The organism is Streptomyces sp. NPDC031265 (assembly GCF_055570295.1).
The window spans coordinates 74,502-129,123 of the sequence record NZ_JBVIHM010000019.1; the positions used below are offsets into that span (position 1 = coordinate 74,502).

The 54,622-nt window shown below is 71.1% G+C and carries 56 protein-coding genes and 1 pseudogene (2 of these 57 only partly in view); 32 read left to right on the forward strand and 25 right to left on the reverse strand.

The genetic code is table 11. The features are described from left to right. Positions 1-248, forward strand: partial view of an FAD-dependent monooxygenase gene (locus tag ACZ499_RS26115; protein ID WP_468678408.1) — the final stretch only. It extends 1,333 nt beyond the left edge of the window; only the last 248 of its 1,581 coding nucleotides appear in the window; its start codon lies off the left edge, out of view; it ends in the stop codon at positions 246-248. A 38-nt stretch (positions 249-286) separates the two neighbouring features. Continuing rightward, positions 287-1,150: an NAD(P)H-binding protein gene (locus ACZ499_RS26120; protein ID WP_468678409.1), complete on the forward strand. Its 864-nt coding sequence runs from the start codon at positions 287-289 to the stop codon at positions 1,148-1,150. A 127-nt stretch (positions 1,151-1,277) separates the two neighbouring features. Here the strand turns inward: ACZ499_RS26120 and ACZ499_RS26125 are convergent, their stop codons facing one another. Beyond that, complete coding sequence (locus ACZ499_RS26125) at positions 1,278-1,925, reverse strand: hemerythrin domain-containing protein (RefSeq protein ID WP_468678411.1); 648 nt, start codon at positions 1,923-1,925, stop codon at positions 1,278-1,280. Between the two features lie 332 nt (positions 1,926-2,257). Between ACZ499_RS26125 and ACZ499_RS26130 the strand changes: the two genes are divergently transcribed. Next, positions 2,258-2,869 carry a TetR/AcrR family transcriptional regulator gene (locus ACZ499_RS26130; protein WP_468678413.1) on the forward strand — a complete coding sequence of 204 codons (612 nt, stop codon included), beginning with the start codon at positions 2,258-2,260 and terminating at the stop codon, positions 2,867-2,869. Positions 2,870-2,942: 73 nt separating this feature from the next. Here the strand turns inward: ACZ499_RS26130 and ACZ499_RS26135 are convergent, their stop codons facing one another. Further along, the gene (locus ACZ499_RS26135; protein WP_468678415.1) at positions 2,943-4,871 is read right to left on the reverse strand and encodes a helix-turn-helix domain-containing protein; all 1,929 of its coding nucleotides are present in this window, start codon (positions 4,869-4,871) and stop codon (positions 2,943-2,945) included. Between the two features lie 947 nt (positions 4,872-5,818). Here ACZ499_RS26135 and ACZ499_RS26140 point away from each other — a divergent pair. The 4 genes from ACZ499_RS26140 (at position 5,819) to ACZ499_RS26155 (ending at position 10,512) form a co-directional block, all read left to right on the forward strand. Next, the gene (locus ACZ499_RS26140; RefSeq protein ID WP_468404065.1) at positions 5,819-6,277 is read left to right on the forward strand and encodes a cytidine deaminase family protein; all 459 of its coding nucleotides are present in this window, start codon (positions 5,819-5,821) and stop codon (positions 6,275-6,277) included. Positions 6,278-6,714: 437 nt separating this feature from the next. Beyond that, on the forward strand, positions 6,715-7,503 hold the full coding sequence (locus ACZ499_RS26145) for an SDR family NAD(P)-dependent oxidoreductase (RefSeq protein WP_468678417.1): 789 nt from the start codon (positions 6,715-6,717) through the stop codon (positions 7,501-7,503). 26 nt (positions 7,504-7,529) lie between these two features. Then, a complete protein-coding gene (locus ACZ499_RS26150; protein ID WP_468678559.1) occupies positions 7,530-7,901 on the forward strand; it encodes a MerR family transcriptional regulator in 372 nt (123 codons plus the stop codon). Positions 7,902-8,643: 742 nt separating this feature from the next. Beyond that, positions 8,644-10,512, forward strand: a complete 1,869-nt coding sequence (locus tag ACZ499_RS26155) for a M1 family metallopeptidase (RefSeq protein WP_468678419.1) — start codon at positions 8,644-8,646, stop codon at positions 10,510-10,512. Between the two features lie 15 nt (positions 10,513-10,527). Here ACZ499_RS26155 and ACZ499_RS26160 read toward each other — a convergent pair whose 3' ends face one another. Further along, entirely contained in the window at positions 10,528-11,751 is a 1,224-nt protein-coding gene (locus ACZ499_RS26160) for a citrate/2-methylcitrate synthase (protein WP_468678421.1), read from the reverse strand. 101 nt (positions 11,752-11,852) lie between these two features. On the opposite strand from ACZ499_RS26160, the gene ACZ499_RS26165 reads away from it, so the two are divergent. Then, positions 11,853-13,001, forward strand: coding sequence for a citrate synthase (locus ACZ499_RS26165; RefSeq protein WP_468678422.1), 1,149 nt, complete (start codon positions 11,853-11,855; stop codon positions 12,999-13,001). A gap of 108 nt (positions 13,002-13,109) precedes the next feature. Next, entirely contained in the window at positions 13,110-13,955 is an 846-nt protein-coding gene (locus ACZ499_RS26170; protein WP_468678423.1) for a hypothetical protein, read from the forward strand. Positions 13,956-13,973: 18 nt separating this feature from the next. On the opposite strand, the gene ACZ499_RS26175 is transcribed toward ACZ499_RS26170, so the two are convergent. From ACZ499_RS26175 to ACZ499_RS26185, 3 genes are all read right to left on the reverse strand, one after another. Then, positions 13,974-14,423, reverse strand: a complete 450-nt coding sequence (locus ACZ499_RS26175; protein ID WP_468678424.1) for a hypothetical protein — start codon at positions 14,421-14,423, stop codon at positions 13,974-13,976. A 59-nt stretch (positions 14,424-14,482) separates the two neighbouring features. Then, complete coding sequence (locus ACZ499_RS26180; protein ID WP_468678426.1) at positions 14,483-15,751, reverse strand: phage baseplate protein; 1,269 nt, start codon at positions 15,749-15,751, stop codon at positions 14,483-14,485. Between the two features lie 195 nt (positions 15,752-15,946). After that, a complete protein-coding gene (locus ACZ499_RS26185) occupies positions 15,947-17,146 on the reverse strand; it encodes a phospholipase D-like domain-containing protein (protein WP_468678427.1) in 1,200 nt (399 codons plus the stop codon). Positions 17,147-17,635: 489 nt separating this feature from the next. Between ACZ499_RS26185 and ACZ499_RS26190 the strand changes: the two genes are divergently transcribed. The 3 genes from ACZ499_RS26190 to ACZ499_RS26200 are packed head-to-tail and all read left to right on the forward strand — an operon-like array spanning position 17,636 to position 19,213. Next, entirely contained in the window at positions 17,636-17,791 is a 156-nt protein-coding gene (locus tag ACZ499_RS26190) for a hypothetical protein (protein WP_371649695.1), read from the forward strand. Further along, a complete protein-coding gene (locus tag ACZ499_RS26195; protein WP_385822849.1) occupies positions 17,788-18,378 on the forward strand; it encodes an RNA polymerase sigma factor in 591 nt (196 codons plus the stop codon). Before ACZ499_RS26190 ends, ACZ499_RS26195 begins: the two co-directional genes overlap by 4 nt. Then, positions 18,362-19,213, forward strand: a complete 852-nt coding sequence (locus ACZ499_RS26200) for a hypothetical protein (RefSeq protein WP_468678430.1) — start codon at positions 18,362-18,364, stop codon at positions 19,211-19,213. The genes ACZ499_RS26195 and ACZ499_RS26200 overlap by 17 nt, the downstream gene beginning before the upstream one ends. On the opposite strand, the gene ACZ499_RS26205 is transcribed toward ACZ499_RS26200, so the two are convergent. The 4 genes from ACZ499_RS26205 to ACZ499_RS26220 all read right to left on the reverse strand — a co-directional run bounded on the left by ACZ499_RS26205 (position 19,210) and on the right by ACZ499_RS26220 (position 22,580). After that, positions 19,210-19,788: a dienelactone hydrolase family protein gene (locus tag ACZ499_RS26205; protein ID WP_468678431.1), complete on the reverse strand. Its 579-nt coding sequence runs from the start codon at positions 19,786-19,788 to the stop codon at positions 19,210-19,212. The genes ACZ499_RS26200 and ACZ499_RS26205 overlap by 4 nt on opposite strands. 97 nt (positions 19,789-19,885) lie before the next feature. Beyond that, a complete protein-coding gene (locus ACZ499_RS26210) occupies positions 19,886-20,752 on the reverse strand; it encodes an ATP nucleotide 3'-pyrophosphokinase (RefSeq protein WP_468678433.1) in 867 nt (288 codons plus the stop codon). Between the two features lie 192 nt (positions 20,753-20,944). Then, positions 20,945-21,877: a GDSL-type esterase/lipase family protein gene (locus ACZ499_RS26215; protein ID WP_468678434.1), complete on the reverse strand. Its 933-nt coding sequence runs from the start codon at positions 21,875-21,877 to the stop codon at positions 20,945-20,947. 97 nt (positions 21,878-21,974) lie between these two features. Beyond that, entirely contained in the window at positions 21,975-22,580 is a 606-nt protein-coding gene (locus ACZ499_RS26220) for an HAD family hydrolase (RefSeq protein WP_468678436.1), read from the reverse strand. Positions 22,581-22,918: 338 nt separating this feature from the next. Between ACZ499_RS26220 and ACZ499_RS26225 the strand changes: the two genes are divergently transcribed. Next, positions 22,919-23,602: a GNAT family N-acetyltransferase gene (locus ACZ499_RS26225; RefSeq protein ID WP_468678438.1), complete on the forward strand. Its 684-nt coding sequence runs from the start codon at positions 22,919-22,921 to the stop codon at positions 23,600-23,602. Between the two features lie 61 nt (positions 23,603-23,663). Beyond that, a complete protein-coding gene (locus tag ACZ499_RS26230; protein WP_468678440.1) occupies positions 23,664-24,563 on the forward strand; it encodes an aminoglycoside phosphotransferase family protein in 900 nt (299 codons plus the stop codon). A 41-nt stretch (positions 24,564-24,604) separates the two neighbouring features. Here ACZ499_RS26230 and ACZ499_RS26235 read toward each other — a convergent pair whose 3' ends face one another. Next, positions 24,605-24,904, reverse strand: coding sequence for a monooxygenase family protein (locus ACZ499_RS26235; protein ID WP_468678442.1), 300 nt, complete (start codon positions 24,902-24,904; stop codon positions 24,605-24,607). Here ACZ499_RS26235 and ACZ499_RS26240 point away from each other — a divergent pair. Then, positions 24,899-25,063, forward strand: coding sequence for a hypothetical protein (locus tag ACZ499_RS26240; RefSeq protein WP_468678443.1), 165 nt, complete (start codon positions 24,899-24,901; stop codon positions 25,061-25,063). The two genes, ACZ499_RS26235 and ACZ499_RS26240, sit on opposite strands and share 6 nt — an antisense overlap. A gap of 76 nt (positions 25,064-25,139) precedes the next feature. After that, positions 25,140-25,574, forward strand: coding sequence for an NUDIX hydrolase (locus ACZ499_RS26245; RefSeq protein ID WP_468678445.1), 435 nt, complete (start codon positions 25,140-25,142; stop codon positions 25,572-25,574). A 65-nt stretch (positions 25,575-25,639) separates the two neighbouring features. Here ACZ499_RS26245 and ACZ499_RS26250 read toward each other — a convergent pair whose 3' ends face one another. The 4 genes from ACZ499_RS26250 to ACZ499_RS26265 form a co-directional block, all read right to left on the reverse strand. Beyond that, positions 25,640-26,104 carry a hypothetical protein gene (locus ACZ499_RS26250; RefSeq protein ID WP_468678446.1) on the reverse strand — a complete coding sequence of 155 codons (465 nt, stop codon included), beginning with the start codon at positions 26,102-26,104 and terminating at the stop codon, positions 25,640-25,642. A 53-nt stretch (positions 26,105-26,157) separates the two neighbouring features. Then, positions 26,158-27,414 carry a phage baseplate protein gene (locus tag ACZ499_RS26255; RefSeq protein WP_468678447.1) on the reverse strand — a complete coding sequence of 419 codons (1,257 nt, stop codon included), beginning with the start codon at positions 27,412-27,414 and terminating at the stop codon, positions 26,158-26,160. A gap of 147 nt (positions 27,415-27,561) precedes the next feature. Further along, positions 27,562-27,696 carry a hypothetical protein gene (locus ACZ499_RS26260; protein ID WP_468678450.1) on the reverse strand — a complete coding sequence of 45 codons (135 nt, stop codon included), beginning with the start codon at positions 27,694-27,696 and terminating at the stop codon, positions 27,562-27,564. Positions 27,697-28,101: 405 nt separating this feature from the next. Beyond that, on the reverse strand, positions 28,102-28,506 hold the full coding sequence (locus ACZ499_RS26265) for a DUF4440 domain-containing protein (protein WP_468678452.1): 405 nt from the start codon (positions 28,504-28,506) through the stop codon (positions 28,102-28,104). 220 nt (positions 28,507-28,726) lie between these two features. Here ACZ499_RS26265 and ACZ499_RS26270 point away from each other — a divergent pair, with 220 nt between their 5' ends. After that, entirely contained in the window at positions 28,727-29,992 is a 1,266-nt protein-coding gene (locus ACZ499_RS26270; RefSeq protein ID WP_468678454.1) for a serine hydrolase domain-containing protein, read from the forward strand. Between the two features lie 322 nt (positions 29,993-30,314). Here the strand turns inward: ACZ499_RS26270 and ACZ499_RS26275 are convergent, their stop codons facing one another. The 3 genes from ACZ499_RS26275 to ACZ499_RS26285 form a co-directional block, all read right to left on the reverse strand. After that, positions 30,315-31,121 (reverse strand): hypothetical protein, encoded by an 807-nt coding sequence (locus tag ACZ499_RS26275; protein ID WP_468678456.1) that lies wholly within the window; start codon positions 31,119-31,121, stop codon positions 30,315-30,317. 164 nt (positions 31,122-31,285) lie between these two features. Next, entirely contained in the window at positions 31,286-31,483 is a 198-nt protein-coding gene (locus tag ACZ499_RS26280; protein WP_468678458.1) for a trypsin-like serine protease, read from the reverse strand. Positions 31,484-31,547: 64 nt separating this feature from the next. Next, the gene (locus ACZ499_RS26285) at positions 31,548-32,117 is read right to left on the reverse strand and encodes a TetR/AcrR family transcriptional regulator (protein ID WP_468678459.1); all 570 of its coding nucleotides are present in this window, start codon (positions 32,115-32,117) and stop codon (positions 31,548-31,550) included. A 71-nt stretch (positions 32,118-32,188) separates the two neighbouring features. On the opposite strand from ACZ499_RS26285, the gene ACZ499_RS26290 reads away from it, so the two are divergent. From ACZ499_RS26290 to ACZ499_RS26320, 7 genes are all read left to right on the forward strand, one after another. Further along, positions 32,189-32,683 carry an FBP domain-containing protein gene (locus ACZ499_RS26290; RefSeq protein WP_468678461.1) on the forward strand — a complete coding sequence of 165 codons (495 nt, stop codon included), beginning with the start codon at positions 32,189-32,191 and terminating at the stop codon, positions 32,681-32,683. 475 nt (positions 32,684-33,158) lie between these two features. Next, positions 33,159-33,740 (forward strand): type 2 periplasmic-binding domain-containing protein, encoded by a 582-nt coding sequence (locus tag ACZ499_RS26295; protein WP_468678463.1) that lies wholly within the window; start codon positions 33,159-33,161, stop codon positions 33,738-33,740. Further along, positions 33,737-35,005 (forward strand): DUF6421 family protein, encoded by a 1,269-nt coding sequence (locus ACZ499_RS26300; protein WP_468678464.1) that lies wholly within the window; start codon positions 33,737-33,739, stop codon positions 35,003-35,005. The genes ACZ499_RS26295 and ACZ499_RS26300 overlap by 4 nt, the downstream gene beginning before the upstream one ends. 32 nt (positions 35,006-35,037) lie before the next feature. After that, a complete protein-coding gene (locus ACZ499_RS26305; protein WP_468678466.1) occupies positions 35,038-35,511 on the forward strand; it encodes a nuclear transport factor 2 family protein in 474 nt (157 codons plus the stop codon). Next, positions 35,508-36,452, forward strand: coding sequence for a branched-chain amino acid transaminase (locus ACZ499_RS26310; protein WP_468678469.1), 945 nt, complete (start codon positions 35,508-35,510; stop codon positions 36,450-36,452). The genes ACZ499_RS26305 and ACZ499_RS26310 overlap by 4 nt, the downstream gene beginning before the upstream one ends. Further along, a complete protein-coding gene (locus ACZ499_RS26315) occupies positions 36,449-37,153 on the forward strand; it encodes an AzlC family ABC transporter permease (RefSeq protein WP_468678471.1) in 705 nt (234 codons plus the stop codon). Before ACZ499_RS26310 ends, ACZ499_RS26315 begins: the two co-directional genes overlap by 4 nt. Positions 37,154-37,175: 22 nt before the next feature. Beyond that, on the forward strand, positions 37,176-37,493 hold the full coding sequence (locus tag ACZ499_RS26320; protein WP_283145127.1) for an AzlD domain-containing protein: 318 nt from the start codon (positions 37,176-37,178) through the stop codon (positions 37,491-37,493). Here the strand turns inward: ACZ499_RS26320 and ACZ499_RS26325 are convergent. The 5 genes from ACZ499_RS26325 to ACZ499_RS26345 all read right to left on the reverse strand — a co-directional run bounded on the left by ACZ499_RS26325 (position 37,486) and on the right by ACZ499_RS26345 (position 45,492). Continuing rightward, positions 37,486-40,752 carry an AfsR/SARP family transcriptional regulator gene (locus ACZ499_RS26325; RefSeq protein ID WP_468678473.1) on the reverse strand — a complete coding sequence of 1,089 codons (3,267 nt, stop codon included), beginning with the start codon at positions 40,750-40,752 and terminating at the stop codon, positions 37,486-37,488. The genes ACZ499_RS26320 and ACZ499_RS26325 overlap by 8 nt on opposite strands. Positions 40,753-40,822: 70 nt before the next feature. Then, positions 40,823-41,143, reverse strand: a complete 321-nt coding sequence (locus ACZ499_RS26330) for a nuclear transport factor 2 family protein (protein ID WP_468678474.1) — start codon at positions 41,141-41,143, stop codon at positions 40,823-40,825. A gap of 41 nt (positions 41,144-41,184) precedes the next feature. Then, on the reverse strand, positions 41,185-41,610 hold the full coding sequence (locus ACZ499_RS26335; RefSeq protein WP_468404007.1) for a nuclear transport factor 2 family protein: 426 nt from the start codon (positions 41,608-41,610) through the stop codon (positions 41,185-41,187). Positions 41,611-42,166: 556 nt separating this feature from the next. Continuing rightward, positions 42,167-43,921, reverse strand: coding sequence for a glycoside hydrolase family 6 protein (locus ACZ499_RS26340; RefSeq protein WP_468678476.1), 1,755 nt, complete (start codon positions 43,919-43,921; stop codon positions 42,167-42,169). Between the two features lie 86 nt (positions 43,922-44,007). Further along, positions 44,008-45,492, reverse strand: coding sequence for a cellulose binding domain-containing protein (locus tag ACZ499_RS26345; protein ID WP_468678478.1), 1,485 nt, complete (start codon positions 45,490-45,492; stop codon positions 44,008-44,010). A 333-nt stretch (positions 45,493-45,825) separates the two neighbouring features. On the opposite strand from ACZ499_RS26345, the pseudogene ACZ499_RS26350 reads away from it, so the two are divergent. The 3 genes and pseudogenes from ACZ499_RS26350 to ACZ499_RS26360 form a co-directional block, all read left to right on the forward strand. After that, positions 45,826-46,484, forward strand: a pseudogene (locus tag ACZ499_RS26350) (alpha-amylase); the annotation flags it as partial. 351 nt (positions 46,485-46,835) lie between these two features. Then, a complete protein-coding gene (locus tag ACZ499_RS26355; RefSeq protein ID WP_468678481.1) occupies positions 46,836-47,867 on the forward strand; it encodes a saccharopine dehydrogenase family protein in 1,032 nt (343 codons plus the stop codon). A 261-nt stretch (positions 47,868-48,128) separates the two neighbouring features. Next, positions 48,129-48,956, forward strand: coding sequence for an SMP-30/gluconolactonase/LRE family protein (locus tag ACZ499_RS26360; protein WP_468678483.1), 828 nt, complete (start codon positions 48,129-48,131; stop codon positions 48,954-48,956). Here the strand turns inward: ACZ499_RS26360 and ACZ499_RS26365 are convergent. Continuing rightward, a complete protein-coding gene (locus tag ACZ499_RS26365; RefSeq protein WP_468678485.1) occupies positions 48,896-49,597 on the reverse strand; it encodes a response regulator transcription factor in 702 nt (233 codons plus the stop codon). The genes ACZ499_RS26360 and ACZ499_RS26365 overlap by 61 nt on opposite strands. Next, entirely contained in the window at positions 49,594-50,748 is a 1,155-nt protein-coding gene (locus ACZ499_RS26370) for a sensor histidine kinase (protein WP_468678487.1), read from the reverse strand. Before ACZ499_RS26370 ends, ACZ499_RS26365 begins: the two co-directional genes overlap by 4 nt. A 112-nt stretch (positions 50,749-50,860) precedes the next feature. Here ACZ499_RS26370 and ACZ499_RS26375 point away from each other — a divergent pair, with 112 nt between their 5' ends. From ACZ499_RS26375 to ACZ499_RS26395, 5 genes are all read left to right on the forward strand, one after another. Then, on the forward strand, positions 50,861-52,405 hold the full coding sequence (locus tag ACZ499_RS26375) for a DUF1349 domain-containing protein (RefSeq protein ID WP_468678489.1): 1,545 nt from the start codon (positions 50,861-50,863) through the stop codon (positions 52,403-52,405). Between the two features lie 70 nt (positions 52,406-52,475). Continuing rightward, positions 52,476-52,703 (forward strand): DUF5133 domain-containing protein, encoded by a 228-nt coding sequence (locus ACZ499_RS26380; protein WP_468678491.1) that lies wholly within the window; start codon positions 52,476-52,478, stop codon positions 52,701-52,703. Between the two features lie 23 nt (positions 52,704-52,726). After that, positions 52,727-53,605, forward strand: a complete 879-nt coding sequence (locus tag ACZ499_RS26385) for an ANTAR domain-containing protein (protein ID WP_468678492.1) — start codon at positions 52,727-52,729, stop codon at positions 53,603-53,605. A gap of 19 nt (positions 53,606-53,624) precedes the next feature. After that, positions 53,625-54,275 (forward strand): HAD family hydrolase, encoded by a 651-nt coding sequence (locus ACZ499_RS26390; protein ID WP_468678495.1) that lies wholly within the window; start codon positions 53,625-53,627, stop codon positions 54,273-54,275. Positions 54,276-54,472: 197 nt separating this feature from the next. Continuing rightward, positions 54,473-54,622 carry the 5' portion of a response regulator gene (locus tag ACZ499_RS26395; protein ID WP_468678497.1) on the forward strand. 309 nt of this gene lie beyond the right edge of the window, so only the first 150 of its 459 coding nucleotides appear in the window; the start codon lies at positions 54,473-54,475; its stop codon lies beyond the right edge, outside the window.

Below are 54,622 nucleotides of genomic sequence, written 5' to 3' on the forward strand. Positions count from 1 at the left end.
CCTTCGTCCTGCTCGCCGGGGCCGACGCCACAGGGTGGGAGAAGGCGGCGAAGAGCGCGGCCGAGCGGCTCGGCATCGAGATCGCCGTGCACCGGGCGAGCGGCTGGGAGAAGAGCTACGGCGTGACGCCCACGGGCGCCTCGCTGGTGCGCCCCGACCGCTTCATCGCCTGGCGTGCCGCGGACGACTCGGGGGCGGCGGGCCTGGAGGACGCCCTGCGCACGGTCCTGGACCGCCCCGCAAACTGACCACCGCACCTTCCCAACCAGCTGAATCGGAGACACCCATGACCATTTTGGTGACCGGGGCGACCGGCAACGTCGGCGGCAAGGTGCTGGCGCGCCTGCACGCGGCGGGCCATTCCGTACGGGCCCTGACGCGCGATCCCGCCCGCGCCCAACTGCCCTCCGGGATCGAGGTGGTGGGCGCCGACCTGGGGCTGCCCGACACGCTGCCGGACGTGCTCGACGGCGTACGCAAGGTCTTCCTCATGTCGCTCGGGCACAACAAGCGCACCCACGACGCGAATCTGGTGGCCGTGGCGCGGAAGACGGGCGTCGAGCACATCGTACAGTTGTCCACGCTCGGCGTCGCGGAGGTCGAGGAGGAGAACGACACCCCGCTGGGCCTGTGGCACCGCCAGGCCGAGAAGGCGCTCACGGAGTCGGGCCTGGCCTGGACGATCCTGCGGCCCAACGGTTTTATGACGCACGCCCTCGGCTGGGCGGACGCGGCGCGCGGGGACGGTGTGGTGCGCAGCCCCGTCGCCGATCTGCCCGAGGCGCTGGTGGACCCGCAGGACATCGCCGACGTCGCGGTGCGCGCGCTGACCGAGCCGGGCCACGAGGGCCGCACCTACGCGCTGACCGGCCCCGAGGCACTGACGGCCCGTCAGCAGGTGGCGGTGCTCGGGTCGGTGCTCGGCCGGAAGCTGCGCTTCGAGCAGATCTCGATCGAGGAGCACCGCGCGGTCATGGCGGGGCTGTACGGGGAGGCGACCGCCGACGGCGTGGTGGCGGCGCTGCGGAAGGCCCTCGAATCCGGCGACGACTTCCGTGGGCGGCTGTTCCCGGATGTGCAGGGCGTGCTGGGCCGCCGGGCCCGCAGCTTCCGGGACTGGGCCGAGGCGCACACGGCCGACTTCGCCTGAGCCCCGGTCCCGGTCACCGGTTGAATTCGACTGACCGGCAGACCCGTTACGGCGCGGTGCCCGGCGTCCATCGGATGGACGCCGGGCACCGTCGTGCTCGCCGGATGGGGGCAGGCCGCGCCGGGTGTCAGGCGGCGGCCTGGGAGAAGGCCCGGGTGCGCTTCTGGTAGCGCGGACGCCATACGGCCCGGTAGAGGAAGCGCACCGGCGGCGGCACCACGCCGAGCGCGGTGCGCTGCGTCTCCTCGGAGGCGCCGTCAAGCACCCAGGGGAAGTACAGGGCGCCGCCCTTGACCCCCAGCATCCGCCGCTGCTCGGCGCCGAACGTGTCGTACTCCGGGGCGCTGAGCACCGACTGGACGACGGGCAGCGCCGCCTGCTCCTCGTGGTCGAGGTGGTGGGCCAGCTTGTCGGCCACCGTGGCGATCAGGCCGGGCAGCCGCTCCGCCTGCTGCTGGGCCAGTACGTCCTCGACGGCGTCCAGCAACGGGTCGAGGACCTCGTGCTCGGCATCCATCTCGTCGAGCATCCCCAACCGCTCCGGGTCGTCGGCGAGCTTGGCGCGCATCAGCGGCCACAGCACCTTGTCCTCGGCGGTGTGGTGGATCGTCAGGAAGGTCTGGAAGGTCTCCCAACCGGTCCGGAAGGCCGAGCCGGGCGCGGTGCCGTTGTCCCGGGCGGCCGCGGCCAGCAGGCCCAGGTCGCGCCGGAAGGCGTCGTGGGTCGCGTACATCAGCGTCAGGTCGGGCTGGTCGCGGCCCTCGGTGGCGTTCATGGCAGGGGGTCCTCTCACAAGCGGGGTCGGGTGTCGCTGCTGCGGTCGTTGCGGCGGCGGGGGAAGATGCCGGGCCGGCGCTCAACGGTGCACGTTGTTCCGAACCTATGGAACAGCTTGCCCCACACCTCGCTGTGGGGCAAGCTGTTCCATAAGCTTTGTCGGGGCGGACGGTTCGGCAGCGGGCCGTGCGGCGGCCGGTGCGGCGGGGCGCGTGCTGGTGAGCCGCACCGCCGACGGGTGTGACCTGCGTATACGTCACGGAGAGGAGGCGCGGCCACCAGGGCCGCACGACTTACACTCGTGCCACGACGACGACAGGACGGAGCCGGATGTCCGCGCCCACCGAGCCGAGCCGCACCTCCGACGCGCCGGGCCGCGGGCCCGATCCGCGCGCCGAGCGCAGCCGGGCCGCCGCCCTGGCCGCCGCCCGCGACCTGCTCATCGAGCAGGGCTGGTCGGCCGTCACCCATGTCGCCGTCGCCGCCCGCAGCGGCGTGGGCCGCACCACCCTCTACCGTCACTGGCCCGAGGCCTCGGGCCTGGTCCGGGACGTCATCGCCGAGCGGATCTCCACCGCGCACACACCGCCGACGGGCGTCCTGCGCGACGACCTGATCCGTGAACTCGACGGGCTGCGGCGCCTGCTGCACGACCCGGTGAGCGACCGGGGGCTGCGCGCGGTCATCGAACGCGCCGGGGTCGACCCGGTCTTCGCCCAGCTCAAGGAGGTGCTCTACCGCGAGGGCTCCCGCGTCTTCCGTACCGTGCTCGACGCCGCGAAGGCCCGCGGCGAACTGGCCGCGGACCTCGACCCGGACCTCGCCGTCGACCAGCTGGCGGGCCCGCTGATGTACCGCCGTCTGCTCGCCGGGCGCTCGGTCACCGCCGAGTACGTCGAGCGCGTCGTCGACGACTTCCTCGCGGCGCACGCCCCCGCCTGAACCGGGACCCGCCCCGGCACACGCTTCTGGGAGCCCGTACCGGGGCGGGCGCGGGGAGCCTCGTGGAGCTGGGTCAGCTCACGCCCTGCCCGGCCACCGCGTGGCCCCGCAGCGACGCGCTGACCTTGGACAGGCGAAGGGCGAGCTGGATCTCCAGGGCCGGGCCCGGCTGCTGCCACTCGGGGCCGAGGAGCTGCGAGACGCGCTCCAGACGCCGGGCCACCGTGTTGGTGTGCACCCGCAGCGCCTCCGCCGCGTACGTGGGACTGGCGCCCGCCGCGAAGTACGCCTCCAGGGTGGCGGCGAGATTGGTCGAGCGCCGCTCGTCGTAGGTGAGGATCGGGCCGAGCGTCTGCTCGATGAACGCGCCGATGTCCCGGCTGCCGCCCAGCAGCATGCCGACGAAGCCGAGTTCGTCGGCCATCGCCGGAGTGTCCGCGCCCTCCTTGCCGAGGATCGTCAGGACGTCCAGACAGGCGGCGGCCTCCCGGTACGCGGCGAGGAGCTCCTCCGGGCCGCCGCCGGCCGAGGCCGCACCCACCGCGACCGGCCGGCCGAGCGTCTTGGCCAGGCGCTGCTTCACATCGCGGGCCGCCTCACGCGCGTCGGAGTGCGGCAGCAGGATCACGAGATGGCCGTTGTGGACCGTTCTGGCGCCCCCGCGGAGCCAGACGAAGGTCGACGTCCAGGTCGAGAGCGCGTGTCCGTCGCCGACCGGCAGCCGGGTGACGATCACGGCGTGCCGACGGCTCAGATCGAGCCCGAGCCCCTTGAGGCGGCGCTGACAACGGCGGCTGAAGGGGACGCCGTTGAGCAGCCGGTCCAGCGCCTCGTCGCGGAACTTGCGGTCGGCGGACTCGGCGCCGCGGTTGAGCGTGACCAGGATCGCCGCCGCCTGGACCGCGTACCGGACCAGGTCCATGTCGGGCGTGCGGTCCGCCGGGCAGCGCAGGACGAAGGCGCCCCGGTCCTCCTCGCCGGTGCGGACGGGCACCACCACGGTGCCGTCGTCCAGGTGGACCACGCGCTGCTCGGCGCGCGCGGTGAAGGTGGCGGCGGCCAGCTCCTCCTCGTCGTCCCACTGGCAGCTGGTGCGGGCCATGGTGTCGTCGTTCTCGTCGCGCAGCCAGACCGAGCCGTCGAGCGTCTGGCCCGCGGTGACGGTGAACGCCTTCACGTCGACTCCGCCGAGGGCGAGTTCGACGAGCCGTTGACCGCTCTGCGCCGTCTGCCGCTGCGCCCGCTCCCTGGCGCGCAGCCGGTCGACCTCGGCGCTGAGACCGGCGACCCGGTCGCGGGCGAGCTCCAGGGCCTGGACCGATTTCACGGCGGCGACGGCGTAGTTGGCGACGGTGGACATCGTCGCCACCTCGTCCGCGGTGTACGAGCGGGCGACCCGGTCGCCGCCGAAGAGCACGCCGACCACCTTGCCCGCGCTGCGCAGCGGCACCGCGAGCAGCGCCGTCAGCCCCTCTTCGAGGACGACGGCCTCGATGTGCTCGGAGCGCGGGATCGTGTCGTCCCGGTGGCAGTCGGAGGTCCACACGGGCGACTGCCCCACCGCGTTGATGGCGTTGAGGCCCTGCCAGACGGGGACGCGGGCGACCCCGCCGAGTACGGAGATCGCGCCGTCGGCGGCGCGGATGCACGAGCCGTCCTCGCCGTCGAGAAGCAGTACCCAGGCCATGTCCACGTGCAGAAGGAGCCGGGTGCGGCGTACGAGGGTCGTGAGCAGCGAGTCGAGGTCCTCCTGCTCCGCCAGGGCCCGGGTCGTGTCCATCAGCAGCGCGAGCTCGTTCTTGCGCCGCTCCAGGTCGGCCATCTGCTGCTCGACCCCGAGGGCGAGCTGCTCGGCCCGTTCGAGGTCGTCCACGACGTGGGGCGGAGCGCCTCCCCGCCTTGCCTGCAGGGCCGGTTGGCTGAAGGCTCCTCGGGAGGACCGCATGGCCAGCAGTTCCAGATAGGTGACGGCACCGCTCAGGGTGGCCGTGTCTTCGGACATCTCACTCCGTACTGTGCGCAGGGGGACGCTCCGCCGACGGGTTGCGCCGACGCGGTTGAGCGACCGGGGGTGATGGGGGGTGTCTTGTCTCCGCCGGTCCGTTACGCGGCGGAAGGGCGCCCGGCGGCCGGGGGTGGGCCATGGCCGGCGGATCGCCCGGCAGCGCGGCAGTCACCGCTGACCTGCTCTTGAGTTCTCCGGCTGCATTCTTCGTCACCACGACAGGACCCCCCCGCGGCCATTAGGACTTCATCACGATGGCGCGATCAAGTAATTTCCCGTGTTTTGGCCAGAACTATGCGCCGCTGCGGGCATCGGCACCGATGGGGCTCCCAACGGGGTTCCGAAACTTGACATGCAGGTAATGCTTGCGTGATGGAGGAGTGAGCGATGAGCTGGACAAGGTCTTCAAGGCCCTCGCCGACACCGCCCGTCGGCGTCTGCCGGACCGGCTGTTCCAGGACAACGGGCAGACCCTCGGTGAGCCGTGCGAAGGCCTGGCGATGTCCCGCCAGGCGACCACCCAGCCCTGGGGCCACAGCAACGTCTCGGACTGGCGGCCTCGCTCCGCCTGGGAGCGCCGCCGCACCGACGGCTCCGGCGTCGCCGACGTCGTCGGCACCTCGTGGAGTCCGTCCCGCCCGAGCGCCTGGTGTTCACCTGGACCGGTCCCGATGAGGACCGCCCGACGGCCCCGCCACGGTCACGTTCGAACTCAAGCCGCTGGGTGGTACGGCCCGGCTCAGCGCCACCCACGAGAACCTGCGCGACGAGAAGGAGCGCCGCGATGCCGCGGGCGGCCGGTCGGCGGTGCTCGCCAACCTCAAGACCTCTGTGGAGTCGGGCAAGCCGCTGTCCCTGCCGATGTGGACCCACCCGGGCAGTGAGGACCGACGCACGCCGCCAATCCATTCGCGCCCCGAGCGACACCTCCGTAGCCTTCGGGTATGCAGATCGCGATCCACGAACTGACCGCGGCCGACCGTGAACTCATCGACTTCGCCCGCGCCGTCGTCGACGCGAACACCGACGGCCAGGACGGCGTCCACACCATGGGCGCCGCCGTCCGCGCGGCCGACGGCACGATGTACGGCGGCATCAACCTCTACCACTTCACCGGCGGCCCCTGCGCGGAACTCGTCGCCCTCGGCCACGCGCGCGCCTCCGGCGCCCGGGAACTCTCCACGATCGTCGCCGTCGGCAACATGGGCCGCGGCGTGCTCGGCCCGTGCGGCAGGGACCGGCAGGTGCTCTTCGACTACCACCCGGGCATCCGCGTGCTCCTCCCCACGACCGGGGGCGCCGTCGCCGCCGTACGGATCGAGGACCTGGTGCCGTTCGCGTACGCATGGAGCCCTGACAAAGACTCGAAGGCGTCCGAGGGGGAGCAGCCCGGCACGCCGTAACCGCCCTGCGGGAATGGTCGCGCTGGCGGCGTGCCGTTGACGCCTCCGCCAGCTCACCGTGCGCTCTCAGCCTCCCCCGCGTCGTGAAGGCCGGGGCCGGCGCGTTCGCCGCCACACCGCCCAGATCCGGGACGAGCGAGGCCAACTGGCCCTCGGAGGAGGCCGGTATGTTCACCAGCGTCTCGCTCGTAGCCCGAGTCCCCCGCACCCGTATCCCGGCGAGGGCGATTGCGGGTCCGCTGTCGTATCCGCCCGGAGGCCCATCGCGTAGGGCATCAGGCATGTGCCGCTGCGGCGTGATCACGAGATGGGCTTCCGGGGCGGGACACGCGCCAGAACGGCCGACGCGCCGACGACCGGGCGAGAGGGTGCTGACCCCCTCACCGAGAGCCTCTCCTTGACCTTGCCACTGGCGGCAGGGTTGAACGATGAGCGGCATGAACACCACGACCACCAACACCACCACCGCAACGCGGACCACATCGCGGACCACCAGGATCGTCGTCGTCACCGGGGCCGGTACCGGCATTGGCCGGGCCACCGCGCGTGCCTTCGCGGACGAGGGTGCCCATGTGCTGGCCATCGGGCGGCGGGCCGAACCGCTTCACGAGGCCGCCGCCGACCGGGGGCGGATCACGCCGCTGGTCGCCGACATCACCGCCGAGGGCGAGCCCGCGCGGATCGTCGAGACCGCGCTGGAACTGCACGGGCGCCTGGATGTGCTGGTCAACAACGCGGGCATCGTACGCAGCGGTGCGCTCGCCACCCTCGCTCCGGAGCTGATCACACCGCAGATCGCCACCAACCTGATCGCGCCCACGCTGCTGGCCAGGGCCGCGCTGCCGTCCCTGGAAGCGTCCGGCGGGGTGATCGTCAACGTCAGCACCTCGGTCGGACAGCGGGCCTGGCCCGGGAACTCGCTCTACGCGGCGACCAAGGCCGCACTGGAAGCGCTGACCCGCAGCTGGGCCGTCGAGTTGGCGCCCCGAGGCATTCGGGTGGCGGCCGTCGCCCCCGGAGCGATCGACACACCTATCGGCGAACACCAGGGACTGGCGCCCGAGCGGCTGGCCGCGCTGCGCGAGTGGCAGTCGGCGCACACTCCGCTGGGCCGGATCGGCCGACCGGAGGACGTCGCCTGGGCCATCACCCACCTCGCCGCACCGGCCGCGTCGTTCATCACCGGGGTGATCCTCCCCGTCGACGGAGGTGCGGTGGTGGCGTGATAGGAGTGGCCCGGGAGGTGGAACGGGTGCGGATCGGCGAGTTGGCGAAGGCGACCGGGACGACGGCGCGTGCGTTGCGGCACTACGAGGAGGCGGGACTGATCGCCTCGGAGCGGGCCACCAATGGCTACCGCGTCTTCGACGACCGTACGGTGGTACGGGTCCGCAACATCCGCCACCTGCTGGCCGCGGGGCTCACCCTGGACGACGTACAGGTGTTCCTGCCCTGCCTGGACGGCGACGTGACCGCGGCGCCGCCCTCGGACCGGGGCCTGCGGATCGCCTTGGAGCGGCTGGCGGTCCTCAACGAACGCATCGCCGCCCAGACGGAGGCCCGGGACCGGTTGCAAACCGCGCTCCAGGAGAGGACCGGCGGCCGGATCCGCCCGGTTGCCTAGGCTCCCATCGGGGTCATATGGGCTTGTTCGCTCTGCACCGAAGGGCTCGGCTCCTTGGTGGGATTCCTCCTGCAACCACCTCCAGGCCCATCGGCAGTGGGCCGACGCGTTCCAGAAGACGCACAACCGGGCCACGGTCTGCGTTGCCATGGTGTCGCCCACCAGCGGCAAGGACGGGGACTGTCGGTGCGGCCCGGCCGGCCAGAAGGACGTCTCCGCCTGGGAGCGGGTACACGACGCCACCCGGACGACCGGCGCGCCCAGGCCAACATATGGAAGCCGGACCGCAACTGCTGCAACGACGCGTGGGGCACCGACGACTGGTACGGCGGACAGGACTGGGCCGCACCCGCACCGGCGGCGGGTCTGAGCCGGGCGAGCGACGGTCCGTTGTCGTTCATGGTCCCCACGTGCCGGACTGGTGACCGCTCAGAATGCGGGTCATCGTGCGGTGCGGTCCCGGGAGGCTGTGAGACAAGGGTGGACCCCGGCGATCAGCGGATGTGCGCGACCGTGTCGCTGTGCGCGGGTTTTACCTGTCCCTGATGGCATGCCCTGGTCAAATCTGCCAGGCTTTCCGGCAGCCGTCGCCCCGGACCGCCCCGGGGAGGCGCGCGACCGAAATCTCACCGCAGCCATCGCGCGAGCGATGCACGCAGTCCGCGGCCGCCCTCCGGCGCACCCAAGCCGTCGGGCGGCCACCGAGCAGGCCGGAATCCCGGCCGCGTCAAAGGAGTTACGTGTGAGACCGACCCCCCACAAGGCCCTCGCCGCGGGCGCACTCGCCGTCGCCGCGCTGGCCGGTTTCTCGCTGTCCGGGACCGCGGCGGCAGCCGCACCGCAGGCGGCACCGGAGGCACCCAAGGCCGCCGCGTGCACCCCGGCCCAGGTGGTCGCCAACGGCGGCTTCGAGAGCGGGACTTCGCCCTGGAGCCAGTCGCAGACCAGCGTGATCACCAGTCGCACCGGTCAGAGCGCCCACGGCGGCACCACCTTCGCCTGGCTGAACGGCGTCGGCAGCACCCACACCGACACCCTCTCCCAGAGCGTCACGATCCCCTCCGGGTGCAGCACCGCCACGCTCACCTTCTGGCTGCACATCGACACCACCGAGACCACGTCGGCCACCGCGTACGACAAGCTCACGGCGAAGATCGGCAGTACGACCCTGGCGACGTACTCGAACCTGAACAAGAACACCGGATACATACAGAAGTCGTTCGACGTCTCGGCCTTCGCGGGCCAGACCGTGAACGTCGCCTTCACCGGCACCGAGGACTCCAGCCTCCAGACGAGCTTCGTCATCGACGACGTCGCCCTCAACACGTCCGGCGACACGACCCCGCCGGGTGACTCCACCCGTACGCCGGCCTCGCCCTCGTACACCGTCAACCTCAGCAGCAACACCAGCGGCACCGTCTGGACCGGTCACGAGAGCGCGACCTTCACCAACGCCTCCGCCACCGCGCTCAGCGAGGTGTATCTGAGGCTGTGGGACAACTACCACGGCACCTGCTCCGCGATGCCGATCACGGTCACCAACGTCACCGGTGGCACCGCGGGTTCCCTGTCGGTCGGCTGCACCGCCCTCCAGGTCGCCCTGCCGACCCCGCTCGCGCAGGGCCAGAGCGCCACGATCGGCTTCGACCTGGGCATCACCGTCCCCAGCGGCGCCGACCGGTTCGGCCACGACGGGGCCTTCAACAACATCGGCAACGCCCTGCCCGTCCTCGCGGTCAAGGACGGCTCCGGCTGGCACCTGGACCCGTACACCAACAACGGCGAGTCGTTCTACTCCCTGGCCGCCGACTTCAAGGTGACCCTCGACCATCCGACCTCCCTGCTGGTGCCCGCCACCGGCACCTCCGTCGACACCCCCGGCTCCAGCGGCCGTACCGTCACCACGGCCACCGCCTCCAAGGTCCGTGACTTCGCCTGGGCAGCGGGCCCCTTCGCCAAGATCTCCGGCACCTCGGCGGCCGGGACGGCGATCAACATCTACTCCGTCTCGGGCATCAGCTCCTCCGACGCCCAGTCGATGCTGAGCACCGCCAAGTCCGCCGTGGACACCCACGCGGCGCGCTTTGGCGCCTACCCGTACGGCGAGCTGGACGCGGTGATCGACAACAACTACTGGTTCGGCGGAATGGAGTACCCCGGCTTCGTCCTCGACCTGGTCAGCACCACCGCGCTCACCCACGAGATCGGCCACCAGTGGTTCTACGGGATCGTCGGCGACGACGAGTACAACAGCCCCTGGCTGGACGAGTCGTTCACCGACTACGCCACCGACCTGGCGCTGAACAAGACGGGCAGCGGCTGCTGGAACAGCGTCTCCTGGGCGTCGTCGGCCGAGAAGATCACCAACTCGATGGCCTACTGGGACGCCCACTCCTCGCGCTACTCCACCGTCGTCTACGGCTACGGCAAGTGCGCCCTGCACGACCTGCGGCGCGTCCTCGGTGACACCGCCATGGCCAAGCTCCTGAAGGACTACGCCACTTCGCACTGGTACGGCGTCTCGACGACGGCCGAGTTCAAGGCCGCCGCCCAGGCCGCCACGACCACGGACCTGACGTCGTTCTGGACCCAGCACCGCATCGACGGCTGACGCCCCCCTCGCCCGTCACGGCAGCGGCTGTGGCGGGCGAGGGCCCGTGTAGTGGGCGCTGGGGCGCATACGGAGCGGGCGTTCCTCGTACTCCTCCAGGGCGTGCGCGATCCAGCCCGCCGTGCGGGCCACCGCGAACACCGCCTCGCCCGCCTCGGCGGGCATACCGCACGCCACGCTGAACACGGCGAGCGCGAGATCGACGTTGGCGTGCAGCTCGGTGTGCCGGGCCGTCGTGGCGATCACGTCATGGGCCGCGTCGAGCGCCTCCTCGGCCTGCGGCAGGTCCGCGAGCAGCTTGAACAGCGCCTGGGCGCGCGGGTCTTCGCCCGGGTAGAGGCGGTGGCCGAGGCCGGGTACCCGGCTGCCCGAGCGCAGATGGGCGGCGACCACGGGGGCCGCGCCGCCGCGCTCCAGGACCTCGGCGAGCATCCGGTGCGCGAGCCCGCTGGCGGCTCCGTGCAGCGGCCCGTCCAGCGCGCCGAGCCCGGCCGAGACGACCGCGTACGGATGGGCGCGTGCCGAGGCCGCGACCCGGGCGGCGAGTGTGGACGCGGCCAGGTCATGGTCGATCAACAGGGCGAGGGCCGTGTCCAGTACGTTGATCGACGCCTCGTCGGGGAGCCTGGGCGTGAGGCGGTGCCACAGCTGCCAGGCGAGCCGCTCGGCGCCGCGGTGCCGCTTGCCGGCCATCGGCAGCGCCCCGACCAGGGTCGGGATGAGCATCCGGGCGCAGCCGAGCACCGCCGCCGGCTCCAGGTCGAAGCGGAGCGGATCGGCGGCCGAGACGGCGACCGCGGCGACCCGCAGCCGGTCCATGGTGCCGCTGTGCGCGGGCAGCGCGCCGACCGCGAGCCGCGCCGCGTCGAGGAACTGCTGGGGCGCGGTGAACCGGGCGCCGCGCGGCAGTGTGCCGGTCCACACCCACTCCGCGACCTCCTCGAAGCCGTATGCCCCGGCGAGCTCGACCGCGTCGACCCCTCGGAAGTAGTAGCGGTCCTTGTCGATGAGCGTCAGTCCGGTGCGGAAGTTCAGCTCACCGCCGCGTGCGACGGGTTCGCGGCGGGCACTGCGCCGGGCCAGCGCGTCGACCTCCTTGGCGTCGAAGGTCGAGCCCCGCCCGCCGGGCGCCCGCTCGCTGCTCAGCTGGCCGCGGCTGACATACGCGTACACCGTCTCCGGCTTCACGCCGAGCCGTTCGGCCGCCTCGCGGGTGGTGAGGCGCGACTGATCCGTCATGGGGTCACCGTATCCAAGATCGATCAATGTTGATTCAATCAATATTGACAGCAATCTCGTCAATCATAGACAGTCGAATCAACATTGAGGGAGGAAGAGACATGTCGACCACCACCACGGCAGTACCCCGCGGACTCGCGGGTGTCGTCGTCACGGACACCGCACTCGGGGACGTCCGCGGCCGCGAGGGCTACTACCACTACCGCCAGTACTCGGCCGTCGAGCTCGCGCAGACCCGCGGCTTCGAGGACGTGTGGCACCTGATGTTCCACGGCGAACTGCCCGACGCCGCTGCCCTCGCGGACTTCACCGCCCGCACCGCGGCCCTGCGCCGTCTGCCCCGGGAGGTAAGCGACGCGCTGCCCGGCATCGCCGCGGCGGGTGCCGCCTCCGGACCGCTCGCCGGACTGCGCACCGCTCTCTCCCTGCTCGGCGCCGCCCAGGGGTTCCGGCCGGTCTACGACCTCGACGCCGACCGGCGCCGCGAGGACGCGCTCGCCGCCTGCGCCGCCGTCCCGACCCTGCTGACCGCGCTCTACCGGCTGGGCCGGGGACTCGACGCCGTCGAGCCGCGCGACGACCTGTCGTACGCCGCCAACTACCTCTACATGATGACCGGTTCGCTGCCCGAGCCCGACCGCGTCCGGGCGATCGAGCGGTACCTCATCTCCACCGTCGACCACGGCTTCAACGCCTCCACGTTCACCGCGCGCGTCGTCGCCTCCACCGGCGCGGACATGGCGGCGTCCCTGGTCGCGGCCGTCGGGGCGCTCTCCGGCCCGCTGCACGGCGGCGCCCCCAGCCGCGCCCTGGACACCCTCGACGCCATCGGCTCCCCGGAGCGCATCGATACGTGGGTGCGCGAGCGCGTCCTGGCGGGCGACCGGATCATGGGCTTCGGCCACCCCGTCTACCGCACCGAGGACCCTCGCTCGCGCATGCTGCGCGGCATCGCCGAGGACATCGGCGGCCCGTTGGTCGCGTTCGCCGTCGAGGTGGAGAGGCAGGTGGAGGCGATCCTCGCCGAGCTGAAGCCCGGCCGGGAGCTGCACACCAACGTGGAGTTCTACGCGGGCGTGGTCATGGAGCTGTGCGGGGTGCCGCGCGAGATGTTCACCCCGACGTTCTGCGCGGCCCGGGTGGTCGGCTGGAGCGCCAACATCCTGGAGCAGGCGGCGGACTCGAAGATCATCCGCCCGGCGGCCCGCTATGTGGGCCCGCCCACGCCGCAGCCCGTGCCCGCGCTCTGAGGGGCCTGTCCCACCCCGTTCGGGCGTGCGGCGCCCGGCACTCGGCGCTTCCCGGAGCCGTCGAATAATGGATGTACCGCTCCCGCGCCGCGCCCCTACGCTCAGCGCGTGAACCCGGTCGTCCTCGCCTGCGCCGTACTGCCCGTGACAGCCGTGCTGTACGCGGCACTCGGTCTGCGCCGCCGCAAAGAGCGCCGGTGGTACCGGGCGGCGGTCGCGCACTGCGCCGCGATCGAGCTCGACCCGTACCACGCCGTCCGCGACGAGTGGTGGCCCGAGGACGACATCCAGGCGGCAGCCGCCCGGCTGCTGCTCGACGGGCTGGTCACCGTCAACCACCGAGGCAACCTGAGCCTCACCGCCGCCGGTGCCGACCCCGCACGTGGTGCAGGACACCCGCTTCCGGACGCCCTGCTCGCCGCGCTGCGCCGCCGCACCGCGCCCGCCACGCTCGGCAACGTGGTGCTCCGCGACGCCGTGTTCGACGACGTCCGGACGGAGTTCCATACCGCCTGCCACGACCATCTGATGCCGCAGCGGCCGGCTCCGCCGCGTGACCTCGGCTGTCTCGGCTGCACCGGCCTGATGCTGCTCCTGGGGCAGTTCGCGTTCGCCACCGCCGGGCTGTTCGACCGAGTACCCCACGGGGCGCTCCAGTGGGCCGGGGCCTTCGCCACGGGCCTCGCGCTGTTCGCGCAGTTCGCCTGGATCGGCGGTCTGCGCACTCCGGCCGAACTGCCCGACCCCGTCGCCGAACGGCTGGCCCTGCTGGGTCCGCACCCGGCGCTGGCGGAGCTGGCCGCGCGGAATCCGGAGGCCGAGGCCTGGCTGCGGGCCGGCCGGTTCCGCACGCGCCGGGGCCGGAACCGGGGGCGGCCCCGGCGCCGCGGCACTCCCGCCGACGCCGGGACCGGGGCCCGAGCAGGAGTGCCGGGTGACGCTGCGCAGGCGTGACCGCCCGGCGGACCGGCCTCAGCGCCAGATCGTCTGGACCGAGTCGAACTGGACCCAGGTGATCGGGTTGCCCGTGTTGGCGCCGTAGACGGTCACGGAACCGGCGGTGTTCACCTCGAAGCGGCAGGCGTTGATGCCCTGGCTGTTGTTGCGGGGCGCGGTGGCGCGGATGTACGAGGTCGGCCGGGCCATGGCGGCGGGCAGTGTGGCGATTTTGGTGTCGGCGGAGAAGCTGCCGGTGACGATGCCGCGGGCCTGCAGGAAGGTGGTGCCCGCGATGGTGACGAGGCGGACCTGCGGGGTCGAGCCGGTCTGCGCGGTGATGCCGGGCTCCAGGACCAGGTCGGCCCAGTCGCCCGCCTCCACGCCGGCGGCAGCCGCGGGGGAGGCGGTGGCGATGTTGGCGACGGCCACGGCGGCGGGTACGGCGAAGGCGGCACCGAGAATGCTGCGGCGGTTGTAGGACATGGTGGTTGGTCTCCTTGACGAGGCCTTGTGCGAAATGACGGAGAGGTCTGTGGGCGCGGTCAGCGCCAGACGGCGCTGAAGCTGTCGAGCTGGGCCCAGGTGATGGCGTTGGTGTCGCGTCCGCCGAACAGCCGCAGTGCGCGGTCGGTGCCGGCCTCGACCCGGGCGGCGCAGTAGCCGCCGTTGTTGTTGCGCGGCACGTTGGCGCGGGCCTCGACGCTGGGAGTCAGCGTGTCGGGCAGGGTGCCGATGACCGCGTCGCCGTCGAAGGTGCCCTTGACCCCACCGCTGAGCTGCAGCGTCGTGGTGCCGGCGACGCTGATGAGCCGGCCCTGGGGCGGGTTCAGGTCGGCGGTGACGCCCGAGGCGAGCGCGATCGGCTGCCAGTCGGTGATCACCTTGACGCCGTCGACCTCGGGGGTGTCGGGGAGCGTCACGATGGTGCAGGTGCGCGGCCCGGGGTCCTCGCAGGCGAAGCCGAAGTGGAGGTTGGTGACGCCGTTCCGTACGTCCACGTGCAGGCCCTCGGGCTCGCGCCACTCCAGCCCCGGCGCGGCGGTGATGAACTGCCGGGTCAGGACCGTTCCGGTCGCCCACTCCATGGCGGTGATGTAGGTGTTGCCCGGCGGGGGATTCCTGGTGCTCGTGCTGGACTCGCCGCTGAGCAGGTACAGCACGCCCTTGTGGGAGGCGTATCCCTGGAACACGCCCAGGTCCGTGGGCAGCTCGATGCGCTGGAGCGGCTCGAAGACGCCCGCCGAGGCCTTGGCCAGGTCGTACCGCTCGACGTGCGTCCCGCCGTCGTAGAACCGCACCACGAGCTCGTTGGCGCTGCGGTCGATGGTGGGGGTGGCGAAGAGCGCGCCCGGCGTGGGGCGGTACGGCGTGGCGTGCAGCGAGGAACCGTAGTCCAGGACCGTCCCCGACCGGAAGTCGAAGTTGGTGATGGAGGTGCCGAAGCCCTCGTTCTTGCTGTTGGGCTGCGACGCCGTCTCGGTCCACAGACGGATGACGCCGCCCCGGTTCTCGACGCCGAGGTTGACACCGTGGCCGAAGCCGCGCAGATACATGTATCCGGTGATCGCGCCCGACCGGTTGAGGCGGGTCACGCACATGTCGCCGTGCTTGTTACGGGTGTCGTAGTCGACCGGCGCGGACTCCCCGCTGAGGGTCAGGCCGCCCTGCATCAGCTGGAGTACGAAGAGGTCGCCGGACACCGGCTCGGTGCTGAACGACTGCATCACGGTGCTGTTCTTGAGCGGGCGCCGGTGCAGCAGCTTGCCCACCGGTCCCGCGAGGTCTATCTGTCCTTCAATGGTGACGCTCAACGACGCCGCTCCTTCATGCACGTTTCGGTGCTGCCGTGATCGGATCGGCGACAGTTTCGCACGGGCGTTCCCGTAAGGGGAGCCGTGGTGCGCCGATGAAGGCCCGAGCCTCGAACGGCGCACCAGCAAGCCCGACATGTCAGGAAAGGCCGCGGCCCCCGCCCGTCTCGGCCGCTCAATGCCGGCCGCTCGTTGTCAGCCGGTCAGGGTGGCCTTGGAGCGCATCGCGAGGAAGTTGCTCCGGTAGGCGTCGTGGGTCGTGGCGCCCTCGACGCGCAGCAGCGCCTCGTCGTTCTCCCGGAGGGAGGAGACGTCGAGGTTGTGGGATCCGGTGAAGGTCCACTTGGTGTCCGGGTGCCCCGCGTAGTTGCCCTCGACCAGAAGGTACTTGGAGTGCACGAACAGGTCGTCCGCCTCGCTGTCGGGTGTGCCGTTGTCGAGGTGGAGCTTGTACGGCTTGATCCGCGCGTGGTTGCCGAGGGCCGCGAGCTGGCTCGTCTCGTTGTAGACGACCTCGATCCAGCAGTCCTGGTCGGCGAGCTGCCTCAGCTTGTTGGCGACCTCGGCGCGGGTGAAGACGTAGGCGGCGACGCGGACGACCGTCTTGTGGGAGGCGGATCCCACCGTCGTGTTGCCCGTGCACGACACGTTGTTCAGCACGTCGACCATGAGGTCGCCGGTCTGCTGCGGGAAGAAGTAGTACTTCTCGCCGCCGGACGTGGTGCCCTGCCGGTAGTAGTCGGCGTTGCGCTTCTCGGCGGCGAGGTCGTCGAAGTACGCCGTGTACGCGGTGTAGAGGTCGGTGTTGCCCACGGAGGTGTAGGCGTTGTTCCAGAACCGGGAGGTGTTCGCCGCGGTCTGGTTGGCGGACGTCTGGATCACCACGTCCTCGGCGACGCCGACGTCTCCCACCCGGGAGAAGAGGAAGAACTTGTTGTGGTTGATGTGGTTCTTGCTCGGGTCGAGCGTGGTGTCCGCGATGCACGCCCGGTCCTTCGGGCACACGTGCACCCAGGACGGCTGGGTCATGTCCTTGCCGAGGGCGGCCACCAGCTGGGTGGCGGCCGTGGAGGTGGAGAACGCGTAGTCCAGGACGACCCGGACCTGCACGCCCCGGTCGTGGGCGCGCGTCAGCGCGTCGCTGTAGCCGGTGTCGGTCAGGGCGTACATGGCGGCGCGCAGCGTACGCCCGCTCTGGGTGTTGTCGATCACCCCGACGATGTGGTCCTTGATCGCGTTCTGCTCGGCCACGGTGCCCTGCGGGTCGTTGAAGACCGCGCCCGTCGTGGGCATCGGCGCCGGGTCCGCCATGGCGGCCGGGGACGGACCGAGCAACGCGGCCAGGAGGGACCCGGCGAGCAACGTCGCGGCACATATACGTCTGATGTCTCTCACTCCTCGACAAAAGGTCATTGACGAACTGCGCTGACAGAGGTCGTTGACAGAGGTCGTCGACAAAGATCGTTCCTGCTGTGAGCAGGTGCACGATAGCCCGCAGGGCCAGGCCCCCCGACGGCACCTGCCGAAATCGGTTGCCTCGCACCTCGTGTGTCTTACGTCACATGAGGCACTGGCGTCGCGTTGCTTGCGGTTTGCGCAATCTTGCGCGTACGCACTGCCCCGATCGCTCGAACGGCAGGTCAGGGCCCCGGTGTCGGGTGGGACGGATCCACGCCACCGGTGCTTTCGGGAGGCGAGCGCAGCGCTGCAAACGCACGTTCGTCCCCGGAACGCAAGTGCCCCGTGACCTTTCACGGTCCGCGGTTGCACATTCCGGTGCCGACGCGCGTCATCTGTTCGAAGGCGCGCACCAGCGCCTTCCGGGGCCGTCGGGGGGCGGGACGGGCGGGCCCAGTGGTGCACCAGGAAGGAGCCGAAAGTCTCGTGACGATCGATCGGGTAGGCGATGTGGTCCTGGCAGTTCTCGCGATGCGGGTGTTCGGCCGCGACGCGGCCCTGTTATTGCGGCGCGCGGCCGCCGCGGGCGTACGGACGGGTGTGAGCGAGTTGCTGCGTACGGACGGAGAGGGAGACCGGTGAGCCAGGACTTCACGTACCGCGCGCCGGGCAGACCCGCGATGACGAACCAGCAACTTCCGGTGGACTTCAGCGCGTTCCACCATATGCACCGGCCCGTCTATCTGCGCTGGGCGCAGACCATCCTCCACCACCGCGCGGACGCCGAGGAAGCCGTCGACGCCGCCTTCGAACAGCTCCTGATGATCTGGACCGTCGTCCTGTCGAAGGAGAACCCCGCCGCTTACGCCTGGAGCGTGCTGCGCAGTCGCACCCTCGACCTGGCCCGCGCCCGCAAACGCCGCCCGGCCCTGCTGGAGGCGGCGGCCTTCGAGACCGTCGCCCTGGCCCATACCGCCGACCCCATCGGCCAGTTGGAGGAGAGCCTCGCCCTCTTCCACGCGGTACGCCAGCTCCCGCCGCGCCAGATGGACGTCATGCTCCTGCTCCACCTCCACGGTCTGACCCCCGCACAGGTCGGCGACCACCTCGGCATCACCGCGGCCGCCGTCCGCTCCACCGCCCGCCACGCCAAGCGCCGCCTGCGCCACACCCTCGGCCTCGCGGCCCAGCAGACCGAGGAGGGACACGCTGATGACATCGCCCATTGACGGAGTGCTCGCCCGTGCCCGCCTGTCCCACCAGCCCTGCACCGAGGCCGACGTCGACGCCGCCGAGCAGCGCCTCGCCGCCCGCGTCGCCGCTCCGCCGCCCACTCTTCCGGCCCGGGCGGGCCGCACCCGGCTGTCCGCCTGGCGGGCGCTCCTTTCCGAGCCGGGACCGCCGCTGGACGAGGTGTGCGCGGCCCAGGACCTCACCGTCGTCTGCGAGATGTTCGTCATCCACCCCGACGCCCTCGACGACCTCAAGCTCTTCTTCGCCCGCGCGCTGCCCGAGCCGGCCGGCGCCCGCATCCTGGGCTGCATGCTGCATCTGACCGGCCGCCCCGAATCCGCCCGCTTCTGGTGGCAGTACGCGGCCGGCGCCGGTGACGCGGCCGCCACGTTCTGCCTCGGCCTGCACCACCGCGCCCTGGGCGAACACCCCGAGGCCGAGTGGTGGCACACCCAGGCCGACACCCTCAGCGCCCACGGCGCGACCGTCGCGAACGTCGACCTGACCACCACGCTGCGCATCCTGCGCGCCCTGCGCACCGGCCCGCTGCCGGTGCCCGACCTGGTCCACGCCGTCCTCGACTACATACCCGCCGCGCTCTCGTACGTCGACGACGACCTCGACCTGCCGCTGCCCGACCCCGACTTCGCCGACCACATCAGGGCCCTGACCACTCACGCGGCCACCACCCGCTCCCCGCGCATACCGCCCGGCCGCGCCCCGGACCCCCTGCCGGAACGCCCGACCCGTGCTCGCCCGACGTCCTTCACGACGGGACGGCGGGTGAACACGGGCGAGGCATGGCCGCCCGGCCCTTCGGACAGTCCCTAGCCGACGCCGTCGAGGAAGGCGAGCACGCGCTGCGTGAGCAGCGCGGCCGCCTCCTCGGTGTACGAGGGCAGGCCGGTGTCGGCGAACAGGTGCTGCTTGCCGGGGTAGACGAACAGTTCCGCGTCCGGAGCCGACTCCACCAGGGCCCGGGCCGCCTCGATGTCACCCTCCTCCACGAAGAACTCGTCCCCGTCCATCCCGTGGATCTGGACCGGAACCCCCTGCGGCCAGGCGTCACCGAACTCCGTGACCGGGACGCAGGAGTGGAACAGCAGCGCACCCTTCGCGCCGGGGCGGGTCTGGGCGAGGGACTGCGCGGGCAGCACGCCGAGGGAGAAGCCCGCGTAGACCAGTGTGGCCGGCAGCGCTTCGGCGGCCGTCCGCCCCCGCTCGATGAGCGAGCCGAACCCCGTCTCCTGCGCGTGGGCCACACCGTCCTCCAGGTCGTCGAAGACCCGCCCCTCGTACAGATCCGGGACGTGAACGGTATGGCCCGCCGCCCTCAGCGCCTCCGCGAAGGCACGGACGCCGGAGGTCAGGCCCTGCGCGTGGTGGAACAGCAATACCTCGGCCATGTCTGTCCTTTCGTGCACGGAACCGGGGCGGCTCCACGGCTTCGAGTATTGCCGGAGGCACTGACATCCGCCCTGGCCGGCTCAGCCGACGGTCACCTCAGCCGACGGGCTGGGGCCGCAGGGACGGCTGGGGCAGCCGGGGCACGAGAGGCGCCGGAGCGGTCAGGCGGTCCGCTCCCGCCGGGACCGGGACCGCGGCGAAGATCGCGTCCTGCTGAGCCTGGAGCTCCACGGCCCGCTCGGGGGTCGTGCCGGGGAGGCGCTGCTCCTCGTACAACTTGTGCGTGGCCTCCTGGGCGTACTTGCTCGCCGGGGTGTGGAACTGCACCTCGAAGAGGTGCTCCGAACGAGGAGCCCGCCAAGCGGAGTTGATGGCCTTGTAGCCCTTGGCGCGGCCCCAGGTGTTGGACCACTTGGTGTTGTCGTTGTGCCAGGTGGACAGCATGGAGGCGGCGATTGTGACGCCCTCGGTGTAATGGCCCTCGGGCCACTGGAGGGTGTAGCGCACCGAGTCGCTGATACCGGCCAGCGCGTCGTTCACCTGCTGCCCCGGGTGCTCCAGCAAGGAGGTGGCGACCTTGCGCTTGAGCGAGTCGGCCGACTTGAGGCGGTGGTCGAAGCCGATGAGCTCGGCGCCGCTGAGCAGCGCGGCCGCCCTCACCCGGGGGCTGATGGAACGCTCGGCCTTCTTGGCCCGGTCGATGAAGGCGTCGACCTTGGCGTTGTCGGCGGCATTGAGCGACAGCCCGTCGCCCTTCCAGCCGCCGTCGTCCAGCGGCTCCTTGAATACGGGGGCGAATACGGGGGCGAATACGGGGGCGAATACGGGGGCGTTGACCGTACGGGCGGTTCCCGCACGCTCGACCGGGGGAGCTGCGGTCGCGCTCTGGATCGCGCCCACGCTCAGCGCCGCGGCCAGTGCGGCGGCGGTCGCGGCCCGCGAGACGGTACGACTGATGTTCATCGGTGCCTGGTGTTCCTCTCTCGGCGGCGATCGTCCGCTGCCCGGGGGAGCCCCGGGCAACGGACGGTCTCTGACGAGAGACCCAACAGGAGGAAGCGGCGGCGAGTTGTCGCCTGGGCCCCAACCGGGCGAATGCTGTCCTGATCACACCGCACCACGGCGTGATCCCACAGGCGCGCCCTGTTGCCGGACTCAGCAGCCGAGAGCGGTGAGGTGCTGGTAGAGCGCCTCGTGCCCTTCCGCTGCCGGGTGCAGGCCGTCGACGAGCAGGTCGGTCTTCTCGTACAGGGGCTCCCACATGTCGAGGTGGTCGATGTGGTTCTCCTGGCACCAGGCCCGTATCGCCTCGCGCAGGGCCAGCGCCCGGGCCTTGGTGAAACGCAGGCCTCCGTAGTCCCGGGTACGTTCTTCGTCGAGCCACGTCGGTCCCATGACGACGAGTCGCGCGTTGTGATCGAGGGCAGCGGCAGCGAGTGAGCCGAGACTGTCCGCGATGTGCGCGAGCCCGTCGGCCTCCGGGGCGGAAAGAGGCACGGCGGAGTCGTTGATCCCGGCGGCGACGATGAGGGTGTCGGGCAGACGAGGCGCCAGCAGTTCCGGTGTCTGCTCGCTGACCTCGGCCAGGGTGCTGCCCGGGATGGCCAGATGGAAGACCCGGTGTTCGGCCTCGTTCCGGGCGATGTGGGTGGCCGCCAGGCGGGCCGCCCATCCTCCCCGCGGATCGCAGCGCCCGTACGCGATGCTGTCGCCCACGATCACAATGCGCGCCGCCGGGCGCAGCGGTTTCGCGTCCAGATAGGCCCAGGCGCGCTCTCCGGAGGAGAGGAGGACCCGCCGGCGGACGTAGTCGTCGACTTCGTAGGCGTCGGCCGCGGCGAGGTCCTGGTCGGTGAGGCGCAGTACGGCGCCTTCGACGACGGCGCCGTACTTGCGCTCCAGCGTCAGATGTACGTCCAGACCGCTGGTGGCGATCACGGACGGGTCGGTGATCGCCAGTGGCCTGGTCGTGCAGCCGACGAGCGACGCCGGAGAAGTGGGCACGCCCTGGCCGAAGAGGGCGGTCTGGACCCGCTCGTCCATCAGCGTGCCGAAGGAGAACAGGGCGTGAGGGCGTGAGGCGGTCACTTTGGGGTGCGGGGCCTTTCTTGAAGGGTTGATCAAGATCACCCTAACGGGCGCCGTGGCCGTCGGGTCCGGAGCTCCCGTGCCGCCTGCGCCCGACTCACCTGGCGAGGTAGGTCTCGATGCGGGCGATCGTGCGCGTGTTGTCTTCGAAGAGGTGCCCGTGCATCCCGGCTTCCTGGGCAGCCACGATGTTGGGTACGAAGTCGTCGATGAAGAGGCAGTCCTGCGGTCGCACCTCCAGGCGGGTGCACGTCAGCTCGAAGGCGCGCGGGTCGGGCTTGCCGACGCCGATCTCGTGGGAGTAGACGATCTGCTCCACCAACTCGTCGAAGCGGTACAGCTGAACTTCCCGTTCACGCGCGCCGACGAAGCTGTTGCTCAGGATGCCCAGGCGGCAGCGTCGGCGCAGTGTGCGCACGTACGCGATCAGTTCCTCGTTCGGCGTGCCCAGATATTCGGCCCAGAGGTCGGCCATGAAGGCCTCCGTCGACGGCGCATCCAGGCGCAGGCGGTGTGCGATCTGCTCGTGCACCTCGCGCTCGTCGATGGTCCCGATGCTTCCCGCCTGCCAGACGTCTCCCAGGCGCTCCTCCACCGTGCCCGCAGGCAGCCCCAGCCGCTCTTCCCAGCGTGGCACCCACCCCGTATCCGGAGTGATCTCCAGGACGCCACCGATGTCGAGGATGACGCAGCGCGAGTCCATCAGGGCTCCCCCTCATCCGTCACATGGCCGAGGCGTAGGCACGCCCTCAGTCCCCCCACGTGACCTGTACACCCACTCTCCGTCTTCGCCCTTGGGCCGGGTCAAGCAACCGGACCTCTTGTGACAGTTCTGTCGACAGCGGAGGCCCTTCGTGGGCCGGCACCCCACCCTGCTTTCACCCCCACGTCGGTATTCCTTCACGTGCCAGTCTCCCGAGCGGCGGCATAGGGGGCACACACTGAGCCACATCCCGCGCGCAACGGTGGCGACGACCGTCCACCGTGCCGTCGACCGGGGCTTGTCACTTTCCCGCCCCTTCGCTCAAGGACGCAAGGCCCGTGCCCGAACTCGTCACCCTCCGCGGCCGCGCCCTCCGGCTGGAGCCGCTCGCCGAACATCACGTCGAGGCGCTGGCCCGAGCCGCCGCCGAGGACCGCAGCAGCTATGCCTTCACGCCCGTGCCCTGTGGGGTGGAGGCGACGGAGCGGTATGTCGCCGACGCGGTGGCGGCTCGGGCGGCAGGACGGGCCTTGCCCTTCGCCACGGTGCGGATCGCGGACGGCCGGGTCGTGGGCTCGACGCGCTTCTGCGAGCTGGACTACTGGCAGGGGCCGGTGCCCTGGCCGCCGGCACCGCGCGGCCCGCTGGGTCCCGTACACACCGCGATCCCGGACGCGGCGGAGATCGGCGGCACTTGGCTCTCCGCGTGCGCCCAGGGCACGGGCATCAACGCCGAGGCCAAGCTGTTGATGCTGCGGCACGCCTTCGAGACCTGGGGCGTCCGACGTGTGTCCCTGCGCGCCGACGCCCGCAACCTGCGCTCCCGCGCCGCGATCGAACGCCTCGGCGCGGCCCTCGACGGCGTCCACCGGGCCCACTCCCGCGGTCTGGACGGCATGGTCCGCAGTACGGCCTTCTACTCGATCCTCGACGAAGAGTGGCCACAGGTGCGGGAACAGCTCGAACAGAGGGTTGGTGCGCGCCCGAAGGCGACAGGTATGCGCTCGCTCGTCCCGGCGTGAGGGAAAGCGCAGGGAAAAAGTGTTTGACGCCCACCGCCGTCCGGCGGTCGGATGGTGGCCCATGAGCACAGGGCAGATGCACCCCGGCCTGCACCCCGTCGACGACGCACTCGTACGGCGGTTGATCGCTGGGCAGTTCCCTCAGTGGGCGGGGCTGCCGGTGGTGCGGTTTCCGTCCGGCGGGACGGTCAACGCCATGTACCGGCTGGGCGACAGCATGGTCGTACGGCTGCCGCTGGTGGAGGGCGGGGTCGAGGACGTGTCGACGGAGCAGGAGTGGCTGCCCCGCCTTGCGTCACTGCTGCCCACGCCCGTCCCCGAGGTGCTCGGCAGAGGGGAGCCGGCCGAGGGGTATCCGTGGGCCTGGTCGGTGTACCGGTGGCTGACGGGGGAGAACCCCGAGGCGGGAGCGCTGAGCGAACCCGTGCCGCTGGCCAAGGATCTGGCCGAGTTCGTGGCGGCGATGCGGAGCATCACCCTGCCGCGGGCGCCGTCTGCCTACCGCGGCGGGCCGGTCGCCTCGCTCGACGAGTCGACCCGGGCGGCGATCGAGCAACTGCGAGCGATCCCGCAGGAGGGCGTCGACTGCGATGGCGCGGTCGCCGCGTGGGAGGACGCGCTGCGGGCCCCGGCCTGGGACGGGCCGCCGGTGTGGCTGCATGCCGATCTGATGCCGGGCAATCTGCTCGTGGACGGCGGCAGACTGACCTCGGTGATCGACTTCGGGTGCATGGGGGTGGGCGATCCCGCCTGCGACCTCTTCCCCGCCTGGAACCTGCTGCCCGCCGATGCGCGGGAGGTCTTCCGCGATGCGCTCGGCGTGGACGACGCGACCTGGATCCGCGGCCGGGGACGGACGCTCTCGCAGGCGCTGATCGCGCTGCCCTGCTACCGGAAGACCAACCCGGCGATGGCGAACAACGCCCGGCACGTGATCCGGGCGGTGCTGGGAGAGGACTGAGCGCCTCACCCGGCCGGGTGGCCCCAAGACTTCCCGGAGCTTCAACTCTGCGACACAGAAGGCGTGTTGGCGGATGCCCCGCTCCGGTGCGCCAGGCGGTCCGCCGCGCGTCGGCCCCGGCTTTCGAGCGGCAGCACTCCGGTCGCCGCGGCCAGCCCGAAGGGCGGCATGTCCGCGTAGATCGACTCGTACGACCCCTCGGGCACGATGTACGCCTCGTGCCACAACTGGGCAGCCTCTCTCCCGACCACCGAGCGCTGGTGGTCGCGGTGGCCACGCTGAGACGGCTCGGCTGTCCCGGGGACGCCGACCTCATGGAACCGTACAATGAACTGATGCACCAAGTGGCCGTCCGTGACCTGGACTTCGTGGAGACCCAGTCCTCGGATGCGGAGAAGGCCGAGACCGCCGTGGCGGCCACGGTCCTCTTCGAGCCGCTGCTGCGGGCGCTCCACCGGCTGGCCCGGGAAGAGGAGTCGGCCCGGCGGTACGGGTTGTAGAGCCGGGGCGTGCGTCACGCGGGCCGATGGCTGGAGTTCCCCGCGATGTCAGGTGGTCCGATTCGAGGGGGAGTTGATGGCTGACGTGCGGATTCGTGTCTCCGCGTACGCGCTCGCGCTGGAGGAGGGGCGGTTGCTGCTGGCCCGGCTGTCGGAGTCGTCACCGGTCTTCGCTCCGGGGCTTTGGCACCTGCCGGGCGGCGGGATCGACCCGGGCGAGCAGCCGGTGGAGGCCCTCGCGCGTGAACTCCGCGAAGAGACCGGACGCGAGCTTGCCGGTGCGCGGCTGGTCGATGCGCGGACGTATGCGGTCAGCCGGGGTGGCGTGGACTGGCACTTGACCGGGCTGTTCTATGCCGTCGAGCTCATGGCGGACGGCGCGTCGGAGGTCATCGAGATCGACGGCTCCACCGACGCGGTGAGCTGGATCGCGCTGTCGGAGCTGCGGTACCCGATGCTCTCCCCGGCTGCCGTCGACGGGCTGCGTATGCTCGGCGACCGAGGCGTGTGACCGCCTTCGGGCACGGTGTCCCGTGGACGGGGTGGGGCAACCGGTCCTGCCCCACCCCGATTCCGTCAGCGCAGCACCGACGAGAAGTTGTCGAGCTGGACCCAGGTGACCGGGTCCGTGGTCTGCGGGCCGTAGACCGTCACGCGGCCCGCCGTGTCGGCCTCGACGCGGGTGGCGTTGACGCCGAGGTGGTTGTTGCGCGGGCAGACACCGCGCGTCGTCTTCGGCGGCCGGATGGTCGCCGGGAGGGTGCCCAGCTGCGAGTCGCCGGAGACGTTGCAGGTGATCACGCCGCGCAGCTGGAGGAACTCGGTGCCCGCGATGCTCACCACGCGGGCCTGCGCGGGCGTGTCCGCGCCCGCGGAGACGCCCGCGGCCAGCGCGATAGCCGTCCAGTCCACGACTACCTGGACTCCGGTCGGGGCAGCGGCGGCGGGCGAGGCGGTGAGCAGTGGCACACCGACGGCCGCGGTGGGTACCGCGAGGGCCGTGGCGAGCAGGGAGCGGCGGCTGGTGGTGCGCGAGGGCATGGTCGATCCTCCGGATCGCGAGAGGTGGTGGGGGTGGCCGAGGTCCGGCGCCGTCATCGCCAGGCGGCCGAGACGCAGTCGAGGTCGATCCAGGAGATGGTGTTGTCCGCGGTGGCGCCGAACGCCCACAGTTCGCCGAGCTTGTTCGCCTCGACCCGGCACACTCCCACCCCGTAGTACATGTTGCGCGGCGTGTTCTGCCGCACGGGCCGCGTGGGGCAGAGCCGCTGCGGCAGCGTGGCGATGAGGGTGTCGGCGGTGAGGTTGCAGGTGAGCGTGCCACGCAGCTGGAGATACGTGGTGTCGGCGAGGGCGACCAGTCGGCCTCGCGGAGCCTCGGCGCCCGCCTTGACCCCGGCGGCGAGGGTGAGGTTCTCCCAGTCGGACAGCACCTTCACTCCGTCGACCGCCGGCTGCGTCGGGTACCAGCCGATGGTGACGTTGCGCCGCCCGGTGGTTCCCGGGACGGTGTCGCTGAAGCCGAACAGCAGCCGGGTCTCACCGGTCTTGGGGTCCACCTCGACGGCCAGCCCCTCCGGCTCGCGCCGTTCGAGACCGTCGGCGCCGGTGACCACCTGCGAGTCGAGCTTCGTCTTCGAGTCCAGGGAGTACGAAGTGATGTACGCGGTCCCCGGGTAGGTCGTGACCGGGTCCTTCTTCCACTGGTAGAGGTACAGGACGCCGTTGAGGGCGGTGTAACCCTGGAAGGTGAGTCCCGATTCCGCGCCCGCCGGCAGCTCGAAGGTGCTGCCCACCTCCACCCACTCGCCTTGAGCCGCCTTGGCCAGGTCATAGCGGGTGAAACACCGCACACTGCCCTTGAAGTAGACGATCGTCAGGATGTTGTTGGCGAGGTCCACCGACGGGCCGGTGCTCCGTCCGCCCGGCGGGCAGAACTTCTTCGAAGCGGGCACGTCGGCCTGGTCCAGCGTGGTCCCGTCGACGAAGGGGAACCGGGTGACGGCCGTACCGAAGGCGTTGCTGACACCGTCATTGGGGGAAACCGGTCCGACCTCGGTCCACAGACAGGTGTCGGTCCCGACCGGCTCGGCCCCCACCGAGATCCCGTGCCCGAAGCCCGTGAGGTACATGCTGCCCGTCAGCCGGCCGGTGTTCCGGTCGATGCGGTTGAGATACATGTTCCCGAGCGGCGTCTTGGCGGCGCTCTCCATCTGGAGCACGAAGACGTGCCCGTTGACCGGGTCGGAAGCGAACGCCTGCGGAGCGGGATTCTTCGTCAACGGCACGGTCTGGATGAGCTTGCCGGTCACCCCGGACAGGTTGATCCCGTTTGTATCGGTAATGGCCATGGATTCCCCTTCTGTGGGGCGCGATCCGGCCCCACCGACCGAGATCGTACGCATGTGCCATACCGGGAATTCACCAGAGCGGCCGCGCTGCCGCAGGGCGTACGACAGCGCGCGCCGCCCGGGTGGGGACCGGGCCGTTCCGGCCGGTCACTCTGTCATCTGGTCGCGGGCGTCGCCGGGCCCGCCCTTCCCGCCCTTGCCGCCCTTGCCGCCCTTGTCGGGCTCTCCGCGCCGGTTGGTGAGCTTGACGGTGACGCCCCTGGACTTGTTGGCGGCGGTCACCTCGTGGGGGCCGCTGACCCGGTTCCGCGGCAGGACATACCCAGCGGGTAGCCGTCGGGGGGACAGTTGCCCGGCACGCGCGGGCCGAGCCCGCCGGGCAGCGGTCCGGCGGCCAGGGCGGCCCCGGGGCACGCCTGATCCCCGCCGGGCAGGGCCAATTGCCGTCGCGCGGAGAGCGGCCACGGACGGTACGGCCGCGGTCAGCAGGTGCCTGAGGGATCTCGCGCCGGGACGGGCCAGGGAGAGAGGGAACACCGGAACAACCAGTTCCTCGTAAGTGGGATGCCCCCCTCGGGCCCAGGCTCACACACCCCCCTGTCGCCACAGAGCCACCTGGCGGGTGCCGCGGGCGAAGACCACCGCAAAGGACCATCGCGACCACTGACCGGCCGGTCACGGGGCCTGCTACACGTCGTCCCAGGCCACCGAACTCATCTTCCAGCCGGCAGGTGTGCGGACGAACTGGGTTGTCTTGTGACCGGAGCCCTCGAACCACTCGCCGTTGAGGAAACCGGACTTGCCGTACTCGCTGAACCGGTGGGCGATCGAACCGAAGATCTCGGTCCGCTCGGCCACCTCCCATTCGGAGAACTCGGTCAGAGTCCCGTCGGTGAGGATCTTCTCCCGGGGCTCGATGAACGCGTCGAGGTCGTAGATCACGAGCTTGCCCCCGACGTTGCTGATGATCATCCCCTGGGGGATGAACACCTCGCGGATGACGTCGACGTCGGGCCGGGTGCCTCCGGTGTTGGCGAAAGCGCCGAGGAAGGTATGTATCAACTGGTCGAGCTCGGCTTTGACGTCGGACACGACTGTCCCTCCCACGAGTGAACGCTTGGCGCTTGATCGTCGCCTACGGCTGGTGTGTCGGCAAGCCCCCGGCGGGACGGCCCGTTGAAACGACTCCCGTCGGGGTGAAGCCGCCCACGATCCGGTCCGATGCCGTCCCGGCCTATACGATCTTGGATGTACGAGTGCCAAGAAGGCCGGGGCACTGACCAAGTCACCGGGGAACAGGGGTACTTCTCATATGGCTGGAATCACGATCGCGCGTTCGGTGACCACCCTCACCGCCACCGTGGCCCTCATGGCCGGGAGCGCCGTGGGCGCGTCCGCCGCGCAGAGCCCGGCCGAGCCGGATGTGTCGGGGGTGCGCGCCGCTCTGCAGCGCGTCGTGGACGCGGGGGCGCCGGGAGCGTTCGCGGTGATCCGCGACCACGGCAACCCCGAGCGGGGCCGGACGCTGACCGTCGGCAAGGCCGACCTCGACGGTAGGCCGATGAACGCGGCCTTGCGGTTCCGTGTGGGCAGCAACTCCAAGATGTTCACCTCGGTCCTGGTGATGCGCCTCGCCGAGCAGGGCCGCATCGACCTGGACAAGCCGCTGCGCGAGTACCTGCCCGCCGGGACGCTTCCCGAGAGCTGGTCGATCACCGCGCGCCAGGTCATGGAGCACCGCGCCGGTGTGTACGACCACACCAACGACCTCCTCGAACAGAACGGGGAGGAGACCACCGCCGCCTTCGAGAAGCGCATCCGGAACAACGTGTACGAGCCCAGGGACCTCGTGGCGATGTCGGTGAAGCACGGTCTGCAGTACACCCCGGGGACGGCGTACGCGTATTCGAACACCGACTTCGTGCTGATGGCCCTTGCCGCCGAGCACCTCACCGGGCGCCCCTACGCCGAGCTGCTGCGCGAGCAGATCTTCGAGCCGCTGAAGCTGCGTCAGACGACCTTCACCGTGCCCGAGAAGACCATCGCCGGGCCGCACGTCACCGGCTATCTGACCAACGACGACCGCACCAAGCCGCTCCTCGACTCGACCGAGCAGACCGCGTCGTGGGTCTGGAGCGCGGGAGGCGTGGTCTCCTCCGCCCCTGATCTCGACCGTTTCATGACCGCTCTGCTCGCCGGAAGCTCCGGCGGGCTGGTCTCCGACGAGTCGCTGCGGCAGATGACGAGCGTGCTCCCCACCAGCACGGCGAAGATCAGCTACGGCCTGGGGATCAGGGAGATCGCGCTCTCCTGCGGCAAGGTGCTCGGCCACGGCGGAATCGTCCAGGGCTACCAGACGCAGACGTTCTCCACCCCGGACGGGAAGCGCACGGTCGTCCTCTTCGCGAACGCCTCCAACAACGGCGCGGTCACCAGCGGTTTGACGAACACGCTGGAGCCCGCGTTCTGCGGCAAGGCACCCACCGCCCCCGCATCGCACCGCTCGATCACCGGAAACGGCGACGCGGACAGGGACGACAGCCGCTGGATCCCGGCCGTCGAGGACACCCGCATCTGACCTGCCCCATGCGCAGAACGGTGCCCGCCGCCGGTGACGGCGGCGGGCACCCGCGCTCGGGAAGCGGCACCTACCCCGTGCCCACTACCGTACGAAGTTCTTGTCGATCAGGAGCTGCAGCACGTTGGTGTACTTGACCCGCGTGATCAGCACTTCTCGCGGATTCGACCGCAGGAAGGCGCGGCACTGGTCCAGGACGTCCTGGAAGCGGATGTACCGATAGTTGTCGGCGTGGTAAATGCCCAGTTCGGGACGCTGGGGTGAAATACCCCTGCGACCTGCGGAAAAGGGCGTCCCTGGAACGCTGGACCGGGACGCGTGCTCAGGCCGCCGGGAGCTGGTCGTACGTCTTGAAGGTGTAGTACGCCGTGTACGTAATCTTGCTTTCGCCGGTTTTGGCGGGCAGGCCGAAGCGGTGGTTCACCATGCCGGTGAGCGGGCCGCAGTCGGAGGCGGCCGGGACGGTCAGGGTCTCGTCGTACGCGCTGAAGCGGACCAGCGGCGGATTCTGCGACAGCCAGGTGCTGGGGCCGTCCTTCCGGAGGTGGAGCGCGACCGGGTGGGCGTCCGTGCCGATGGCGCACCGCTCGCCGAGCAGCGGCGAGACGAGCCGGAACTTCATGTCCAGGGCGCCTTTGTCGGTGCCGGTGCCCAGGAAGTCCGCGTAACCGCCGTACTCGGGCTGGATGGCCAGGCCGAGGAGGGGGTTGCGGCCGGCCGGGTCCCCGGCCCGGCCCAGCAGGCCGCCGGGCACCGAGGTCGCGTCGGCCCGCAGCGTCCCGAAGACCTGCCCGAACGTGCCGTCCGGCAGCGGCCCTTCGGCGTGCGTCAAGGTGATCGGCTTCATGTCCGGGACGGCGATCCCGCCGAGCTTGAAGTGCGAGTAGCCGACGGTCACCTCACAGCGCCACTTGTTCCGGTCGACGCCGGCGGGGAGGTCGGTGGGGCAGTCTCCGTAGTCGACGTGCGAGAACACGTCCGGGGCGGGGTCGGCCGTGCCCTGGGCGAGGGCCGGGGCCTGCGCGGCCGTGGCGAGGAGGGCGACGGCGGCGGCCACGGTTCCGACTCCCGCTGCGGCGCGGCCCGTTCGGCGGTTCCGGGCCACGGTCTTCATCTTGTTCGTCTTCATACCGTTGATCCTGGTGGCCGACCGGCCACCGATCATCGGGGACGACCCTGACTCGGCCCGAAGGCGCCCCTGAGGAGTCGTCAGGGGCTTCGCTCGCGCGTCGCCAGGGCCACCTGTCCACGTCTCCACGTCTCCACGTTTCGCGCGGGCCAACGGCAGTGCTCTCAGCGGTTGCTGTCGATCGTCTTCCGGATCCAGTCCGCGTACGCGGGCACGCTGCTGTAGAGGCCCGGGCCGTCCGAGCAGGCCACGCCCGGGGTGCCCGGACCCGAGGTGGTGCCGATGAGCTCCCAGCGGCCGTCCCGGCCCCGCTGGATCTGCGGTCCGCCGGAGTCGCCGATGCACGCCATGGCGTGCGGCACGCGGCTGATCGTGGGGTTCGGGAACGCGCCGCCCGGGCGGTCTGCGGCTGGGTGCGGGGTGGGGTCACTGCGCGGGCCAGTTCCGCAGCAGGGCGTCCAGGGCGTCCAGGATCCGGGTCCAGGTCTGCTGTGTGTCGGGGGCGCTGTGGCTGAAGCCCCCGCCGAGTTCGAGGGTGATGTAGCCGTGGAAGACGCTGCCGAGCAGCCGGACCGCGTGTGTCTGGTCGGGTTCGCTCAGGTCGTACCCGCGCAGGATGGCCCGTGTCATCTGGGCGTGTCTGCCGCCCGCGCCGGCGGCCGCCGCTTCCGGGGTGAGCCTCAGCTGGGCCGCGGCGTAGCGGCCGGGGTGTTCGCGCGCGTAGTCACGGTAGACGTTCGCCAGAGCGGCCAGGGCGTCCTTGCCCGCTCGCCCGGCCAGCGCGGCGGCGCCCCGGTCGGCGAGCTCCTCCAGGGCCAGCAGTGCGATCCGCGTCTTGAGGTCCTGGGAGTTCTTGACGTGCGAGTACAGGCTCGCGACCTTCACATCGAACTGCCGGGCGAGCGCCGAGACGGTCACCTGCTCGAAGCCGACCTCGTCGGCCAGTTCCGCCCCGGCCCGGGTCAGGCGTTCCGTGCTCAGCCCTACGCGTCCCATCGTCTCCCTCTCGCTCGCCTGGAACGATTATGTGTTTGCCTAACACCTTTAGGCAAACTAGCCTCACCCATATGAAGCAGCTGACTGAGACAGAGATCCGTGCCGCGTTCGTGAACTGCAGCAAGGGCGAGGCGAAGCGCCTGTCCGTGCCGCGTGACCTGGCCGACCTCCCCTGGGACGACCTGGACTACTTCGGCTGGCGAGATCCACAGGCGCCGGGCCGGGCCTATCTGGTCACCGAGCTGGAGGGCACCGTCAGTGCCCTCGTGCTGCGGAGCCCCGGGCACACCTCCGGGCAAGCCCGCCGCAGCATGTGTTCGATATGCCTGACGACCCACGACGGCGGCGTCTCCCTGATGGTCGCGCCGAAGGCGGGAAAGGCGGGACAGCAGGGGAACTCGGTGGGCATCTATGTCTGCAGCGACCTCGCGTGTTCGCTGTACGTACGCGGCAAGAAGGACGTGGGCGCCGGTGCGCGGCTCCACGAGACGATCACTCTGGAGGAGAAGATCGAGCGGACCGTGGCCAACCTCGCCGCGTTCGCCGCCAAGGTGACGGCGGTCTGACCGGCGGGCGTCGGGATCAGGCCGCCCGTTGGGGCCGGAACGTGCGGCGGTACCCGTGAGGTCCCCCTTCGGGCGACGCCCCGGACAACGCGTCACGGTGAGGGCGGGGCCGGGGCGCTCCGTCGGCTTCAGGCCGCGCCGGGTGGGGCTGACGGCGTCCGGGGCGCGTGTGTTGCGTCGGTGTGTGCCGTGGAGCGGCACACGGAATGACGCGATGCGTACGGCGACCGACCGGGTGAGCGGGTGAAAGGGACGCGATTGTCACCCGCCCCGACGGCATTTGTCGCCGGATTTCCGGAACGTTGAACGGGCGGAAATAGCCACAGTGTGGGAAATCAATCGGTGCGCGTCCGACGTGGTGGCCGCCGTCGGGCGGGGCCGCTTAGGATCACCGACGCGGACCGTGCACCGACGCGCAGCCCGCGTGTTGCCCGAGGGCAACAGGAGAACCGCGGGGGAGCATGGGGGAGTGGGAATGGTGACGCGGGAGCGAGCATGCGTCAATTCTTCATCGCCTTCGCCCATCGGCGAGATACGGCATCTGCACACCCTGGGCCCGACCGGCACCAACCTGGAGGCCGCGGCCCATGAGTGGTTCCGTCGACAGGGCCTTGAGAGCGAGGGGCGGGTGACCCTGCACGCGACCCTCGAATACGCGATGGAGACCGTGCCCAGAAACGGTGAGCACGCGCTGGTCGCCTGCGCCGTCTATCCGGAGCTGCACACGCTGGTCTTCGGCAACTTGCGGGTTTGCCGCATGGTGGACTCCTTCGTGTGGCCCACCCACGAAATGGTGCTCGCCGTCGCGCAGGGCGGGCACGCCGAGCCGCGTACCGTGGCCACGCATCCGGCGCCGGCCGGTCTCGTACCACCGGCGAGCGAACGGCAGTTGGTGACCAGCAACGCGCAGGCGGCCATCGACTGCGCCGACGGCAAGACCGAGGGGTGCGTCACCACGGTCGTGGCGGCGAAGGCCCACGGCCTGCGGGTCCTGCGCAGCTTCGGCGAGGTGCCGATGGTCTACACCGTGCACCACGTGCGGGAGGCCGCTCCGTGACCGGAAGGCCCGGCCCCAGGAGCCCGCAGGACGAGATGCTCGGCGAGGCGGAACGGCTCGGCCGGGGGCTCCTGCCGCGGATCGACGCCTTCCGCGCCCGCCAGCGTGACGACGGCACGGTCCCGGAACCGGGCGAGGAGGACCGGCGCAGCCTGCTGGCCATAAAGGACGAGGCCGTGCGCTGGTTCGCCGGGCACGGCAGGACGGGCCAGGCCGACGCGCTGGCCGCCGACATCGACGGCTGGCTGGCCGCCGGACTCGACACGCCACCGCACTTCGCCCGCTGCCGCGACGCCCTGACCGCCCCGGCCGATGGCGACTGGGCGGCGTTCCTCGCCCCCGTACAGACCACCAACAGCGTCCCGCCGGTCGGCAGGCGGATGGAGTTCTTCCTCGTCCGCCGCAAGGAGCCCGACGCGCTGCCCGAGCTGGCCGACCGCTATCCGCACCCCAAGAACAACTGCCAGGCCACCGTGCTGCTCGCGGGAAGCGAAGGGCTGACGAAGGGCAACTGCATCGTCTTCTTCCCGGAGAATGTCGCGGCTCACGACAAGGTGGCCGAACAGGGTTACGCCATCTTCTTCTTCAGTAAATTCCGCAGAATCCACGAGACGTACGCGGTGCCGTCCGCGCGGTCCGTACTCACCCCGGATTCCGTACCGCGCGCCTCGACCGGAATGGACCCGGAGGTCTGTTATCAGGCCCGTTCCCTCTGGGGATATCTGCACGACTACTTCCACCACCAGGGGCAGTGGCCGCTCGACCGTCACATCAAACTCAAGATGAACTGGTTCATCGGCCTGCTCGAAGAGCTGAAGGTCGACGCCAAGACCGTGCTCGCCTGCCACGACGACGCCGTTCCGTACGCCGACGAACAGATCGCCATGATCCTTCTGGAGCGGATGTTCCGCTATCCGCTCGACGCCCGCGCGGTCCGCAACTTCGACGCGGGCACCGGGGTGTTCCTCTACTCGTGGCTGCGCGAACGCGGTGCCCTCGCCGACCACGGTGGGCGGCTGTCGCTGTCGTACGACCGCGTCCTCGACGGACTGCGTGAACTGGTCGACACGATAGAGGCCATGGAAGCCGCGGCCAGCACGCCCGAGGAGTACCGCGCTGCGGCCAGGGAAGTGGTACGAACGCAACTGCGAGAGGGCGCCGAGGGCGACCGCTACGCGTTCACGGACGATCAGCTGACGCTCGTGCGCGCACGGGGCCGCCTGGCGTCCCTGCCACCCCTGTACTTCGCGCCGGCCGAGGTGTGAGCAAGCCATCGAGACCTGAGGAGACGAGCGACATGGACACCGACGCCACGGGGGACGAGGGCCGCGCGGACGGCCGGGCGCTGGACCGGGCCGCCATGGAAGCCGCGGTGCGGCTGTATTTCGAGGCGTGCAACAAGGTCGACCGCGACCTGTTCGCCCAGTGCCTCTCCGAGCACGTCGTGCACTACCTGGCCGCGGGGATGTCCGGCCCCATCGAGGGCATCGACCCGGTGGTGGAGCGCTGGGGCGCCGATGTGCGGGCCAACGACTCCCACTGGGCCGTGGACGCCGTGTACGCGGACGAGCACAGCCGCACCGCCGTCTGCGAGTGGACCGCCTTCAAGCCGCGCCTGGGCAAGGTGCTGCGCGGAGCGGAGGTCTACCGCTTCGACGACTCGGGCCTGATCGACGAGGTCCGCATCTACTACGCGTCCCGGCGCGACGACACCGTCCCGGTCAACGAACTGGAGGGCTTCCCCTACGCGGAACGGGGCTTCGCCACGTGAGCGAGGCGCAGGCCGGCACCGTGCCGCCGCTCGACGACCGGGACGGCTCCATCTGGCTGGACGGACAGCTCGTGCCCTGGCGCGAGGCCCGTCTGCACGTCCTCAGCCACGGATTGCACTACGGCGGCAGCGTCTTCGAAGGCGAGCGCGTCTACGGCGGCCGGGTCTTCAAACTCCACGAGCACAGCCTCCGCCTGGTCGCCTCGGCCCACGAGATGGGCTTCGTACTGCCCTGGAACGCCGAGGAACTGGACACCGCCACCCGCGAGGTCGTCGCCGTCGCGGGCCTCACCGAGGGCTATGTCCGCCCGGTCGCCTGGCGCGGCAGCGACAGCCTGCGCCTCGTCGCGCCGGACACCTCGGTCCATGTGGCGATCGCGGCCTGGCCCTGGCCGCAGGTCTTCGCCTCCGGACCGCGCGGGATCCGGCTGCGCACCTCGCGCTGGCGGCGCCCCGCGCCCGACACCGCGCCGGTACGCGCCAAGACCGCGGCCCTGTACGCCCTCGGCTCCCTCGCCGGGCAGGAGGCGGAGGAGGCGGGCCGCGACGACGCGCTGCTCCTCGACCACCAGGGCCGCCTCGCCGAGGCCACCGGCGCCAATCTGTTCCTGGTGATCGACGGCGCCCTGCACACCCCGCCGCCGGAGTGCGTACTGGACGGCATCACCCGCCGTACCGTCATCGCGCTCGCCCGCGAGCTCGGCCTGAAGGTCGTCGAACGCCACCTGGACCCGGCCGAACTGGCCCGCGCCGACGAGGTGTTCCTGACCGGCACGGCGTACGAGGTCCAGCCGGTCACCGCCGTCGACGCGCTGGAGTACCCGGTCGGCGACGTGACGAGCGCGCTGGTGCGGGCGTACGCGAGGACCGTGCGGGGCGAGGCGGCGCGCACGGCCCCGACGAGCGAGGCAGCCCCGGCCGTGGCGAGCGAGAGCGGATGACCGGCACCGAATCCGAGCCCACCCGTCCGGCCCCGTCCACCGGGCGGCGCGAGGCCTGGGCCTCGGGCGCCAGAGCCGCGGTGCCGTTCACCGTGGCGATCTTCGCGTTCGGCATCTCCTTCGGTGTCCTGGCCAAGGGCGCGGGCTTCGGCGCGCTCGGCGCGACCTCGATGTCCGGCCTGGTCTTCGTGGGCTCCTCGCAGTTCGCCGCCGTCTCCGTGATCGCCAACGGCGGCGGCTGGGCGGCAGCGGCCGTCGCGGGCACCCTGCTGAACCTGCGCTACCTGGTCATGGGCTTCGCCATCCTGCCCGCGCTGCGCGGCGGCCGGGCCCGCCGCGCGGTCGAATCACAGCTGGTCATCGAGGAGTCCTGGGCCATCGCGAGCGACGCGGACGGGCGCTTCGACCGGATACGCCTGCTCTCCTCGGGCGTGGTGCTCTGGCTCGGATGGGTCCTGGGCACGCTGCTGGGGGCGATCGGCCCCTTCAAGGCGGTGGACGTCCTCAACTACGGTCTGGACGCCGTCTCGCCGGTCCTGTTCTTCCTTCTGCTCGCGCCCCACCTGGGCACCGCCCGCAAGCGGACGGCCGCCGCCACAGCGGCCGTGTGCGCCGCGGCTCTCACCGCGGCCGGGCTCCCCGACACGGCCATCGCCGTGGCCTGTCTGATCGCCGTCGTATGGACGGCGAAGTCCCGATGACCCGCTCGGTGAAAGGAGCCCGTTGAGCAACGACCCGTGGATCGTCGTCGGCGCCCTGGTGGTGACCACGTTCCTCATCAAGGGCGCCGGTTCGCTGGTGATGGGTGATCGTGAACTGCCCGGCTGGTTCCCCCGGTTCGTGGAGTACCTGACGCCCGCGCTGCTCGCCGTCCTGGTCGTCACCCAGCTCGTGGGCTCGGCGGGCGCGCACGGCATGACCTTCGACGCCCGGCTCGCCGGGTTCGCGGGAGCCCTGGTGGCGTGGCGGCTCAAGGCGCCCGTGCCGCTCGTCGTCCTGGTGGCCGCGGTGATCACCGCGGTGGTACGCGCGCTCAGCTGAGGTCGTCGCCCTCGCCCCGCACGGCGGCAGCGACCTCCAGGGCCCGCGCGAGGCCGGGCTCGTGTCCGGCGGACCGGTGCAGACGCAGGGACCGCTCCACGGCCTGCGCCGCCTTGGTGCGGTGGCCCAGCGCCAGGTGCACCCGGGCGAGTTCGGCCCGCGCCTCGGCCTCGACGAGCCTGAGCCCGGCCTGCCCGGCGGTACTCAGCGCCCGACGGGTGTACGCGAGGGCCTCGCGGTTCTCGCCCAGGTGCCGGTGCGCGGCGGCCAGGCCCACGCAGGCCGCCGCGTCCGCCCGGAGACAGCCCGTCGCCCGGGCCGCCTCCAGGGCGCGGTGGTGGTGGTCCAGGGCGCCGGGCGCGTCGTCCAGGTGCAGCAGTACGGTGCCGATGGTGTTGAGCGCGTCCGGCTCGACCAGGCGGCGGTGCGTGCGGTGGGTGATGCTGAGCGCGTCCATCGCGTACTTGAGCGCGAGCCGGGGATCGCCGCTGTCCCGGCATACCGCCGCGAGGGCGTTGAGCGCGCCCTCCGCCGCGTACGTGGACAGCAGTCTGCCGTGGGCGGCCAGGGCCCGGGTGAGCAGGCGCTGCGCCTCCTCCAGGTCGCCCAGCGCGTGGTGGAGGGCGCCGAGCCCCCACAGGGACAGCATCACGGTGTGCTCGTCGCCCGACGCCTCGGCGCGCTCCCGGGCCTCGGTGAAGTACGGCCGCGCCGCGTCCAGTTGGCCCCGGTCCAGGCGGACGGAGCCGAGCAGGAACAGCGCCCACGCCTCCCCGGCGGGCTCCCCGCCGCCGCGGTAGAGGGCCAGGGTGTGCTCGGCGTGGCGCAGGGCCTGGTCGAGGGCGCCCAGTTCGCGGTGCGAGGCGGCCAGCCCGAGCACGGCACCGGCCCGCTCCACGGGCAGCCCGGCCCGCGCGAACAGGGAGTCGGCGCGGGCGCTGTGCCGCAGCGCCTCGTCGTGCCGGGCCAGCTCCCACAGGACGTAACACAGGCTCCAGTGCATCACCGCGCGCGCGTGGTCGTCGTGCTCGGCCTCGGCGGCGCGCAGCCCGGTCTCCGCGGCGCGCAGCCAGTCGGTGCGCTGGCCGTGTTCCATCAGATGGCCGTGGGTGGCCAGGGCGGACCTCCAGGCGAAGGGGCGCGGCCCGTGGCCCAGGGCGTGCTGTGCGCAGGCCAGCAGGGCGGCCCGCTCGTCCTCCAGCCAGGAGGACGCGGCGGGCGGGCCGCTGAAGGTCAGGGGCGCGGTGGGGGAGCCGTCCGGCTCGGGCGGGGCGGCGGCGTACCAGGAGTAGAAGGTTCCGTAGAGCAGGTGGCCGGCCTGCTCGGCGGTCCCCAGGTACCAGGTGAGCAGCCGGTCGAGGGCCTCCTCGCGTACGGCGGCGTCCTGCGCCCGGGCCCGCTCGCGGGCGAACAGGCGTACCAGGGCGTGCAGATGGAAGCGGCCGGGCCGGTGCGTCTCCAGCAGGCTGCGGGAGACCAGCTGGTCAAGGAGGCGGGCCGTGGCGTTCAGCGGGGCCCCGGCCAAAGCGGCGACGGCCGGCGTGGAGACCTCGGCGCCGGGGGTGAGGGCGAGCAGCCGCAGGAGCTGCTGTTCCGGCGCGGGCAGGGAGCGGTAGGACAGGGCGAGGGCGCTGCGCACGCCGGTGTGCTGCTCCTGGTCGAGCGTGAGGTCGTCCAGGCGGTCGTCGCCGCGGAGGGTGCGCACGACCTCCGCGAGGGGCAGGTGCTGGTCGCCGATGAGGTGGGCCGCGACGATCCGTACGGCCAGCGGCAGGCCGCCGCACAGCCGGACGGCTTCGGCGGCGGCCTCGGGCTCGCCGCGTACGCGGTCGGCGCCGATGACACGGGCGAGCAGCGCGAGCGCCTCCTCGTCGTTGAAGACGGCCACGCTCACCCGGTGGGCGTCGTGGAACGCGGTCAGGCCCCGCAGGTCGTTGCGGCTGGTGACGACGACGAAGCAGGTCGGTGAGCCGGGCAGCAGCGGGCGCACCTGTTCCAGACCGGCCGCGTCGTCGAGCAGGATCAGCATCCGCTTGCCCGCGAGCAGCGAGCGGTACAGGGCAGCCTTCTCGTCGGTGTTCTCAGGCAGGTGCCCGGCGCCGACCCCGAGGGCCCGCAGGAGCTGGCCCAGGGCGTCGTCAGCCGTGGTCGGGGGCTCGTCGGCGTGGCCGTGCAGGTTCGTGTACAGCTGTCCGTCGGGGAAGCGGTCGGCGGCCCGGTGCATCCAGTGCACGGCGAGTGCGGTCTTGCCGACGCCCGCCATACCGGAGAGCGAGGAGATCACCAATGTCTGTCCCGGGCCCGTGGCGTACTGGGACAGCAGGGCGTCGAGCTCCCGCAGATAGCCGGTGCGGCCGGTGAAACTGCCCACGTCGGGCGGCAGTTGACGGGGGACCGGGAGCGCGGCGGGCGGGGGAGCGGGCTCGGGGACGGGCTCGGCGGCGAGGCCGGGGTCGCCCACGAGGACGCGCTGGTGGAGCTCCTTGAGCGGGCGGCCCGGCTCGATGCCCACCTCGTCGTCGAGGAGCTGGTAGTAGTCGCGGTAGGAGGCGAGCGCGTCGGCCTGGCGGCCCGAGCGGTACAGCGCCAGCATGAGCTGGCAGCGCAGCCGCTCGCGCAGCGGGAACTCGGCCACCAGCGTGGTCAGTTCCGGCACCGACTCCTCGAAGCGACCCAGCTCGACGAGCGCGTCCAGCCGGTCCTCCCGAGCCACCAGGCGCAGCTCTTCGAGGCGGTCGGCCTCGGCCAGCGCGAAGCTGCGGTCGCTGACGCCTTCGAGCGCGGGCCCGGTCCAGAGGGCCAGCGCCCGGTCGAGCAGGGTGACCGCGGCGCGGGCGTCGTCGTCGGCCGCGGCCTTGCGGGCCTGGTCGGTCAGGTGCACGAAGTGAAGGGCGTCGACCTGCTCGTCGGCCACCTGAAGGGTGTAGCTGGTGTTGCTGCGGGCGCCGGCGCTGAGCAGGAGCTCGAAGCCGGAGGTGGCGCGCCGTCCCGGTTCCAGGATGCGCCGCAGATGCATGACGTGGGTGCGCAGGGCGCTGACCGCGCCGTCCGGGGCGTCGCCCTCCCACAGGAGTTCGGAGAGCCGTGAGGTACTGACCGGACGGCCCCGGGCGAGTGCGAGGGCCGCCAGGAGTGCGCGCTGCTGCGGCCCGAGGTCGATGTGACGGCCCTGGACCTCCACACTCACCGGGCCCAGGAGGTGGATGCGCACCGACTCCTTCGGTGCCGGTTCCGCCCCGGGCCCCGAGGTGCGGCTCACACCATTGCCTCTGCTTCCCCTGCTCCCGCTGCCCGTTCTGCGTACCTCTGTCTCGTCCGGCGCGGGATGCTCAGCCGGGGCCGGTGACGAATCCCCGGATGACCGGGCCGGAGACGGAGAACTCCCACGCGGTGTCGATGTCCCCCCAGATGTCGTTGTGGAAACGCGCCGTCACCGACAGACCGTCGCGCGACTCCCGCACCACCTCCATCCGGGCGTGGGAGGAGAACAGCTCGCGCTCCACCCAGGCGTCGAGATCGCGTTCGGTGCCGACGTCGACCACCGTGGCGTCCTTGGCGAGGACGGTCCACAAGGCCTGCTGGTCCTGGGCGTTGACCGCGTCGACGAAGGCGCGTACGGCCGGGTGGGTGGGCATGCCGGAGGGAGTCATCTCTCGTACCTCTCTGGGTGCTGGGGACGGCGGGCGGACGCTCAGCTGTCGGTCACGGCCCGGTGGAGGGCATGGGTGTCCTCGAAGAGGTGGTAGCGCGCGATCTGCCCGTCCACGACCGTGACATGGGCGGCGAAGGGGGTCACGAGGGGCTTTCCGGTGGCTTTGACGGTGTCCCGGAGATGGCCGATGATCACCCCCTGTTCACCGTCGACCACGATGTGCGTCACCGTGAACTCCTCGGGCTTCAGGTGCTCGTGGAGCGTGGTGAAGAACTTCATGACACCCTCCCGGCCGCTCCGCGGCCCCGACCACGGCACGGCCGAGGAGCCCGGAGCGTTCCATTCCACCGACTCGGCGAACACCTGCACAGCGCCGTCCAGATCCCGCTCCGAGAGCCGGGCCAGATAGGCGTCGATCGCAGCTCGGGTGGCCTTCGCGGCGCCCTCGGTGGGCTGCGTGGACATCTCACCAACTCCTCGTCCGTGCCGTTGCTTGGTCGTGAGGCTCCAGTGTGGTGCGCCTGTGGCGGCGAGGGTAAGTCGCTCGCCGCTTTCCGGCCATGTGCCCACGGTTCGCCGTGCGCGGGGACGGGGATACCGATCACCGTGGGGCGGCTGAGCCGGAGTGCGCGCCGGGCAGGCCGGCGGGCGGACGCGGGCCCCGTGGGCGCGTGCCGTCGGCCAGGTGCTGCTGCAGCCGGGCGTGGCGGAATTGACGCGACCGGCGTGCTCGCGCCCCCGATGGCGAGGCACGCCCGCCCGGCTCCGACGGCAAGGGCGAGGGTGCGGACCACCGACATGGTCGTCTCGCCTTCCCTGCTTCGTCCGGGTGCGTGCCGCGGATCCAGCCCGGCTGACGACCAGCGCGTCCGCGTGTCACGTCGCTCACGGGACGGGCTGCGCACAAGGAGCGTCCGAGGAGAGGGGTGCCATGTACGCCGGGAATCGGTGGTGGGTGGCGAGGAGTTGCCCTCCTCGCCGCCCACCACCCTCCCGCCCGGGGACTCACATCCCCGGAGACCTACAGCGCCGGGTACGCGTTCTTCATGAGCTCCTGGAACTGGGCGGAGAACCAGCGGCCGGCGAGCGGCGCGTTCGGCAGCGCGCCCGAGAGGTGGTTGTTGTTGCGGGGGTTGCCCGTGTACGTCGGGTCACACATCCGGTCGAAACCCTTGCCCTCGTCGTTGGGGATCGCGCTGCTGGAGCCGTCGGACTCACCCGGCGGCTTCATCCACACGTACGCGTCGATCCCGGCGGCCGGGGCGGCCTGCGGGCGCTCGCCCAGCCCCGCGCCCGACTGGTTGCACCAGTTGCCGACGTGGATGCGGCGGTCGTAGCGTCCGCCTTCCACATAGGTGTCGACATCGGTCTTCGAGCCGGGGCCGGTGGGCCTGGCGGTGCCGCCCCACCCGTTGCGCGAGGTGTCGATCAGCATGCCGATCCCGGGGGAGAAGCCGACCGAGACCAGCTTGGCGCGGAACGCCTGGGCGTAGGAGAGCTCGTCGACGTACCGGTTCCAGTCCACCCACTTGGACTGGCGGACCGAGACGCCGTTGACGGAGTCGTCGATCGTGAAGTTGTTCTCCTTCAGTGCGCTGTAGTTGGCCGTGTTGGTGATGAAGCCGTGCACGTCGGCGGGTGTGGCACCCTCGGCTGTGGCCGCCAGCTTGAACTCGTCGGCGGCGGCACCGAAGTTGTCGTCCCAGCCGATCCAGCCGTGGTGTCCGGCGTCGACGTAGTTGTACACGTTGGGAATGGCGCCCAGCTTGTGCAGCGCGTATCCGACGCCCTTGACGTAGTTGCCGTTGGCCAGCATGGTGTCGCACTGCGGGGTGGCCGTGGCGCGGCCTCCGGTGTTGGTGACGAGGTTGGGCAGCGAGTCGATCTCGACGGCGGTCACGATCCGCAGACCGGCGTACTTGGCGTCGGAGAGGATCGCGGCGATCGGGTCGATGAACTGGGTCTTGTACTTGTCGATCTCGGTGGGGCCGAGTTCACCGTTGGAGGCGAGCGCGGAGCAGTCACGGCCCGGCAGGTCGTAGACGACCAGCTGGACCACCATCTCGCCGCTGCCCTTCTGCTTGAGGGCCTCGTCGAGGTGGGCGCGCAGACCCATGCTCCCGTTCGCCCCGGCGATGGTGGCGATCCGGTCGAGCCAGATCCCCGTGGGCTGGTTGGAGACCCGGGTGCCACCGGGCTCGGCGGCCGCCTTCGCGGACCACTCCGGGTTCACGTACACCTTGGCCCCGGCGTACGGGTTGTCCACGCGGTTGCCGGCCGGGGGAGTGGTGGGCGGGGTGGTCGGTGGGGTGGTCGGCGGGTCGGTGGGGGTGCCGCCGCCGGTGTTGCAGGCCACGCCGTTGAGGGTGAACGACGTGGGGAGGGCATTGGTGCCGCTGTAGGAGGCGTTGAAGCCGAAGTTGGCCGAGCCACCGGTCGCCAGCGTGCCGTTGTAGCTCTCGTTGGCGGCGGTCACCGCCGTTCCGGACTGGGACACCTTCGCGTTCCAGCCCTGGGTGACCTGCTGGTTCCCGGCGTAGCTCCACTTCACGTTCCAACTGCTCACGGCGGCGCCGTTGTTGGTGACGGTGACGGAGGTGGTGAAGCCGGTGGACCACTGGTTCTGGACCTGATAGGCGACGGTGCAGGCGGACGCCGCCGACGCGGTGCCCGCGGCACCGACGATGCCGGCGGTGCCGGTCGCGGCTCCGGCGAGTACACCGGCGGCGAGCAGCGCCGTTCGCTTTCTGGAGGGTCGGGCGGGTATGCGGCTCATGGTGTGGACCGTGTCCTTTCGGTCGATGGAGCGAGTCGGTTGATGGAGTGGGTCAGTCGATGGAGCGAGTCAGTCGACGGCGTGGGTCAGTTGATGGAGCGCAGGTGGTCGCGCAGGCCGCTGCCGTACGCGGTGGGGGTGCCGTCGTAACTCGTGATCAGGGAGGGGCCCGATGAGCAGTCCCAGGTGTTCCAGGTCCAGCCCAGATAGGAGATCCCCCGGTCGTCGAACCACTTCATGGCGCGGTCGACGAAGGAGTGCGCGCAGGTGTTCTCGCCCAGCTCGCCCGCGACCAGCGGCACCCGGGCGGCGACGGGTGCGAGGGTGGAGTCCCAGCATGACTCGCTCGCACAGCTGTTGAAGTTGTAGCCGTGGTAGGCGGCGGCCAGGTTGCCCGCCGGGTCGGCGGGAGCGCGGGCCGGCCACTGGCTGAGGTCGTTGGCGTAGGCGATGCCGCCGGCCAGTACGAGGTTGCGGGCGCCCGCTCCCCGTACGGCGTCCAGGAGGTCCTGCATCCCGGCGACCTCGTAGCCGATGCCGGGGCAGCTTCCGCCGTCCCGCCAGCAGCTCCACGCCTGGTCGGCGGTGGAGGTGGCCCGGTCCGGATACGGCTCGTTGAACAGGTCGAAGACGACGGCCGGGTCGCTCTTGAAGGTGGTGGCGACCGAGGACCAGAACGCGGGTGCGTACTGGGCGTCGGGCATCGGTTTCTGACAGCTCGCGTGGACGTCGGAGCAGCCGGCCGAGTTGCCGGTGTACTGCCCGTACGACCAGTGGAGTTCGACGATCGGGGTCATGCCGTGGGCTTCGACGCGGTGGACGAGGTCCTGGACGGCGGCGATGTAACGGGCGCCCGCGTACGCGGGGTTGATGTTGGCGAGGCCCAGCCAGCACTCCTCGTTGAGCGGGATGCGCACGGCGCCGGCGTGCCAGGAGGCGATGGCGGCCACCGAGGGGTCGTCGACCGGGCCGTCGAAGATGCCGTGCCCCTGGACACACATGAACTCGCCGCCGGACCGGTTGACGCCGAGCAGCCTGCGGGTGGCGCCGCCCGCGTCGACCAGTTTGTTCCCGGAGACGTGGAGCACGGGCGCGCCGGTGCCGGGGGTCGGTGAGGGTGAGGTGGGGGTGGGTGTCGGCGTGGGGTCGCCGCCGCCCGTGGTGGCGCACGGCTCGCCGTTGAGGGTGAACGCGCGGGGCGGCGCATTGGCGCCGGTGAGGGAGGCGAGGAAGCCGACGGTGGTGCTCGCGCCGTGGGCGAGCGAACCGTTCCAGCTCTCGTTGGCCGCGGTGACGGTGCTGCCGGACTGGGACCACTTGGCGTTCCAGCCCTGGGTCATCTTCTGGTTGCCGGTGAACGTGAAGCCCAGGCCCCAACTGGACAGCGCGGACCCGTTGTTGGTGAGCGTGACGGAACCCTGGAAGCCGCCGCTCCACTCGTTCGTGACGGTGTACGTCACCGAGCAGGACGGCTCGGCTCCGGATGCCGTGACGCGAGGGACGACCACGGCGCTCGCGAGCACGAGCGCCGCCGCGGCGAAGGGTGCGGCCAAGTGCGGGGGGTGTCGCATGAGCGGATCCTTCACGGCCGGGACGCCGGCAGATGTCCGGCGTCCGACGGATGGAAGCGCTCCCACTGGTGGGGCATCACGGTAGGGTCTCGGGGGGTGCATGGCAAGGGAGACGGACCTTTTACGTTGCGGTCATGCGCCGGTAGCTTCCGCACTGCACTAGCTTGCTGGAAATTTCCGTCAGTTCATGCGTGCATGCATGCCTTGCTGCCGCATCCCCTTTCGTCGCGGCAGCCCCCACACTGGAGCCGCGCATGAGACGCACACCCCGACGTATACGAAACCCACGCGTACGGCGCCCTTTCGCGGCTTTCGTGACCGCCCTCGGGCTGCTCCACCAATGACGCGACGTACGACGTGGCCTACGTCGACAGCCACGACTACGGGCCCGACAAATCCAGCACCCGCTATGCGGGCTGCACCGAGGCTGGGCCGAGAACATGTCGCTGATGTGGACCTTCCGCGGCATTCCGACGCTCTACTACGGCTCGGAGACGAAACTCCAGGCGGGCAAGCAGATCGACCGCGGGCGGACCTGTCCGCTGGCCGCCACCGGCCGGGCCGATTACGGCGCCGGCCTGGAAGGCAGTCTCACCGCCTCCGGCTTCGGCACGGTCGCCAGTGCCTCGGGCACCGTCGCCACGACGCTCGCCCAGCCCCTGGTCACGCACGTCCCGCGGCTCCACCAGATCCGCCGCGCCGTCCCGGCGATGCAGATGGGCCAGTGACGGAGGGCATCTCCGGCGACATGCCCTTCAGGCGCCGCTGCACCGACACCGCGAGCGGCGTCGACAGTTTCGCGCTGGTCGCGGTGACCAACGCGGCGACGTACAAGGGCATCCCCAACGGCACGTACCCGATGCCGTCATCGGAGACGTGAGGGGCGTCAGCTACGGCACCCTGAGCGTCGCCGCCCCCGGCAAGGGGCAACCTGGGTGTACGTCCTGAACGGCCCGGGCCGGATCGGGTCCGCCGGACCGTACCTGAAGTAGTCGGCAGGACCCCGGTCGGTTCGCCGCGCTCGGGGGTCCACTGGCCTCCAACTGCCCTAGAACAGCGAATGAGTTGGCCTCCGATGAGGTCGATTGACTTCGACTCCTCAAACATCTTGACCCCGGGCCCGTCCAACTCCATGCTGGGAGCGCTCCCACTGGTTCAAGACTTGTGCATTGCCCCCCACATACCCTCCGAGCCCGGCACGGAGGATCGCGCATGCCGCCAGGAAGAGGAAGGAGGAACCCCCGGCGTCCGAAACTGTTCGCATGATGTCGTTCCGGACCCTCACGGTCAGGTTCCGTCCTCATCAGAATGGGCGCATCAGCACATCGAGATGCGGGGGAACCATGAGTACAGCAGGTGCGGTCGTCGTCTACGGCGCGACCGGTCACACAGGTCGTTTCGTGGTCGCCGAACTGCGTAGGCGCGGCCTCGCGACGATCGCCTCCGGCCGCAACGCCGCCCAGTTGGAGACGCTGGCCGCAGAGTGGGCAGATGTGGAGGTGAGGCCGGCCACTGTGGACGACGCGGGCTCGCTGGACCGGGCCCTCGCGGGCGCGGCGGCGGTCATCAACTGCGCCGGACCGTTCGCGCTGACCGGCGGCCCCGTCGCCGAGGCGGCCCTGCGTGCGGGCATCCCGTACGTCGACGTCGCGGCGGAGATCGAAGCGAACGTGTCGATGTTCGCCGACCACGCGGAGGCGGCCCGCAAGGCCGAGGTCCCCGTGGTTCCGGCAATGGCGTTCTACGGGGGTCTGGGCGACCTGTTGGTGACGGCGGCGATGGGGGAGTGGGCCGCCGCCGACGAGGTGCACGTCGCGTACGGGCTGAGCAGCTGGCACCCCACGGCGGGTACCCGGGCGGCGGGCGAGGTGTCCCACGAGCGTCGTGGCGGCCGTCGGGTGCGATTCGCCGACGGCGCGCTGCGCTACCACGACGACCAGCCGTGGGAGCAGGACTGGCTCTTTCCGGAGCCGCTGGGCCGGCGAGCGGTGATCGCCGAGTTCACCATGGCCGATGTCGTGACCGTGCCCAGCCATGTGGACGTGCGTGAAGTGCGCACCTACATGGCCGTGGAAGCGGCGCGAGACCTGGCCGAGGAGACCACGCCGGAGCCGGAGTCGGTAGACGCACTGGGGCGGTCGGACCAGACGTTCGTCGTCGACGTCGTGGTCCGTGCGGGCGGCGTCGAGCGCCGCGCCACGGCCCGTGGCCAGGACATCTACGCGGTGACCGCACCCCTGGCGGTGGAGGCCGTCCAGCGCATCCTGGCCGGGCAGTCGCGGACGACGGGCGTGGCCTCGGCCGGAGCGATGTTCGACGCGGCGGACTTCCTGCGGGCGCTGGCCCCGTACGTGTCGGTGGAGCTTCCGAGCTGACCGGCACCGCCGGGCAGGTTACCGGGGGGTAGCGCGGGAAGATCCTTGGGTCGATACTTCGGCGGGCAGGGCAACTTGACCGAGGGGTATCGATGAATGAGGAACAGGAAACTGAGCAGGATGCTCAGCGCCGCGTTACGGGGGCCGCGCCGCTCCATCGCGCCTGCGGTCGTACTGGCCGCAGCCGCAGGGGTGTTGGCCCCCGCCCCTGCCCATGCGGCACCCGTCTGTGCTGCCAAACGATCGGCGGCGCCGGTCCAAGTGGCGCACATACCCGACTGGGTCGAGTCGATCGCCGTCGACAAGCGGGGCCGGATGTTCGCCACCGCGTACTTCACGGGCCGGGTCTACCGCATCGACGCGCCCGGAAGCACCCCCGTGCCCCTCACCGGGAGCATCGGTGCCAACGGTGGCATCGTCGTCCGTGAGGACGGCCGTCTCCTCGTCGGCACCGGCAACGACGCCCTCCACTCGCTCACCGCAGACGCCCTTCCGCTGTCGAAACTCCTCCTGGTGGATCCGGAATCCGGCCAGGTCAGCACGTACGCCTCGGGCCTCGGCGGCATCGACGGCGTCGCCCTGGCGCCCGACGGCACCGTGTACACCACGACCGTGGGCGGCCGCAGCATCGGCCGCGTCACGCCGGACGGTCGCGTCGACCCGGCCTGGACCCACGTGCAGCAGCCCAACGGGATCGCCGTCTCCCCCGACGGAAGGCAGATCTACGTCATCCAGACCACCGTCGCGCCCGGGCTCTACCGGATCCCGGTCGACGACCCGGCGCACCCCCGGCGCTGGATCTCCGCAGCGCTGTCCGACGCCCTCGCCCTCCCCGACGGGCTCACCCTCGACGGCCGGGGACGCCCGCTGATCGCCACCCACACGGCAGGGCAGATCTGGCGGGTCGAGGGAGACAGCCTCTGCACCGTGGAGTCGGGCATGTACCTCTCCACCCAGATCACCTACGGGCACGGCGACCGCGGATTCTCGGCGGGCAAGCTCTACCGGTCGGGCGTCAACGGCAAGATCTACGAAGTTCCCGCCGGTGCCGAGCCGGACCAGCCGGTCGGCGTCTCGGCGATGCGGTAACCCACCCCCGGCGTCGTCGTGATGACCGGCGGACCGCCCAGCTTTCGGCGCAACCGGCCGATGGTGACGGTCACCGTATTGGTGAACGGGTCGGCGTTCTCGTCCCAGACCTGCTCCAGGAGGTCCTCGGTGCTCAGAAACCCCGGACTCGCGCGCAGCAGCGCCTCCAGAACGGCGAACTCCTTGACGGACAGCTCCAGCGGACGGCCCTCACGAAGGGCCATACGGCGTACCGGGTCGAGTTCGAGGCCGGCGGCGTGCAGCGTGCGCGCCCGCGCGGTGGGTCTGCGGCGGGCCAGGGACCGGATGCGCAGGGTCAGTTCGGGGAAGTGGAAGGGTTTGGCGAGGTAGTCGTCGGCGCCGAGGGTGAGGCCGCTGACCCGGTCGCCGGGTGCCCCGGCCGCGGTCAGCATCAGCACCATCGCGCGACCGTCCCGCGCGGTGATCATCTGGCAGAGAGCGTCGCCGTGGATGCCGGGCAGGTCCCGGTCGAGGACCACCACGTCGTACGCGTTCAGGTCGAGCTTGGCGGCGGCCTCCAGACCGTCGTACGCGAGGTCGACGGCCATGCCCTGGTCCCGCAGCCCCTCGGCGACGACGTCGGCGAGCGACCGCGCGTCCTCCACGACCAGCACCCTCATGGCGCCACCTCCACGCACCCGGCCGCCGACGGCAGCGCCGCTTCCACCCGGAGGCCGCCCTCCGGCCGGGCCCGGAGCGCGAGGCGGCCCCCGTGCGCCTCCGCGATGGCCGCGACGATCGACAGGCCCAGGCCGGAACCCTTCTCCGAACCGGTACGGTCCGCGCCGAGCCGCTCGAACGGCTGGGCCAACCGGTCCACTTGGTCCTGATCGAGGACGCGCCCACCCGTCTCGACGACGAGGCGCGCCTCGGCGCCGTCGTGATCGGTGGAGACCCGGATCCAGTCGCCCTCCTCGCTGTGCACGATCGCGTTGTCGACGACGTTCTCCACCATCCGCGCGAGCAGCGCCCGACTGCCCCGCGTCCAGGCGTTCGCCCCCACCTCGACGTCGACGGTCAAGGACTTGGCCGCGATGTCGGCGGCCCGGGCGGTCAGCGCCTCCACCGCCAGCTCGTCGAGGTGCACGGACGCCCGGTCGACGAAGGCGCCGTGCTGCGCCCGGGCAAGGACGAGTAAGCCGTCCAACAGGTGGTCCACCCGGTCGAGTTCGGTGCGCAGTCGCCCGGCGAGCGCGACGGTCTGCGCCGCGGGCTGAGGTTTGGCGACGGCCACGTCCAGCGATGCCCGTATCGTCGCCAGCGGCGTACGCAGCTCGTGCGAGGCGTTGCCGACGAACCGGCGCTGCGCGGCGAACGAGGCCTCCAGACGGGCCAGCAGACCGTCGACCGTGTCGGCGAGCTCCTTGACCTCGTCGGCGGGCCCGGCGACGGCGAGCCGCTGATGGAGGTTCTCCGCGGAGATCCGCCGCGTCGCCGCGGTGATCAGCCGCAGCGGGCGCAGAACGCGGACCGCGAGGGCCCGGCCGAGCAGCAGCGAGACCCCCGCCATCACCACCAGCGCAATCAGCGAACCGACCAGCAACTGGCGCGACTGCTGCGCGTGTACGTCCGTGAGCTGCCTCTCCAGATCGCGGATGTGCTGCTCGGCGCCGCCTGGATCGGGCGGGCGCTGTTCGGGAGCGACACCGGTCACGTCGCCACCGGAGGCTACGTAGGCCAGGGCGAGCAGCCCGATTCCGGACGCCAGGAAGACCGCGGCGTACAACAGGGTGAAGCGCAGTCCGACGGTCCCGCTCCGCAGCTTGCCCATGGTTCCTCTCCCCGCCAGGTCCCGACCGGCTCCAGGATGCCTCGCCGCACCTAACAGCGACATGACAGCGCCGGTTCGGACCGCGTTATGGCCCGGTCCGTAGAAACGGTCCATGCTCACCACCAACGAACTGCTCCGGCAGGAGTGGACCAGGTTCCGGCGTCCGGGCCGGCTGATCGCGATGGCGGCCGCGGCGCTGATCGTCCTCGTCCTCGGCCTGCTCTACGCGAACGGCAACCACGCGTCCTGCGACGGCCCGTGCCCGACCGACCCGAGGGGGCCGGACGGCTCCCTCGTCAGTGACCAGTTCTCCTTTCTGCACCGGGACTTGGGCCAGAACGGCAGCATCACGGTCCGGCTGACGTCCATGACCGGCACGATCACCTATCCGCCGCCGAACCACGATGCGATCGTCCCCGGCCTCGTACCGTGGGCGAAGGCCGGGATCATCGTCAAGGACGGTGTCCGCCAGGGGTCCTCCTACGCGGCGCTGATGCTCACCGGCGGCCACGGGGTGCGGATGCAGTACGACTACACCCATGACATCGCGGGCAGCGCCGGCGGGATGTCGGTGCGGTCGCCGCGGTGGCTGCGGCTGACGCGGTCGGGCGACACCATTACCGGTTTCGAGTCCGCCGACGGCAAACAGTGGGCGAAGGCCGGGGTGGCGAAGCTGTCCGGCCTGCCCCGGACCGTACAGGTCGGCCTGTTCGCCACCTCGCCCGGGGACCTGACACTGCGGCGCGTCGGCCTCGGTGGAGCCACCGAAGAGACGCGCTTCACGCAGGCCGGCGGTACCTTCGACCGCATCGGTCTGGAGGGCGCGGTTTCCACCGGGGGTTGGCGAAGCGATCTGGTCGGCGAGATGAACCACACGGACTGGGAGAAGTACCACAAGGCGTCCGGGGCGGTCGAGGCGAACGGCACGGTCACCGTGACCGGCGCCGGTGACATCGGCCCGATGGGAACGGACGGCGGCCGCCCCGCCGAGCGCACCCTCACCGGCCTGACACCCGCCCTGCTCATCCTGCTTGCCGTAGCGGTGCGGTTCGTCACCGCCGAGCACCGCCGCGGAGCCACGGATGGAGCGCCGCTCACTCGCCAGGGGTTGGCGGCGAAGGCGATAGTGGTCGGAGCCGCCACATTCGTGACCGGTCTGCTCTCCGTGGGCACCGTGCTCCCGGCCGGACTGGCGATCCTGAAGTCGAACGGGATCCCCGTCATCGAGCCGTCCGCGCTCACGGAAGTACGGGTCGTGGTCGGCCTCGCCGCAGTCCTCGCCCTCACGGCCGTGCTCGCCCTCGCTCTAGGAGCAGTACTGCGCCGCACCTGGCCGGCGATCCTCGTAGCGATCACGACGCTCGCGCTCCCGTACGCCGTGACGGCCGTCCCCCTCCTCCCCGACCCCCTGTCCCGCTGGCTCCTGCGCACCACCCCCACCGCAGGCTTCGCCACCCAGCAGACCCTCACCGAATACCCCCAGGTCGTCGCCCACTACGCACCGTCCGCCGGATACTTCCCGCTGCCGTGGTGGGCGGGGATGGGTGTGCTGTGTATGTATGTGGTGGTGGCGCTGGGAGTGGCTCTGCGGCGGGTGCCGGGAACGGGTGAGGGGGAGGGGCGAGCGAGAGGCGCATGCCGGACATCACTGTTGTAGAGGCGTGTACGGACGAGGAGCCGGGGCAGTTGGAAACGTGTCTTGACCGTATCGAGTGGAGGGCTCCCTCATGTTGATGGCTCACCCGGCAGTGCTGCGTGATCTGCTCGCCGAATATGACGTGCTGTGCGCGCTGAACGCCGCCGAAGGGGGCGAGGCCACCCGTCGTCGGCTCGCGGACGTCTCCTACACCCTGTGTGTGTCGACGGGGACGCGCGACGTCGACGCGGCCGTGATCGCCGCACGTCACCGGCTGCCCGGTGCGCGTACCTTCGACGACTCCGTGCTGAGCGCGTGAACGGGGTCCCGGAAGGAAAGGGCATGGAGCACATGAGCAACCGTGGTGTGCCCGGCGGGCGGGAGGCGGAGGGGGCGGGCGAGGAGGTGGCGCGGCTGCGTGAGGAGGTCCGCAATCTGCGGGCCCAAGTACGCAGCCGCCCCCTGATCTCGCACGCCCAGGGCATCTTGCAGGAGCGCTACAGACTGCCCGATGCCGAGAGCGCCTTCGCGCTGCTGCGCCAGTCCTCGCAACGCTTCAACGTGAAGCTGCGTCTCCTGGCCGAAGCGGTTGTCCGCACCCAGAGACCCGACGGCCCCAGGGAGTTGTGGTTCCCGGGACGGGTACGCCGGAAGCCGCCCGTGCTGGACGCGCTCGGTGTGGACGACCCGGGCCATGTCAACCGGGGCGCGGTGCTCAGTGCGGTCCTGTCGCAGAGCCTGGCCATCACGGGCACGGACATGGGCAACGTACAGATCACCGACCGGGCCGCCCGCGGGCTGCGCATCGAACACCACACCGGCCTCAGCGAGCACTTCGTCGAGTTCTTCGCCTTCGTCGGCGAGGACGGTACGTCATGTGCGAAGGCCGCCAGAGACGTGGCGTTGACCACCGTGCACGATGTCGCCACCGACGAGGTGTTCACCGACGAGGCACGTCACACCATCCTCGCGGCGGGCAGCCGCGCATGCCACAGCGTTCCGTTGGTCGGTGCGTCAGGTGAGTGCCTGGGAATGGTCTCCGCACACCTTGAACGCCCCACGAAGGCCTTGCACCCGGCCCAGGCGAAGGCCCTCGCCGCCACCGGCCGGCAGGTCGGACGCTGGCTCGCCTGGCACGACCACACCGTCGTGGTCGATGCGTTGGAGTATCTGCACGCCCAGGGCCGGTCGAGAGATACGGGTACGGGTACGGATTCGTGATCGGCTCTATGCTGCGACGATGATCAAGCCGATTGAACTCGTGATATTCGACTGCGACGGTGTGCTGGTCGACAGCGAACGCATCGCCGTACGTGTGCAGGTCGCCTTGGGCGCGGAGCTGGGGTGGCCGCTCACCGAGGATGAGGTGATCGACCGTTTCATCGGGCGTTCCAACGCCTCCATAGGCGAGCAGATCGCCGCCCGGCTGGGCGACGAGGCGGCTGTCGTCTGGTGGGAGCGGTTCGAGCAGCTCCACCGTGAGGCTGTGGATGCGGGGCTGTTGCCCGTCGACGGGCTGCCGGAGGCACTCGACGCGATCGCCCTGCCGACGTGCGTCGCCTCCAGCGGCTCCCACGACAAGATGCGCCACACCCTCGGCCGCACCGGCCTGTACGAACACTTCGAGGGCCGTATCCACAGTGCCACCGAAGTCGCCCGCGGCAAGCCGGCCCCGGACCTGTTCCTGCACGCCGCCCGGAAGATGGGTGTCGACCCGGCGGCGTGTGTGGTGGTCGAGGACAGCCGTCCCGGCGTCGAGGCGGCCCGCGCCGCCGGCATGCGCGCCTTCGGTTATGCCGGGGGACTGACTCCGGCCGAGCGGCTCGAAGGCCCGGACACCGTCGTCTTCCACGACATGCGCAAACTGCCCATCCTCCTCGCCGAACAGTGACGGGCTCCGGGCCGGAACGAGCTCAACTCCCGTACGTCCGCAGGGAGACGCGAGCCGCGGCTGGCCATCGAAGGCATTGGTGAGAAACCTGCACCAAGTGGCCCCGAGCCGGTGAAAGTAGATATGCTCCCGTTCCGGAGTGGTCAGGAAGCGGCTGCCCCGCTCATCGCCGTGCAGCCGATCAGTGGGAGCTTTCTGTGCCTGTACCACCTGTGTCGTCCCGCATGCCCGGAAGCGGCTCACCGCCGGGACGGGGGGAGGCGCTTCTGCTGGTCGACGACCACGAGGACAATCTGTTCGCCCTGGAACACGCGCTCACCCCGCTCGGACGCCCGATCCTGCGGGCC

Excerpts from the sequence above, each read along its gene's own strand:
- ACZ499_RS26120 (WP_468678409.1), top strand. The coding sequence starts at position 287 with ATGACCATTTTGGTGACCGGGGCGACCGGCAACGTCGGCGGCAAGGTG.
- ACZ499_RS26125 (WP_468678411.1), bottom strand. The coding sequence starts at position 1,925 with ATGAACGCCACCGAGGGCCGCGACCAGCCCGACCTGACGCTGATGTAC.
- ACZ499_RS26130 (WP_468678413.1), top strand. The coding sequence starts at position 2,258 with ATGTCCGCGCCCACCGAGCCGAGCCGCACCTCCGACGCGCCGGGCCGC.
- ACZ499_RS26135 (WP_468678415.1), bottom strand. The coding sequence starts at position 4,871 with ATGTCCGAAGACACGGCCACCCTGAGCGGTGCCGTCACCTATCTGGAA.
- ACZ499_RS26140 (WP_468404065.1), top strand. The coding sequence starts at position 5,819 with ATGCAGATCGCGATCCACGAACTGACCGCGGCCGACCGTGAACTCATC.
- ACZ499_RS26145 (WP_468678417.1), top strand. The coding sequence starts at position 6,715 with ATGAACACCACGACCACCAACACCACCACCGCAACGCGGACCACATCG.
- ACZ499_RS26160 (WP_468678421.1), bottom strand. The coding sequence starts at position 11,751 with ATGACGGATCAGTCGCGCCTCACCACCCGCGAGGCGGCCGAACGGCTC.
- ACZ499_RS26165 (WP_468678422.1), top strand. The coding sequence starts at position 11,853 with ATGTCGACCACCACCACGGCAGTACCCCGCGGACTCGCGGGTGTCGTC.
- ACZ499_RS26175 (WP_468678424.1), bottom strand. The coding sequence starts at position 14,423 with ATGTCCTACAACCGCCGCAGCATTCTCGGTGCCGCCTTCGCCGTACCC.
- ACZ499_RS26200 (WP_468678430.1), top strand. The coding sequence starts at position 18,362 with ATGACATCGCCCATTGACGGAGTGCTCGCCCGTGCCCGCCTGTCCCAC.
- ACZ499_RS26205 (WP_468678431.1), bottom strand. The coding sequence starts at position 19,788 with ATGGCCGAGGTATTGCTGTTCCACCACGCGCAGGGCCTGACCTCCGGC.
- ACZ499_RS26210 (WP_468678433.1), bottom strand. The coding sequence starts at position 20,752 with ATGAACATCAGTCGTACCGTCTCGCGGGCCGCGACCGCCGCCGCACTG.
- ACZ499_RS26220 (WP_468678436.1), bottom strand. The coding sequence starts at position 22,580 with ATGGACTCGCGCTGCGTCATCCTCGACATCGGTGGCGTCCTGGAGATC.
- ACZ499_RS26230 (WP_468678440.1), top strand. The coding sequence starts at position 23,664 with ATGAGCACAGGGCAGATGCACCCCGGCCTGCACCCCGTCGACGACGCA.
- ACZ499_RS26240 (WP_468678443.1), top strand. The coding sequence starts at position 24,899 with ATGCACCAAGTGGCCGTCCGTGACCTGGACTTCGTGGAGACCCAGTCC.
- ACZ499_RS26245 (WP_468678445.1), top strand. The coding sequence starts at position 25,140 with ATGGCTGACGTGCGGATTCGTGTCTCCGCGTACGCGCTCGCGCTGGAG.
- ACZ499_RS26250 (WP_468678446.1), bottom strand. The coding sequence starts at position 26,104 with ATGCCCTCGCGCACCACCAGCCGCCGCTCCCTGCTCGCCACGGCCCTC.
- ACZ499_RS26255 (WP_468678447.1), bottom strand. The coding sequence starts at position 27,414 with ATGGCCATTACCGATACAAACGGGATCAACCTGTCCGGGGTGACCGGC.
- ACZ499_RS26270 (WP_468678454.1), top strand. The coding sequence starts at position 28,727 with ATGGCTGGAATCACGATCGCGCGTTCGGTGACCACCCTCACCGCCACC.
- ACZ499_RS26275 (WP_468678456.1), bottom strand. The coding sequence starts at position 31,121 with ATGAAGACGAACAAGATGAAGACCGTGGCCCGGAACCGCCGAACGGGC.
- ACZ499_RS26285 (WP_468678459.1), bottom strand. The coding sequence starts at position 32,117 with ATGGGACGCGTAGGGCTGAGCACGGAACGCCTGACCCGGGCCGGGGCG.
- ACZ499_RS26290 (WP_468678461.1), top strand. The coding sequence starts at position 32,189 with ATGAAGCAGCTGACTGAGACAGAGATCCGTGCCGCGTTCGTGAACTGC.
- ACZ499_RS26295 (WP_468678463.1), top strand. The coding sequence starts at position 33,159 with ATGGTGACGCGGGAGCGAGCATGCGTCAATTCTTCATCGCCTTCGCCC.
- ACZ499_RS26305 (WP_468678466.1), top strand. The coding sequence starts at position 35,038 with ATGGACACCGACGCCACGGGGGACGAGGGCCGCGCGGACGGCCGGGCG.
- ACZ499_RS26315 (WP_468678471.1), top strand. The coding sequence starts at position 36,449 with ATGACCGGCACCGAATCCGAGCCCACCCGTCCGGCCCCGTCCACCGGG.
- ACZ499_RS26330 (WP_468678474.1), bottom strand. The coding sequence starts at position 41,143 with ATGACTCCCTCCGGCATGCCCACCCACCCGGCCGTACGCGCCTTCGTC.
- ACZ499_RS26335 (WP_468404007.1), bottom strand. The coding sequence starts at position 41,610 with ATGTCCACGCAGCCCACCGAGGGCGCCGCGAAGGCCACCCGAGCTGCG.
- ACZ499_RS26340 (WP_468678476.1), bottom strand. The coding sequence starts at position 43,921 with ATGAGCCGCATACCCGCCCGACCCTCCAGAAAGCGAACGGCGCTGCTC.
- ACZ499_RS26345 (WP_468678478.1), bottom strand. The coding sequence starts at position 45,492 with ATGCGACACCCCCCGCACTTGGCCGCACCCTTCGCCGCGGCGGCGCTC.
- ACZ499_RS26355 (WP_468678481.1), top strand. The coding sequence starts at position 46,836 with ATGAGTACAGCAGGTGCGGTCGTCGTCTACGGCGCGACCGGTCACACA.
- ACZ499_RS26365 (WP_468678485.1), bottom strand. The coding sequence starts at position 49,597 with ATGAGGGTGCTGGTCGTGGAGGACGCGCGGTCGCTCGCCGACGTCGTC.
- ACZ499_RS26370 (WP_468678487.1), bottom strand. The coding sequence starts at position 50,748 with ATGGGCAAGCTGCGGAGCGGGACCGTCGGACTGCGCTTCACCCTGTTG.
- ACZ499_RS26375 (WP_468678489.1), top strand. The coding sequence starts at position 50,861 with ATGCTCACCACCAACGAACTGCTCCGGCAGGAGTGGACCAGGTTCCGG.
- ACZ499_RS26380 (WP_468678491.1), top strand. The coding sequence starts at position 52,476 with ATGTTGATGGCTCACCCGGCAGTGCTGCGTGATCTGCTCGCCGAATAT.
- ACZ499_RS26385 (WP_468678492.1), top strand. The coding sequence starts at position 52,727 with ATGGAGCACATGAGCAACCGTGGTGTGCCCGGCGGGCGGGAGGCGGAG.
- ACZ499_RS26390 (WP_468678495.1), top strand. The coding sequence starts at position 53,625 with ATGATCAAGCCGATTGAACTCGTGATATTCGACTGCGACGGTGTGCTG.